The organism is Bradyrhizobium sp. Mp19 (genome assembly GCF_029952935.1).
Classification (GTDB): Bacteria; Pseudomonadota; Alphaproteobacteria; order Rhizobiales; family Xanthobacteraceae; genus Bradyrhizobium; species Bradyrhizobium elkanii.
Window position 1 is genome coordinate 1 of sequence record NZ_JASAUT010000045.1, and the last position, 57245, is coordinate 57245.

Here is a 57245-nt window from a genome sequence, read left to right on the forward strand (position 1 = left end):
GTAGCCATGTCGTTCTGTGAGCCAAGGAGTTGCCAGACATATTTGTCTTCCTAAGACCGCTTGGCCTCCGACTTCCGGCCGACAGCGATCACGCTTGGCGCCGACAAAGCCTACGACGTGGAAGACTTCGTCAACGAACTGCGCTCGATGAACGTGACGCCGCATGTGACACAGAACACCAGCGGCCGCCGCTCTACGATTGACGGGCGAACAACCCGGCACGGCGGCTATGCGGTCAGCCAGCGCATCCGCAAGCGGATCGAGGAGGCATTCGGCTGGATCAAGACGATCGCGGGGCAAGAGAAGACCCGCTTCCGTGGCCGTGATCGGGTCGCATGGGCCTTTACCTTCGCTGCCACCGCCTACAATCTGGTGCGGCTGCCCAAGCTGATCGCGGAGACCGGCTGATGGCCAAGGTGCCCGGTCTCGCCAAGGCCTTTGCAGGCCGCTGGCGCATCGTCGAGATGGACGTCTGGGATAGCGACTTCCTCGATCTTGTCGAGGAGGCGCATCTCACCTTCCAGGGCAAGTCCGATGGCGAAATCGCCTTTGGGGCTCTCAAGGGGTTCCTGGACGTGCGCTACGGCACCCGCGACGGATCGGCGTGCGCGGAGTTCTCATGGGAAGGGCACGATGAGAACGATCCGTCCTGCGGTCGCGGATGGGCTATGGTCGGCACTGCAGACAGGCTCGTCGGCCACTTCTACATCCACAACGGCGACGATTCAGCCTTCGTTTGCGAACGCGGCTGAGTTCTTCAACAGCCTGCTAGTTGTAAGCCTACGCGTCTAAAATCGCGCAACCGACAGCTTTATGGCTTGCCTATCGGTTGAGATAGTAGGCCGAAATATACTTCGTCAGCATGGCCATCGTCGCGTGTGGAACGCCGGTTGATCCCAAAGGTTCGAGCCGACTGCTGGCATTCCTGCAATTGTTCAAGACCAAATCAACGGCCCCCCTTGACCTCCATTGGCACGGCGGTTGCTACTACGCAGCAACAGCGGATCAGACTTGGATGAGTACCCCAATGGATGTCGCTCGTCTTTGATCGCTGGGAGTCATTTCGATGATAGGCAGGCTAGCTGCGACCCGCACCCTGCTCGCGACTTCCACGAATTACGACAAAGGCAGGCTTGGGATGAGGAAATCAGCGGCACGAACGCTTTACATCGCAGCCAAGCTGTGCGTTCTGGCCGCTGGGATTCTGGCATCGTCAACGGCAGGCGCCGATGATGATTTGATGAGTGCGGCGAGGCAGATTTTCAAGCCGATCCCCTCTATTGTTCCTGCGGTCAAGAACAACCCTATTACCCACGAAAAGGTTGCACTCGGCAAGATCCTGTTCTTCGATCCGAGGCTATCGGCGAGCGGGGTCATCAGCTGCAATACATGTCACAATCTTGGGACCGGCGGAGCAGATGCCGGCCCGAGGTCGCTTGGTCATCGCTGGCAGCTAGGTTCACGTCGAGCGCCAACGGTCTATAACGCGGTCTTCAATGTGGCACAGTTCTGGGACGGACGCGCGGCTGACCTCAAGGCACAAGCCGTAGGCCCTGTCCAGGCCAGTGCGGAAATGAATGCAACGCCTGCTCGCCTTCTTAATACGTTGAATTCAATGACTGATTATATTGTCATGTTCAGCAAGGCGTTCCCGAACGACGCGACGCCCATTACCTTTGACAATTTCGCCAAGGCCATCGAGGCATTCGAGGCGACCTTGATCACGCCCGCCGCTCCCTTCGATCAATACCTCGAGGGCGATGCGTATGCTCTCAGTACTCAGCAGAAAGCAGGATTAAAGCTGTTCATAGAAAAGGGATGCTCGTCATGCCACAATGGTATCAACGTCGGCGGCCAGGACTACTTCCCGTTCGGCGTGACGGAACGGCCAACCGCAAGCCTGCTGCCGAGGGACGACAAGGGCCGTTTCGCCGTCACCAAGGTCCCCAGCGACGAGTATGTTTTTCGCTCCGCGCCGTTGCGCAATGTCGCATTGCGTCCTCCCTACTTCCATTCGGGCCAAGTTTGGAGCCTCAAGCAAGCTGTTGGCGTGATGAGTGAAATACAACTCGGCGCGAAGCTCAACGATAGAGAAACAGACGACATCGTCGCGTTTCTAAATTCACTTACCGGGCAGTTGCCTAAGATCGATTATCCGATATTACCCGCGCGCACCGACACAACGCCAAAGCCCTCTATGGAACAATAGGGCAAATAGGCTGTCGGCTTACAGAGCCAGGCTCGTCAAACTTGCCAAGGGAGGAAGGTGCGGGCACCCAAGCTTCCCGCAGCGACGTCAAAGAGCACCGTGTCGAGCCGGAGCTCACAATCAAACGAATTCGGCGCTGAGTTCTTCCGGCTTGCCTGAGCGCCCCCGGCTTCTCGACTCTCATTTGGAGCGAGGACCGGGCGCGACGTCGCGGGGTTCGCAGCCGACCGCCGCGCGCAGCGTTCGCGCCCTGATTTGCGGCGAATTGATGAGGCCGTTGTAGGCATCAGCAGCTGCGTGCGCCGATCAGGATGGAGGTACGCATGACAGCATGTGCGAGAGACCTCGTAGTAGATCGCAACGAGCGTTTCTCAATTTCGAGAACGCGATCGTGGCGCCCCACGCATCGAGGCCTGGATCCTCGATGGATGGTCAGCCATCATGGCCTGATTTGCTCTTCGGCAGTTCAATCGAGCCCGTGTTCCAGTTTGGCGCTGTTTGCTCGAGAATGTTACGGACCAAGAACTCCAGGAGTTTGAGCTGGGCATAACTGCCCGGCGTTCCGTGGTCTGCGCCTGGCACATACAGCATGTCGAAGTATTTTCCCGCCTTGATAAGCCGATCGGCAAGCTGGAACGTGGCGGAAGGATCGACGTTGCGGTCCATTTCGCCGACTATGAGAAGCAATCTACCTTGCAGTTTGGCGGCATTGTCGATGGCGGAGGATTGCGAATATTCGATGCCGACGGGCCACCCCATCCACTGTTCGTTCCACCAGATCTTGTCCAGCCGGTTGTCGTAGCAGCCACTGTTCGCGACCGCGACCTTATAGAAATCGGGATGGAAAAGTAACGCGCTCACCGCGTTTTGCCCACCGGCGGAAGCGCCAAAAATGCCGACGTTGGATATATCATACCAGGAATACTTCGCACTCGCCGCCTTGTGCCATAGGATCCGGTCCGCAAAGCCAGCGTCCTTCAGATTTTTCCAGGCAACGTCGTGGAACGCGCGCGAGCGATGGTTGGTACCCATTCCATCAATCTGAACAACGATAAAGCCGAGTTGTGTGAGCGGCTCGATTGAAGCTGAGAAGGACTTGGGAACGAAGGAACCGGTGGGGCCTGCATAGATGTGCTCCACCACCGGATATCTCTTGCGCTGATCGAAATTGGTCGGCAAGTGAATAACGCCCCATATGTCCGTCTTGCCGTCGCGTCCCTTGGCGTTGAAGCTGAGCGGCGGCTGCCAGCCAGCGGCTATGAGCTCGGAGATCTCCGCGCTCTCAACCTGCATCAGTTCGGCATTATCACTGGCGCGATACAGCACCATGCGAGGCGGAACGCCGATGCGTGACCACAGGTCGACATAGTAGCGACCGCTAGGCGAGAACTCGATGTGATGATTGGCTGGCTCGGGCGTCAGCGGCGTGAGTCCTTTTCCATCAAAGCCAATGCGATAGGCATGGACGAAATAGGGATCCTCATCAGGGTTCATTCCGCTGGCGCCAAACCAAATCTCACGCTTCACTGGATCGACACAATACACCGCACGGACCACCCAATCTCCTTTGGTGATCTGGTTCTTGAGCTCGCCTGTTCGGCCGTCGAACAAATAGAGGTGCTCGTAACCATCGCGCTCCGAGGCCCAGATGATCTCCTTTCCATCATCGACGTCATAGCGAAACGTTTTTCCACTATTCAGCTGCTTCATCACCAATGGCTGGTAATCGACAAAGGTCTTGCTTGCCTCATCAATCAACGCGCGCGCTTGGCCCGTGGCGGCATCGACCGCCACCAGGCGATAGAGCTGGTGGCCACGCTGATTGTATTCGAAGGTGAAGCCCCGCCCGTCCTTCCACCACTGGATCGCCGAAAGGCCGTAAGGATTCTGGAACGCGGCATTATCGATTGTTACCGCGCGTCGGCTGCTGACTTCAAACAGCACGGGCTGGAGCAATGCCAAGGCATCACCCGGTTTTGGATACACCAAGGTGAAATGTCTGGGTTGACGCTCGTGCGCCGGCGACGATTCGAGGTAATGGACTTCCCGTTGGTGGGCTGGACGGATCCGGTAGACGGCGAGGTGCGTTGAGGCTGGAGACCATCTTAGTGTCGAGAGAGCATAATAGTCACTCTCAGCTCCGTCCCAGGTCAACTGGATGTCCTGCAAACCGTCTTGGCTACGCAGGAAGAGATTGTAGTTTCGAATGTAGGCCAGCCATGTGCCATCAGGTGATGCGCTTGTCTTGTTTGGATCGTTGTCTGCCGGCGGCGTGTCGTCATAGGGGCTCTGCTGATTGGCGCCCGAGTGCGTTGCATTGGCGGTGCAGGTATAGCTTGCAAGCTCGCAGCTCCAACGCGTATTCTCGAGGTCGAAGCTCATCCTGCCACCCTTGTCGGTCAGCTCGAAATGGTCGAAGGGAAGATCCTCGGGCTGATAGTTCTGGTGGCTCGCTCTGTTCAGCGCGGCCGCGAGTCTAGCTTGATCAAAAGCGGGCTCCTTTACGCCTTTCTCGGCATCAACCAGGATAAACTGGTGTCTGCCATGGGTCGTCCGCCGATAGACGAACGCCTCGCGCTCGCCCAGCCAAAACGGCACGTCTGGGACATTCACAATAAGCCGGCCATATCGGTCTGCGGTCGTCAGTGCACGCTCGTAATCCGACCGCGCGAGGGGCGCATTCCCGACATCCTCCGCCGCGTTCGCCTGCGCGGCTTTGCACTCCTGCTGAGCCAACAGCGCTAGCATCAAGGCAACCAATCTGTACATTATGATTCACCTCTCCTCCTAGTGCGTGGACCCCGATGCGAGGTCACTTCGCGATTGATGCGCGGCTTTTCGGTGCGGCTGGCCTTCCTGCACTTTAAGCGACATGCCCCTTCGGCTCAGCCTTGGCGGACTCGTACCTGACGAACATTCGGTTTGGCGGCTCGCCAGCAGCCGCAAGTGCCTCCAACAATCCTCACACAGCAACATGAGAAAACGCCGCGCGCCATTTACAACGAACGCTGCAGCGCCGACATTCTCGCATTACTTCAGTGCTGCTTATGCTGAGCAGAATCTATGCCAACTGATGTATATCGCTGCGGCTTCCTCCGCGCAGACTCGCTGATTGTTCCGAAACGAGGTGGGCGTTTGAGGCCGAGTACAACACGCATCTGCGCATGGTCACCTCTGGCGAATGACGTCGAGGAATGCCATTGCGTTCGGAGCTATTTGTCCCGCCTATTGGCAAACCGCTCGAATAAGTAGCCTCTGGAACTTCGGACAATGCGGGCCGTGCCGAGTTATAGATCGACGCTGGGTCAATCTGACGACAACTCACGCGATAAGCCGTGGAGACATTCGCGGCAATCCATCGCAGATCATCCTCGACACCTTGGCCGCCGACCGCCGGCGAAATGAACGCGCTGGGAGCTTATGGCATGTGGCGATATCGTAGGATATATCGCAGGCTTTCGATGCTGTTTCTGACGAACTAACGCGCGCACTTGGAACGGCCCGAAGCAAATCTGGCGCTTGTCGGCGTCAGGCGCGAGGATTTTTCTGAACGCCTCTAAGCCCGCGTCGCTGCTCGCGAGCCAGTCCGCCAGCGAGTACAGCGAGTTCAAAATGAATGTGCCGTACGACCTAACAACGCGACGCTCGCCGCTTCCTTCGCCACAAGCGCCGGTGTAGCCGCAATTCATTAGATACCCGAGCAGCTCTGCCTCGCCAGATCGCGTGCTCCGATCTCAACGGCTATCGAGGCTAGGCGGTTGGTGTGTCGCCGATCAGACGGATCACTTCACCTCCGTTGGCACTTCGTTGACCATCGCGGCAGCCCGCCGCAATTGGTGGGCTTCCAACGATCAACCCAGAGTCGGCATCAGTACAGACGACCGTAATGGGCGTCGTCGGGTCCGTCTCCAGGACTACGATTCGCAAACTCGATACGGTGACAGCGGAGCGCTAATGCGAAGTCGGGCGATAGTCATGGCTTCTTGCGTTCTCCTATGCGCCCGCTAGGACGCGAGAGCGGTCCAGGCAGCGAGCGCAAGCGATTGTTCGCAGACGAAACCACCTGCGTGCTGGTGATGAGATCAGGAGATCATTCGTGAGTTCGCGGGTGAGCGTCGTCTGAGGGTTGCAAGGGCGATCGCGCTAGGGGTGGACGAGGGCTGGATCGTGATGCTGGTGAGCTCAGGGTAAGGCGGATTTTCGAAATGTCTCCAAGATATCACTAAACTTCCTGCTAAATGGTTCAAATGCAGCCGATGAGCACCCCTTTGTCGGCGCAGATCAGACGGACGACAAATTGTAGCGACGCCTGCAACATCGTTCTCGACGCCAGAGCCGACGGCATCATCTTCAGGTATCTATCTCATGCGTCCTGCGTGGCCGATTGGCGACGCAAACGTCCGAAACCGGACGAGACGATGAGGCCATTCCACACGCTGGGTGGGACATATAAGAGTTTCACATGAGCCAAGCGGGCCGTGCGCCATTTTTTCGAACCGGCACGCAGATTGCTGGGTGAGCAGCAAGGAGCTACCGCGACGAAAGCAGTCGTGGCGATCCATCTTCAGGGCCCCAATAAGGTTTATCCGGTTGATCCTATTCGATCTGGCTTTGATGCTGCTTGCGCCTGACGTTGCGGAAGCCATGAATGAGGGCACCGGCGCACACTTCATATTGGTCACCAAAGCTCTGGCGACTTTCAAGCCGATTGCTGGCCCCGAGGCGGCATCAAGCTCTGGCGGTAGCCGACACCTCTACAGCCAAACGACGCAAGCCTTGCCAGTTCAGCCAGCGGACAATCGGCGTCCAGCCAAGCCGCCTGAGGATTCCGCGGTATTGGATTCCCGCCTTGCGTGTGTGATTGGTATGCGCGCCCGGCAGCGTTCGATTGCCACGATCCTCAATGGCACGGAGACGCACAAGATGCCGGCTGTCGTAACACCGTCGATCTGCAATGCTGCCCCCGCGCCTTTTGGCTTCCTCGGGGTGGAGACGCCGCGCTGGAGCCAAGCAGAATGGATTGTCGGCGGCATGGTGATCATCGCCTTTGCGGCCATTCTCCTCATGATTTGATGGAAAGATACAGCATAGGCGCGGGCAGGTGAGAGAAGCAAGGCCGGGTTATATCGAAGTCGCCTTCAACGGTGCTCCCGCAAGCATCCCGCTGGATGCGCAATTCATCGTACCGGCCAAAGGTGTCACGGCGATTTTCGGTCCTCCGGGGTGCGGCAAGACCACACTCGCGCGTTGCATCGCCGGCATCCAGCCTCTACCGAGTGGATTCTGCGGCGTTGATGGTGAAATTTGGCAGAACGAGACGACGTTTCGACCGCCTCATCTGCGCCCTGTCGCATATGTATTTCAGCGACCCATTCTTTTTTCTCATTTGTCTGTCAAGCGCACCCTTCTGTACAATGCATCGAAATCGAGGGCGACACTGATCGACTTTGATGGTGTGGTTAAGTTGCTCGACTTGGCGTCACTGCTTGACTGTTCTCCGTCACATCTTTCTGGCGCCGAGCGACAGCGACTTGCCCTAGGCAGCGCGCTACTAGCCCAACCGCGGCTACTTTTGCTGGACGACCCGCTCATTGTGCTCGACCGTGCCGCCAAGCGGGAGATTCTGCCATTTATCGAGCGCATGCGTGAAGAGCTCAGGTTGCCGATGATCTATATCTGCCATGACATGGCTGACATCGAGCGCTTCGCCGATCATCTCGTCATGATGAAAGATGGCATGGTGACTGCGGCCGGACCGCTTCAAGTCGTTCAGAGTGGCCCAGTGCTTGCCGCGCGTGGCGAAGCGGCGGTTTGCGTTGATACTGTGGTCGGCGGCTACGACGGGCGCTATGGACTCATCATCGTCCGCCTCAGAGGCGCGCGTCTGCTAATACCTGGGCCGCCGCTCAGACCTGGTGCGCAGCTACGGCTGCGCATCGCAGCTGCCGATGTCAGCATCGTGCGCGAGGTTCCACGCGCGAGCTCGTTCCTGAATGTCTTTCCGGCACGCATCAAAGCCTCCCTTCCGTTCGACGAATCGGAGATCACGTTGGTTCTAGCGCTCGAAACTGGCCGTTCGGGCGTGCCGCTTTTGGCCCGCATCACACGCCGCTCCTTTGATGCGCTAGGGCTCAGCAACGGAATGGACGTATTCGCCGAGGTCGCGCGAGCCCTGCCGGTCTCAACTCCCGAGCGGTTGCTCATAACGCCTGCGACACCACTTGGAGATGCTCTACAGCAGAGCGCCGACACCCGAAATGAACAGAAATCGGATCACGGCCATGATCGACAACTTTGACAACATCGATCCGACAGCTTTGGCGGCGATTGTCTACCAGCCAGAGGACGACGCCGATAGGCTGCTTGCCAATTTCGTCCAGGATCTCGCGCAGCATAACGTACGCGTCGGCGGCATCGTCCAGCGACACTTTAGAAATGCAAACGGTACGCACGTTATGTTCGCCGTCGACGTTGCGACAGGGCGAGAGATCTCGATTTCCCAGCTACTCGGCAGCGGGGCAGCGTCCTGTACGCTCGATACAAACGGACTAGCTGAGGCCGCAGTTGTCGTTTCCCAAGCGCTTCGCGACAAAGTCGATCTCCTCGTGATCAGCAAATTCGCCAAACAAGAAGCGGTTGGCCGCGGCCTGCGAGCTGAATTTGTTGACGCGATCACTCGGGGTGTGCCGCTCCTGACAGCTGTTCCAAGAAATTCCCTTGTCGATTGGAGCGCTTTTACGGGTGATGTTGGCATGCTGCTCCCTTGCGATCGTCAAGCCGTAGAGGAATGGTGGCGCGACGTCGCCACGCGCCCGGCGCGACGCCGCGCTTTCAATCCCAGCTGGAGCTATTTGGGGACTATGATACCGGACAGCTTGATGACGGTTGCGAGAATAATGCCAAGATCGGCTCCGGAATCGCCGGTTGCGCTCCTTCACGGCTTACAAAAACAACCCTAGCTTCGCAGCCGTTTCACACCGTGAGATATCCGGATGCTGTGCCGCCAGCGCCGAGGATCCATTCCCGGTCGGCAAGTAGCGTTTCGACCAGCGGTTCAATCGCTGGTCGAGGAATCTGGCTGCGACTTTTTAACTGCGGTACCCCACTCGTGATATACGCACGCGCTCACCGACGGTTCCAAGCGATCGAGCATCGCGTTTCCACGCGGCGCAATGGAGGCGGATGTGAGAGCCATCGGACCTCACGATCAGATGCCTGCGCCCGGGCCGCTGGTTAGCTTCGTTGCGACAATCCGATCTTGAGAACGGATGGCATATAGCTTGCTTCACCAGTGATGGCACAAACGCAAAGCAAACTTGTGAGGTCAGCATGCTCGGAATTGGAAGTCAGTTGCCGCCGTTCGAAATCACTGGCGTGAAGCCCGGCTTTCAGGCGCATGAAGAAGAAGGACACAGCGCGTTCGAGACGCTGACCGAAACGAGCTTCCCCGAAAAATGGAAGATCATCTTTTTCTATCCCAAAGATTTCACGTTCGTCTGTCCGACCGAGATCGCCGAGTTCGGCCGGCTATCCAAGGAATTCGCCGATCGCGATGCTGTCGTAATGGGTGGTTCGACTGACAATGAGTTCTGCAAGCTTGCCTGGCGGCGCTCGCATGCAGACCTGCACAATTTACCGATTTGGCAGTTTGCCGACACAAAAGGGACCTTAGTCGATGGCCTTGGCGTGCGTTCGCCCGAGGGCGTCGCCTATCGCTACACCTTTATCGTCGATCCCGAGAACACAATCCAACACATCTATGCGACCAATCTCAATGTCGGGCGTAGCCCCAAGGACACGCTCCGCGTTCTGGACGCGCTACAAACCGACGAACTTTGTCCCTGTAACCGCGAAGTCGGCGGCGAAACACTGAAGGTTGCGTGAGGCGGCATGTCGTCGATTGAGCAGTTGAATGAGACGATTCCCAATTTCGCCAAGGACGTCAGGCTTAACCTTGCGTCATTGCTGGCCGATGATACGCTGTCGCCGCAGCGACAATACGGCCTGCTGCTGGCGAGCGCCATTGCCACTCGCAATGCAGCCCTGATTACCGCGATTGAAGCGGCAGCCACCGCCGTGATGACGCCTGCGGCGATCGCCGCAGCGAAATCTGCAGCCTCTGTGATGGCGATGAACAACGTCTACTACCGATTCGTTCATCTCGTATCCAATCCGGAATACAAGACCATGCCGCCACGGCTGCGCATGAACGTGATCGGCAATCCCGGCGTGGATAAGTCCGATTTCGAGCTGTGGTCGCTAGCAGTCTCGGCCATAAACGGCTGCGGTGCCTGTGTCGACGCTCACGAGAAGACGCTGCGGGCTGAGGGCGTCAGTTCCGGAGTGATCCAGACTGCCGTGCGCTTTGCTGCGATTGTGCAATCAGTGGCGGTTGCGATCGAGGCCGCCGGCCCGGCTCCTTCCACGGCGATGGGCTGAATATCCTTTGCGCCGTCGAATCGACTCCGTTTGTGGCACCACTCAATGGTGCCACAACCAGTCCTTCGCCGGTCCAGAGCGGGTGTAATATCCTCAAGCTGTGCCTCGCCGGGCGTCCCCCACGGCTGCGCGCCTCGTTCGAATCCACCTGCAGTGCAGATGAGCCAGAATGCCCGCAAAGGCGGTGAAATCCCCCGTCTCATGGCGATCACATCGCGGCCCTTTGTTGCACTTCACCCAAACTTGAACAGCACGCCGTAACCGCCGCGCGGATAACTCCACTTGATGTCACCGGTGGGTTCGGCGATCACACGGCAGGTGCCGCACTCAATGCAGCCGTCGACGGTTATCTCAACTTGGCCGTTGTCGTTGAGTTCGTAGCATCGCGCGGGACAGGCGCTCAAAAGCGCAAGTAGCTGTGGCGACGGCGTCGTGTGCGCGCGCACCGTGACGTGAGGGCGACCGACGTCGACAAGATAGCGGTTGTAGTACAGCTTGTCTTCGACGCGTACTGTAGGCTCGACATTCATGCTTTGATCTTCCATTGCTGGACTTCACACTGTTGCCGGTCAGCGCCAGGCCCGGGTAAAACGACACGCATCGCCGAACAGACCTGTCCATGACCGCGCCTTGACGAAGGATTTCAAGGTCGCCTTCTCCTTCTCAACCTTCGGCGTGCCATCGACACGTACAAAGTTCTGCAGCGCCTTGGAAATAAGCTGCGGATAGGTAAGGAAGAAGTTTTGCGAATGGGTGTGCATCAGCATCGGCATATCCTTGTACTTCTTTAGATCTTTGATGACAAAGGACTCGTCGAGCATCTTCTTGTAGAGCGACAGATTTGTCGCGGTCATCGGCTCGCGGCGCGATTTTACCTGGGCGATCGCTTCGGCCGCGATGCGGCCTGAAGTCATCGCAAGATTGGAACCTTCGCGATGAATGGCATTGTTGAGCTGCGCCGCGTCCCCGACCACCACCCAGCCCTCGCCGTAGAGCTGCGGGATTGCCTTGTAGCCGCCTTCAGGAATGAGATGCGCCGCGTATTCCTTGACTTCGGAACCTGCGATGAGCGGCGCCACGGACGGATGCTGCTTGAAATGATCGAGCATGCCGTAGGGCGTCTGGGCGGTGCGCTGGAAATCAGCGACGAGACAGCCGATGCCGAGCGAAATGCACTCCTTGTTGGCATAGATGAAACCCATTCCGGTCATGCCGCGAGAAATGGTACCGGCCGCCTCGATCACAACGCCTTCGTCGCCCTTGAGATTGAAACGGGCCTCGATAGTCTCGCGAGGCAAAAAGTGCATTTCCTTCACCGCGAGTGCCACATTATCGGGTTTCGGCCGCGACCGCAGGCCCGCGCGCGTCCCGAGCAGGCCATTGACACCCTCGGCCAGCACGACGACGTCGGCGTGTATTTCGCCGTCGCGGCGATCAGTACGAACCCCGACGATCCTCTCGCGGTCGTCCCGTACGAGCTCGGTGACTGTCGTCTCGCACAGCACGGTCGCGCCGGCCTCCCGCACCTTCGAGGAGAACCATTTGTCAAACTGCGCGCGTATGATCGTGTATCTGTTCGGCCGCTCCTCGTTGAAGTCATCCGAGCGGTAGTGCATGCCAACATGCGAGCGATCGTCCATCATCCAGAACCGCTGTTCGACCAGATGGCGCTCGAGCGGCGCCTCCTGGCGAAACTCGGGAATCAGCTTTTCCATCATGTCGGCATAGAGAATTGCGCCCTGCACATTCTTCGATCCCGGATATTCGCCTCGCTCGAGCTGCAGCACCTTCATGCCGCGCTTGGCCATGGTCAACGCCGCTGCGTTTCCAGCCATACCGGCTCCGACCACGATCGCATCAAACCTCTCTTCGATCATCACGGCATCTCCTCTAGACCGCGAGCCGGGCGCGCGAATCCGGCAAAAGCCTGGCGCGAAATGCGGCCGTCAGCGACGGGAGCAACTGCATGGCGTCGCTGATGATCGCGACATGGGCGAAGTCGAAGATCGGCGCGTTTTTGTCGGTATTGATGGCGACGATCAGGTCCGCCCCCTCCACGCCGACCCTGTGCTGGATCGCGCCGGAAATGCCGGCCGCAATATAGAGCTTTGGCCGAATGGTCTTGCCGGTCTGGCCGATCTGCCGGTCAGACGTCACCCATCCCTTCTGCACCAGAGGACGCGAGCAGCCATACTCGGCGCCAAGCAGAGTTGCTAGCTCGCGCACCAGCCGAAAATTCTCGAGCGATCCCAGTCCTAGGCCGCCGGCGACGACAACATCGGCATAGGTTAGATTTGACGTTTCGGAATCCCGGTCGGGAATGAACGTCAGCACCTTCGTGACGATATCGTCTTCAACAAGGCCAAGCGGATGGATGATGATACGAGCGGCATCGCGTACGACGCGCTCCGGCATCGGCATGACGCGCGGGCGGACGGTTGCCATCTGTGGACGATAGTTCAAGGTATAAATCGTGCACAGCAGCGAGCCGCCAAAGGTCGGACGCGTCGCCGCAAGCGAACCGTCGGCGTCGACGTCGAGCGCAGTACAGTCGGCTGTGAGTCCCGTCGACAAGGTGGTCGCCACCGAACCTGCAAGATCGCGACCGAGTGTCGTCGCGCCTAACAACAGGATCTCAGGCTTGTAGGTGTTGACGAGTTCGGTTAGCGCTTTAGTGTATGATTCGTTGCGGTAATCCGACAATACATTGTCGCTCACGAGATAGGCCAGATCGGCGCCATAGCAAAATGACTCCAGCGCGGCGTTGCGCGTCGGCTGCCCCTCCGGACCGATAACGACCGCGGCGAGATTCACCTTCAGCCTGTCGGCAAGCCTGCGCCCCGCTCCCATGAGCTCCCAGGAAACCGGATGCACCTGGCCACGCTCCTGCTCGACAAAAACCCAGACATGCTTGTAGGCCTTGAAGTGCTCCGGAAGTTCCTTTTTGGCCGCCGCGCGGCCGGCCGCCGGCGCGGCCGTTTTGGTGACATTGCTCATGCTTTAAATTCCCCTCAAAATGCGCGCGCCCGCGCCACAGGATTGGTTTCTACTTCGGCTGGCTGGAGATCACTTTTGATCAGCAGATGGCTTGCTGCTCGTTGTTTCCGCTTGCTCGGCGCGGCCCGACCGCGCAACGAGAGGCGTCGCACGGGGTGAACGTACCTGGCTGGCCAAGTTCCGAGATGGCCCCAAGACAGGTTCATTGCGCGCTCTATTCGACAAGCGCCAGCAAGGCGGCCTGGCCACTGCGGTCACTCTAATTGACTCTCTCCATGGCTGATTACGCCGGTCCGCTTGCTGCGCAATAGCTGCACCTTGCTTTCGGCCTAGCGCTCCGCATCGGCCGTGACGACTCGGTCGATGCCACCGCACTTTCATGCGATGAGTGCTCGGCCGCCAGCGCCGCCGACTCGCAGGGGAGGTTTGGCTCTTTTCCTGGCGCATGTTGCTATCGGCTCTGAGGTAGCTGTGGATCTGCGCGCAAGTGGGCACCCGCCTGATTTGGACGATGATATGCATACGTTTCCGAGGTGTGGCGCTGACGGGCGAGTTACCCATTGCCTCCCATCGCGGGCTCGATGGCAGTTTCAATTGCGTCAAAAGCCATTTGGGGTGCCACTGCGCGAGCGTGAACCACGAGATGATGCCGCACAACTCGGCCGGCAGTAGACGTAGCGTGAAAGGTCTTCCTTCAAATCTCATCTCGAACGGCTACCATTTGTCTGCATCGATGACCGGATCGACCCGACAACAGCAAGTGTCGTACCAGTTGCAAAACTCGGGGAAGATTAGGCGAACGCAATGACTTAGGGGACACTTGGAAGGGCTGCTAATCCCCAGGACACGACCACTCCGAACATGGGTCGGGAATACGACAGCGCCGCGCGAGCCATGGCTGCGGAGAGTCGATCCGGAAGAAGACGAAGGTTGCACGAGGGATCATCACCACGCCACACTTGGTGACAAACCTTGAAAGCGCGAGATCACTTCAGCTCGCTCAATGGGACAAAGGCCATCGGCTTGTCATGGTCTGCAACAGCATCCTTCAAAACCTTGAACACCCGCTGGTCGATTGGCGACGATGCCACGAAGTCGGCATAGGCCTGTTCCAGCATCGCTTTGCAACGAGCTCTGATGTCCGGTTCTGCGGCACCAGCGAATTGCTCCTTGGCAAGATATTGTCCCATGCGCTTTAGGATGTGAAGGCGCGCGACATTGACGATTCCGGGGTCGTATTCGACGCCTAGCAGTGAAAAAAACTCTTCCGCGGACGAGGCTTTGTTGAGCCGATCCAGGATACCGGCTGATGGGTGCGAGTTACTCATCGAAAACTCCCTTTGAATTGGCACGTGGACGATCGGCGACAGCGCGGCACCGCCTGGTGATCCTGCTGCAGCCAACCTCGCGCGACCATGCTGAGGCAGGCCGTCGTGGCCGTCGATTAACGATGCCCGATACCGTCCTCGCGGCGCTTGGTTTTCGAATAGCCTGTCCAGATCTTGCTGGGTACGCCTCTTCAGGCCGGGTGGGGCGACAAGTATCCGCACACATCGCGCCAGATCGCTGCTACTGTTTCGCGCTCGACCGGCACCTTGTGCTTTATGGCATGCTTGCGGACTTGCGTCAGGATCTGTCTGGCTTGGTCGGCGCTGGCGACGAGCTGTAATTCATTGAGCAACGCGGTGATCGCCGACAGCCCGGAATGCTTACCGATCACAAAACTGTTGCGGCGCCCAAGCAGAACCGGATCAAGCGACTGGTAGGTACGTTGATCTTTTAAAAGGCCATCCACGTGAATGCCCGATTCATGCGTAAAAATATGCTCTCCGACGATGGCTTTGTTCAGAGGAATCGCACGTGCGGCTGCCGCTGCAACCACTGCGGCGACCTTCTCGAGTTCCGGAAGTATGATGCCGGTCTCGCGCCTGTAGAGCTGCTTGAGCGCGACCGCGACTTCCTCGAGCGGTGCATTTCCAGCCCGTTCGCCGAGGCCGATAACGGTTACCGAGGCGTGGCTCGCGCCGGCCTTGATGGCGGAGAGCGTGTTGGCGGTTGCGAGGCCGAGATCGTCGTGACCATGAAACTCAAGTTCGAGATCGGTGGTCGCCCGCAAATTTCCGACCAGAGCGGAGGTTGTGTCCGGGTCGAGCACACTGAGCGTATCGGCAATACGAAAGCGACGCGCTCCCGCCGATTTTGCCGCGGCTATCAGTCTGATGAGAAAGTCGATGTCGGCGCGGGAGGAGTCCTCGCCGCCGACGGCAACCTCAAGTCCCCGCTCACGTGCATAACCTACGACTCGCTTCACTTGTTCCAGCGCCAGGTCGCGACGACCGCCAAGCTTGGCCGCGATCTGGATATCGGAACTCGGGATCGACACATTGACCATGGACACCTTCGCTTCGATCGCCGCGTCGATGTCGGCTTCGCGCATCCGGCACCAGCCTATGGTGGTCAGCGGAAGCTCTGCTTCGACGATTGCGTGGATGGCGGTGATCTCCTCGTTGCCCATCGCGGGCGTTCCCGCCTCGATCTCCGTCACGCCGGCCCGCGCCAGCGCCTGCGCGATCGCCAGCTTTTCCTCTGTGGTGAACGCAACGCCAGGCGCCTGCTCGCCGTCGCGTAATGTCGTGTCGTTGAGCACGGTCGGCTTGGCGCTCGCCTGCTCGGGCCAAGCCGGCTTGGCGGTCTTGGTAGCGGCCATCACGAAAGGGCTCCTCATTGCTTTTGACCCACAGGCGCTTCAGCAACCCCCATGCCAGCCCGCCACGCTTTTTAACCCGTTGAAAACAATATGCTTACTTCAGCGGCTAGCTTGCCTTCGCTAATTGATTGTCGCAAACGCGACAGGCTTATGAAGCGGACGGCTCATCCTGCCTCTCGCAACACCGAGCTCGAATGTTAACGCGATTGCGACACGCCGGTAGGCACGAATGTCGCGGAGTATTTGTGGCCCGCCCGCCTTAGACCCATGGTCGCGCGCGCATCGAAACGGCGTTAGCCGCGCCCTCCAGCTCCTGCTGAACTGGCCAAAGCGCGCGCGGGTTCTAGCTGACTTGGGCGATCGAGCCTTGCAACAGCTTAAATGGGCCAGTCGACGCCGATGACCGGGCGAGCCGCCTGCAACAGAACGTCGCGCCGACGTTCTGCCATCCGGCTCTCGCCGCTTTCTTCGCCGAAGCAGAGATTGAAATCGCTACATTGCGTGCAAACGGGCGTTGTACACATGACGAGGCCTTCATCCTCGCACAGCGAGCGGTAGAAGAAGCGCTTCCAGCGCATATTGTTGTTATTGCGCGCGGCGAGCGGCGCGAAGTGGCGGCTTAGCAGCCGAGAGAGTTCGCCACGACTGCGTAATCCGAGATCTTCCCACAAGTGGTTTGGCTCTATGGCGCGGCGTGCAATCATCGCGGCTAGCCACCCCCCGATACGTCCTTCCGTTGAGCGTTGCTTGAGCAAGAGATCGCGCACCATTGCGATTTCGTCGTTCTCATCGCAGTTGAAAGCCAGGAGCTGCTCCGAAACCTTGACCCCGACCGATGGAAAATGGTGGTCCAGCAGGGCCGCCAGCTCGTGGCCGGACAGGCCGGCCTTCTCGGGAAGCGGGCCACCATCCATCGAGGCGGCCGCCAGAATTGACGCCAGGACATGGCAATCGAAATTGCTGTCGGTCGCAATGTCGGCCTCTTCGGGAGGCACACCAGTGAGCGCTCGATAGGTCGCAATTCCTCTTTGCACCTCGCTGCCCGCGTCGGCGCAAACAGCTGCAAACGGATGGAAGTTCGCTTTGGGCATGAATCTTTTACAGCGTCACGTTTGCCCCGTCCCATTCTAGCTGGCCGGGTGATCGTCAGAATGCCGGTCTCCCCGGATGGGGGGTGAGGGAGACCGGCATCCGTCGCGCGCCTTCACAAGGCCGCGACCCGCGACCTTACGAGGCCGCGAGCTCGGCGGCGGTCTTGCCGACGATGGATTCGTCGACGGGCTTCATTATGCCATGCTCCATCAGCATGTCCTCGAGCTCGTCCATGGAGATCGGGGTCGGAATGATGCCCTTGCCGCCATTGTTGTGAACCTTGGTCGCAAGATTGCGATAGTGATCGGCCTGCTTCGACTCGGGCGCATACTCCAGCACCGTCATGCGGCGCAACTCGGCATGTTGCACCACATTGTCGCGCGGCACAAAGTAGATCAGCTGGGTGCCCAACTTCTTGGCCAGCGCCTCCGCCAGTTCCAGCTCTTTGTCGGTCTGCCGCTCGTTGCAGATCAGGCCGCCCAGCCGCACGCCGCCAGAGTTGGCGTATTTCAGGATGCCTTTGGAGATATTGTTTGCGGCATACATTGCCATCATTTCTCCGGACATGACGATATAGATCTCCTGCGCCTTGTTTTCCCGGATCGGCATCGCAAAGCCACCACAAACCACGTCACCGAGCACGTCGTAGGACACATAGTCAATGTCCTCATAAGCGCCGTTTTCCTCCAGGAAATTGATCGAGGTGATGACGCCGCGGCCGGCGCAGCCGACACCCGGCTCAGGACCGCCGGACTCCACGCAGCGGATGTCCTTGTAGCCGACCTTCATCACGTCCTCGAGTTCGAGGTCCTCCACGCTGCCGGCGCTCGCTGCAAGGCTCAAAATCGTGTCCTGCGCCTTGGCATGCAGGATCAGGCGGGTCGAGTCCGCCTTAGGATCGCATCCCACGATCAGGATTTTCTGACCCATCTCGGCCAGTGCCGCCAACGTATTCTGGGAAGTGGTCGACTTGCCGATGCCGCCTTTTCCGTAGAACGCGATTTGTCTCAGTGAAGACATGTTGTTCTCCATCAACCGATTTGCCAAAAGTTGCGCGCTTCCTACACGCGAGCTTGTTTCTCTCTCAGAAACGGGGCACACGGGTTCAAGGGAAGGAGCGCATCGCTTGCCTTACGCGTCGGCGTGCACTCAGCCCTCACTCAGTGTTGCTGCCGCTTAATAGCAACCGTCGTGCCAACACTGTCCGCGCTCATTAAGCTTCTGATTGCATTCTAAAAAGCCAACGAGCCGTTGAACAACCCCGGAGTGTTTTGCACCGGACAGGATCCGCTCGGCTGTCAGAAAACGAACACCGGCCAACCAATCAGGCTGGAAAACGGCAGCTTGGCATGACCAGATCCAATGCTCTCAAATGGAACGGGACTTGCTCCTCTTCTTGCAAGCCAGTGGTCGGCAATTTGGGCAGAGCGAGATGCAGTCGAGGTTGGCATCTCTAAGGCATGTGACCGGCGATGGGGTTCGTGGTCGATGATGCGAGGTAAATTGTGCGGCTCACCGACCAATTGATCCAACTGATCAGAACGACGCGCCTGAGCCTGAAGGCACTTACAAGGGTGCCTCGGATCGAAACTAGCTGCGGTTCTGCTCCGCGCTTCGTTTGCGAGACATGAAAGGCCAATTCTCGTTGATGAGTTAATCGTCCAACGAAGACATTAAGAAGGGGCGCAAGCACGGTACGGTGCTCAAGCCGCTTATGTGTGATCATTCGCACGAGCGTCAAATGCGCTCTCCGACATAGCGGAACCCGTCGCCGATCGTTCAGCTCAGCGAACCCACATAGGCAGACCATGGCGACAATCGTCTTTTATCAAAAACCCGGCTGCGTCACCAATGCACGTCAGATGCTGGCGCTGAAGGCCGCTGGCCATGACGTGATAGCCAAGGATATATTGAAGGAGCCGTGGGCTGCGGAGGAATTGCGACACTTCTTCGGCAGGACGCCGATTGCATCCTGGTTCAACCGAGCCGCGCCTCGTATCAGGTCAGGCGAAGTTAATCCTGACGCAATCGACGCAGCGAGCGCACTGACGTTAATGCTGGCAGATCCGCTCCTGATCAGACGTCCGCTGATCGACGTCGATGGTACAAGATGCGCCGGATTCGATCATGAAGCCGTGCTGTCGTTGCTTGGCCGGGACGCGCAAGGTGACCTTGAGGGATGCTCCCACGAACAACAGGGCACGCACTGCCCGCAGATGTGAGGATACGATCGATCATACGACTGCGCCGCCAACCAATGCGAACAACGATCCTGCCTTATCGCTTGGTCAGGATGGCCGACGGCATGTTCGGCGAGACGGCCGACGTGCGTGGCTCTTCGTAACCAGCGGCGCTCAGATTGCTCGGTTTGAATAAGACATGTCGTCGCCTGCGGTGTGGGAAACCACCGCAGTTCTATCGCGCACAAGATTCCTGCAGCCCGGATTTGATCAGAGCTTTGAGCCGAGACACGGTTATTGAATAGATTCGGCTCAGACGGAATGTTAAACTGAATAAACGATACGGACAGAACCACGGAGCTTCGTGGTCGTGATCCTTATGCAACGTGGCTGCATAATTGCGCTACGTGCGCCGCCATTTTGATCAGCATCAAATCAATCGCCGTCTCCCATGTGTGACAGAGGTCTCGCGCGACTCTTCGCGCGAACTTTGGAATGGAGAATTCGATGAGGATCAAAGCAATTCTGACGACGACATCGCTGCTCGCGCTCGCGAGCTCGTTGGCCAGCATGTCGGTTCAGGCCGCCGATCTGGCGCAGGCCCCTATCTACTACAAAGCCCCCCCAATCGAACCCTTCAATCCGTGGATGATCCGCCTGCGCGTTCTCGGCGTTTTACCGGATACCGCAGGCAGCTCCGTCAATGTCGCCGGGGCGTCGCCGCTATCCTCGCCAGCCTCCGGGCTATCGATCAGCGACCAAGCGGTACCGGAGCTCGATATCACCTATTTCTTCACAAGAAACGTTGCCGCCGAACTCATTCTCGGTGTGAGCCGCCATCACATCAGCGGCACAGGTAAGCTAAATGGACTAGATATCGGCAAGGCTTGGCTGTTGCCGCCAACGCTGACTCTGCAATATCACTTCACCGATTTCGGCCCGCTCAAGCCTTACATCGGCGCGGGCATCAACTACACCGTATTCTTCAACCAATCGGCTGCCAATACGTCGCTCGCCGGCCTTGCCGTGACGGATTTGCACATCGCCAACCAGTTCGGCGCCGCGGTCCAATTCGGCTTCGATTATATGCTTGACCGCCATTGGGGCCTCAACTTCGACGTGAAGAAGTTGTGGTTGCGGCCGGATTATTCGGCGACCGTGAACAATGCGATTGCCGTCACTGGTCGCGCCAATATCGACCCATGGCTCGTCAGCGGTGGCATCACCTACAAGTTCTGAGGCTGGAAACACGCTTCAGTGAACTTCCCGGACGCGCCGGGTCGCCGGACGCGTCTCTCCGTTATAATACAGTACAAACGCCAGCGAGATGATGCGTAAAGACGCGTCGTCTCGCCGGTGACCAGGAGCCACTCCCAGCATTGCTCGCGCTGTGCGTCACGGATGTGTCGGTAAGTGGTGGAAAACAATCAAATCGAGCCACTAGTGATAGGCTCCTGCTCGTGCTTCCCGGCATTAGCAGAAGCGGCCGCCTGCCTATCGGCGCCGAGAATTCAAGGCGGTCGCCCCCTGCGAGAGAACGACCGCACTTGCAAGGACATGAGCTCAGGGCTCTTCGGCCCCGATCATGAGTAGAATCCGATCAAGGCTTAGCTTGTAGCGCATGTTCTTGAAACCAAAGCCATAGCGACAAGTAAGCAGTCCCGTGTTGGGCACGTACTGGAAGCGTTAGGGCACCCGATCATTGTCGAACGTTCCAAGATGCTAGCTACTGGGCGGATAGGCCTGCGATGTTCGATACAAAGGGCGAGCGGCGCTCAAGCGACGCCTTTAGCTTCGCCTCAGCACCATCACGAGGCGATCGACACGTTTGCCCTGCTTGAGATGAGAGTCTACGATTTCATCAACGTCCTCAGGCGTGGTGGCGCGATACCAGATTCCGTCTGGATAGACGACCATCAAAGGACCGGAGTTACAAAAGCCAAGGCAGCCCGTCACCGTGAAACCGACATCAGTGAGGTCTTGCGCTTCGATCGCCTTGCCCATCCGATCCCAGAGGGCCTGCGCCCCAGAAGCGCCGCAACTGCCGTGCGGATGATTCGGCGGACGCTGCGTGTTGCAGGCAAAGACGTGATGCCTATAAAGTTGAGGAAGCTCGAATTCGGTTTCTGCGTTCATGCGCCTATCCTGAAATCAACGGCCTCCATCATCTGAAAAGAGACAAGATCCGAGCGCATCCGCCCGAACAACCTGCTCCTCAGTCGAACGCCGCATCGACCAATTGATCCTACTAATTCCCACTCCAGCTTGCGAAAGCGGGCGACATGCCGATGATGATCGCTGACGATCAGCGATACTCGACATCTAGAATATCCTCCTTGATCAGCTTCAACCTCGCGGTGTCTCCCTCCGCATTACTTACGCAACCATCCAACTTTTCCAAGCAAGTTCCGCACCAGATGCGTAGCGATCATTTCTTCAGCGATCTCATTCGATGCTCCGGCGCGATTGACGATTATCCGGCGCGACTGACAATTATGCCGAGGTTGCAACATTGTCGCCCTCCCTTGTTCCATGCGTGACATATGGCACATCGCGTTTGATACGCTCCCGCTTCAGCATTTCGCGTTGCGCACCGTTCGCACGCACAATAGCCGGACCACGCCAACGCGCCCGTTCGTGCATTCGACCTTGGCGGCCGCCACCGGCTGACTATGGTGCGGCACTCGCTAAGGGCATCGCATGAGCGAAAGCTTGGCATTGCAATTGCTACGCCCGCTTCGGCGGTCGTCCAAGAATTGTGACACAGGATCGTCATTCCTCCAGACCAAACGGTCCTGTCAGTCTGGGTCCCCCCATTTCAACCAGCCCAGACGGTGCCCTCGGCGTAACCGCCGAGGGCATTTCCTTCTCAAAGACATCGTATCCAGCGGCGGCAATGGCCTGCTGGCTCGATTTGGTGCGCTAGCGCCAAAGCACCTCCTAGGTGCCGCGAAGGTCGCGGTCGCACGAGGTTCGGCTGTTCGCCTCTCAACGCCAAAGCATTGACGCGCGTCCGCGCCCAGCACTCGCTGGTACGATGGCATTATTCGGCGACAACGCCCCGGAGACGTGTTGAGCAACAGCCAAGTGACGCCTGCTAATCGGGATGGATCGTTATATCCATGGTTTCGTCGCTGTCCTCGAACGGCTCGGAAAACCGATCATCCTCAAGTAGCTTGATGCCACACAGGCAGACGTCACCTTCGATGACGGCGAGTGCGATCGGCTCAAGTGTTTGTCCAGTGCAGGGACCATCGATGCACAGCCCGGTGTCGATCTCAAATTTCGCACCGTGCCGTGCGCATCTGAGAAAGGAGCGATCGGAGGAGAAGAACTCGCCGGAGCCGATGTTGAGCCATAAGCTGTCATGCGGACAACGATTGACGTAGCCTAGATAGTCATCGTCAAAAGTGCGAACCACAACAATTGGAAACGGCCGGCTCTCGCCGCTGTCGTCTACCTGCGACAAGCTAAAGGCCTTGGCGCCACACCGCTCGATGGCATCGACCGGACAGACGGCGAACACCTCGATCTGATCACACATCGGGCCGATCATCCCTTTGCTTATCCAGGCCTCGCAGTTTCCTGCTTGAAAGCTTCGACTGCAGCCCGGGCCAGCCGAAAAACGCCGCGGCCACGAGCGAGCGGCCGATAGGTCGAGCCGGCACGGGTATTGAGGACATCAAACCATTGGTTCGGCGTGAGCTTCGCCGGGCGCTCGCTGATTTGGATCACTCTCCCGTTTGGAGCGAAGCGGACGTGAATGATGACCTGTTGAGAAGTCATGGCAACCCCTATTTGGCCGACTTTAAAGACCCGAGCCGAAACTGACGATCTCTGTTGCGACGTGCTCCGTTTCCGGCAGCTTGCGTGGCCTCCAGCCGCGGCTTGGAGACCGCGCCTCGCTACTTTCGAGCAGGTCTTCTTCGTGCCCACGGCCCCCCTCGGTCGCCCCGCTCATCTCGCGCGACGTTGCAAGTGGGATCATCGCATTCAATCGTGGTCCTTCGATGTGGTGGATGACGCGCATCTCAGTAGATCGCTGCCCCTGCGCCCACGTTGATCGAGGCATCCTTTACGGCTTCGACAATGAACTCGATCCTGTCGTTCGTGAGATGGGTGTGAAACGGCAGCGCCAGGGCGCGATCGGCGATCTTTTCGGCAACAAGGAAATCGCCACGTCGATAGCCGAGTTCGAAGTAGTGGCGTTGCAAGTGCAGCGGATGGCTATAAGCGACGGCTTCAATTTGGGCGACTCGCAGATCATCGACGATGGCATCGCGACCGGATCGCGTGAAGCGTGTTCCAAGATGGACGAGATAGAGCAACCAATTCACCTCGGTCACATGGGGACCAACGTAAGGCGGCTTGATGCCCTCAAATGATTGCATATGCGCGTTGTAGAGCTGCTCCACCAGCCGACGACGCTCCAGGATTTCATCGAGACGCTTGAGCTGCGCCAGACCCAAGGCTGCCGTGAGATCGCTCATGCCGGCTTGGTATGGTGCTGCGGCACCGACGATCACGGAGGAGCGTTCGTCCAGGCGGTGGGCGCGATAGCGACGCAAGCCAACCGCGATGTCGATATCGTCCGTTACCACCATTGCGCCTTCGCCACAACTTAGGGCCAAGGGCTGGGCAAAGTCGAAGACCGCCAGGTCGCCAAACCGGCCGACGAGTTCGCCCTTGTAGCGCGATCCGATTGCTTCGGTGGAATCCTCTAGAAGCGCCAGATGGTGGCGCTGCGCGATCGCCCGCAATTCCGACCACGGCGCGGGATGGCCGTTGGGATTGCCGGCGACAATCGCCCGCGTGTGGGCCGTGATGCGCTCTTCGGCTTTATCTGGGACCAATGTTCCCGACCAATAGTCGATGTCGGCAAATACCGCCCGCGCGCCTGCAAGACCGATCGCATGGACGGTCTCGCGGAGTGAATAGGGCGAAGCGATGACTTCCTGCCCTGGCCCGATGCCGACCGCCTTGAGCGCAAGCACGAGCCCAATGGTGCCGCTCGAGACCGCAACGGCATATTTGCGGCCAAGATAGGCTGCAAAAGCGTGCTCGAACGCCTCAGTGACCGACCCATTGGAGATCTGCGGCGAGCACAGAATCGTTTCCACGGCGGAGAGCTCGGCGAAGGTGATATCGGGATCGGACAATGGAATGAAGGACGTATTTGCCTCCATCCTGTCCGCACCATCAAGCCGATGCGCTGCCAGTTCAATCCCGCTCACCGCGCAACATTCCTTCTTGCCAACACGATGCCGGTCGCCCGCTTCGGATCGGCCGTAATCTGCACGCAGTGATCCGACCCGTCGAGCAAATGCAGATCGAAACGAGGGAACCGCCGGAACGGCTGATCCGTCACATCCGACGCATCGCAGCGAACGCATGCAAGCTGCGGAAAGCGGCGCCGCAGCTCGACAAGGGGGCCCATGTCCGCGCCGTCGACAGCAAGCAGCCCTTCGATTTCAATCAATTCCTCCGCAGTAAGCGCCATCGTGGCTCCTCTAGGACTCCCTAAGGTGGTCGTCGTCATTGCCAGAACAGGCGCTCCGGATCCGCGTTCAACTCATCGATTGCTGAAGTCAAGTGGTGGTAAAGGCTGTAAAATTCCCAGATCCCTTGCGCGTGGTTCTTGCAAAACAGCTTCCAGATCCCACTGACGGTGTCGTAAAGAATCAGCGCGACATCAATGAGACCACCATCCTGGTCGATATTGCGCGAGCAACAGGGACTCTCGATCAGATAACCACCCCTCACTGGCGTCACGTTCGGCGAGACATACAGATAGCGCTTGCGCGAGCTCAAGCCGCGCTCGATCCGCATGCGATCGAGCTCGTTTGGGTGAGGAACCAACCCGGTTTTTACCTTCCTCATCAGCGCGGCAGTCATCGCGAAAGCCCCCCTTCAGAGCACCGTGATTTCTTCTTCAAAACAGCCAATGAGCCGTTGCACACCAAAATCGACAGTATAGATCGGCACGTCGGCTTCGGTATGGATAGCGACTCTGACGATCTCGCCGGTTGCTCCGGCGCCGAGCACGATCCCGTCGGGTTCCGTATTGGGAAAAGAGCCATCGTTGATGAGGTCGACCGCCGCTTTAACGCGTTGGCCCCGCCGATATTTCGGAAAGCGGTCCTCAGTCATGACACAGCCTCTTCCGGCAATGGCAAATCATCGATCTCCTCGCACGCGTCCACCGACTCAAGCTCCTTGCGCTTCATGCCAACGCGGTAGCCACGTTCGAGAAACTCGACGCCGTAGATGTAGAATTGCTGCAGGAACGTTCCGATCGAAACGACGTAACCCACCTCTCCCTTCTTGACCAACACCTCGCCAATCTCTTTGCCGCGAAAGGTGCCATCATTACGGATGGTGCGATTGGCCCGTACCTTTTCGCTAAAGCTGAAGACAGGCGGCCCGCTGAGCTCGACGACGTCGCTATCGCGAACGATTTTATTCATGCAGCGCTCCTCATGGACACGCAGGGCCGCCGCCATACCAGCGCAAGCGAGGCCTGCATCGATTTGTCCTCATTCTCGAAGACATCCCGCGATTCACCAGCGGCAATGCCGCACGCCATTTCAAGGCGGAGATACCGGTCAGGACCGTGCTGCGGTGCAGTTCGCACCCTCGGCAACAGTCCCTGCATATTCTCGAATCGCACGGAGGCGTTCGGGTCGTTCGCCATGGCTAACGGCCACTCATCGCGGACAACCCATGCCAGAGAGTGGCGGCACTCGACCTCCGCATGACTCATCAATCGGTAGAACAGCTGCAGCGATGCGGCGCGCAACGGCGCGATCAACTTCATTGTGCTGGCCGGCCAGCATCGGCGCCATTCCTCGCACATCAAGCGAAGATCCGGGCCAGACGGCGAGGCTGCGATGGGGCTCGCTTCGCAGGAGCAGGCGCATGGGCTCATTCCTGGGCACGGTTCGCATCATCAAGCGGCGGCAATCCGTTCACTGGGCTCACCTTTAGGCTGGCGCCTGGTATCGCGCCAAGGATGTGTCAACAACGCAGGTATTGTCGACTGGACAGGCGGCGACGCATTGCGGCTCGTCGAAATAGCCAATGCATTCGGTACATTTTGCCGGTTCAATGACGAAGCTCCCCGCCTTCTCAGAGATTGCAACGTTCGGGCACAAGGGTTCGCAGGCTGAGCAGCTCGTACACTGCGAAGCAATGATCTTGAATGGCACATCCCCCCCTACGCCGCAGAGATCACGGCTTTCTGCCGAATCGACGCGTCGCCGCGCTTCACGTGCTGGATCTCACCGCTTTTCACCCGGTCGAGATAAGATCGGAACCAGGAGATCGCCGACTTCTCAAACAACTCATGCGCGTATTGATCAACCGGCTCGATTCCGGCCTTGATCAGGTTGCTTTTCGGGCTGCCGCCGATTTTGGCCACGAACACCGCGTGGCAGTCATTGATGCCGCGAATGATAGTCGAAAGCCTATCCTTCTCCCCATCACCGCCTTGGCAGTAGACGTCTACGCGGCGGTGGCCGACGAATTTAGTGCCGGATGTGGAAAGTTCGTAGACTTGGAATTCCCTCGCATGTCCAAAGTGCTCGTTGATCAGGCCGGAGCCTTTGGTTGCGACTGCCACCAGAAGCGAGATCTCGCTCGCCGCTCCGGCCAATTCCCCGAGCTCTTCTTTGCTGGCCGCGGCCTTGGCAGCACGCTCATCCTCTACCCGGTCTTGGTAAGCCTTGCGCATCTCGAGATCGTATTTGACGTCCATCTTCATGACTCGGTCGGTCGTAAACTCTGCGCTGCGATCTTCTCCGAGTAGACCCACAGCATCGGCACGGCACTGACGGCAGTGACGCATCATGTTCATCTCCCCTTCGCAAGCATTTTGCAGCGCCTTCAATTCCTGCGCTGTCGGCCCGCGTTGACCGTTGAGGCCAAACACCGTGCCGTACTCGGGTGCGGAGATCAGCGGCATGATATTGTGGAGGAAGGCGCCGCGCGACTTCACCGCCTTGTTCACTTCGACCAAGTGACCGTCGTTGATATGCGGGATCATCACAGAGTTGACCTTACACAGGATCCCCCGTTCGCTAAGCATCTCCAAGCCTAGCAGCTGGCGATCGGCAAGTACCCTTGCCGCGTCGAGGCCGGTGTAGCGCCTGTGGTTGAAGAAGATCCAAGGATAGATCTTGGCGCCGATTTCGGGGTCGATCATGTTGATGGTGATCGTGACATGGTCAACCTTGGACTTGGCGATGACGTCAACATAATCTGGCAGGCTCAGCCCATTGGTTGATAGACACAGCTTGATGTCCGGAGCCGCTTTGGCGACGAGTTCGAACGTCTTGAACGTCTTTTCTGGATTGGCCAGCGGATCGCCGGGACCGGCGATGCCAAGCACGGTCATCTGGGGAATAGTGGCCGCGACCGCAAGCGCTTTCTTTACCGCCTGCTCCGGCGTGAGCTTCTCGCTCACCACGCCCGGACGTGATTCGTTGGCGCAGTCGTATTTGCGGTTGCAGTAGTTGCACTGGATGTTGCAGGCTGGCGCTACTGCGACGTGCATGCGCGCGTAATGATGATGCGCCTCTTCGCTGTAGCAGGGATGGCTCTTCACTTTTTCCCAGATCTCGGTCGGCAGATCGCCTTGCCCTGCCCGCGAGCCGCAACTCGCCTGCCCGGAGTTGGACGAGGTGCGGCAGCCCTTATGCTCGGCGGCCTGCACCATCTTGCTGGCACCTACCGCAGCTTTGGCACATTTTCCGCGCCCGACGACCGCGTTCATTTTCCATGTCTCCCTGCAGGCAATCTTCGGCTTCTCAGGACCAGCCCCGAGAGCCTCAGCAAGAGCAGTAGCAACTCATATGCCATGGTAGAGTCGATGCGATTGTAGCCATACGCCAAACAGTTAGCTGGAACAGCAACGCAACCGAATGCAAGAACAGCAACCATGCGCGTGTTTGAAAGCCAACAAGCACGTCGTATTCCTGCCGCCGAGCTCCACGGCGGGTGCATTCATTCAAACGCCAAGCATGCGCGATCCCGGCTCCTTCCCCGTTGGCCCTGATGCGATGCGGCATCTCACAATAGTCCGATGAGAGCTGGCGATCCGACTTCGCAACGCACTAATGGGTGAGCAGTATCTCGACTGCGCGAGGCAATCCAATCGCAAGCGGCGTCAGGCCCTGCTCGCGCAGAAAGCGGAGCTCATTGCGTGAGAGCGCATCCAGATCAACGATCGCATAGTGGGTTTTGGCCGAACGCTTGATGATTTGCCGGGCATAGCTACGCAACAGCTGGTCGTTGAACCGACAGCCGATGAAGAGAAAGCTCTGTCCGATCCGCCTTTCCTTGATGATGTCCGGAATCGATGTCTGGATGTCGATTTCGGTCAGCGCCTCGACATAGTCAGCGTCGGAGATCAGGAAGTTCTTTGCCGGCTGCACACCGCCATGCGGCTTGTACAGCACCGTCGCCCAGCCATCCGCCACGACACCGTCGACCTCTTGGCCAACCTGGTCATAAAAGCGATACCAACGATTCTCGCCAATGCTGGCGCGGGTGATACCCTGCACTTCGCCCCATCCATCGCGCTTATCCAACGCCCCGCGCATCGCGCCATCATACCATACGTCGACTATGATGGGCAGCGACAGAGACGCAAGATGATCGTGCAAGGCGGTCGGCTCGACCGGCCGAGCAAAGGCCTGCGCCATCAATGCCGTCACGGTGGAGCGATGTTTGTTGATTTCGATGTGCTGCGCCGCGGCCCATGCATTGCTCTTGGCCCGTCGCGGCAACGCGACCTTGCTGGCGAAGAAAGCAGATAACGCCTCAGACGTCGTCGGCACATCGGGTCTGGACAGTTCGGCAAGGCCAGGACCGATATAGGGAACAATGCTCGCGGCCCTCAGCCCGGCAGCAACGTCCGCGAGAATGGCCTTAGCATCGGTTGCGTTGACAAAATCGATTTGCACGGGCGCATTCACGGATCGTCACCGTTTTCACCTCGTTTCTTGGCGTTGATCGTCACCGGCAAGCGCGTATCGCTAGCCATCTGCGGTAAATCGAGCACCCAGCCATTGGCTATTTTGATCCAGCCGCCCCATAGCGTCTCGTGCTCGGATTCCACGATCGACTCTTCGAGATCCTTTTTCGGCACGTAGATCGACAGGCCCGAGTCCGGAGCGCGGCGAATCATGATCTTCACGAGCTCAACTCCCTCGACTGCCGCGCATAGCTGGGCAGACTGGCCGATCCCCGCAAATTGGCGCGCAGGCGAGCCACGATGTCGGATAGTACGCACACGACCTCATCGACCTCCGCAACAGAGGTTTCACGCGACAGAGAAAAGCGCACCGCGCCGCGCATACTCCGCTCCGGCACCCGCATGGCGCGCAGAACATGCGATGGCTCCATTGAGCCGGACTTGCAGGCTGCTCCCAGCGACACTGCAATGCCCGCACGATTGAGATGATGGACGATTGCTTCGCTTTCAAGATCATCGAACGCGATATTGGCCGTGTTGGTTAGCCGATTGCTAGCATCGCCGAGCACCGCGCACTCGCCGCTGTGCAAAATCCCCTGCTCCAGGCGGTCGCGCAACGCACCAATGCGAACACGCTCCGGCTCGAGCCGCTCCACCGCCAGCTCCGCAGCTTTTCCAAGACCAACGATGCCGGGGATATTCTCAGTACCGCCGCGGCGCCGACGTTCCTGCGATCCACCCCAGATCAGCGGCCGGAATTTTGTCCCTTTGCGCAGATAGAGCGCGCCAATCCCTTTTGGGCCATGCAGCTTGTGCGCCGAAAGCGACAGCATGTCGATCGCACTGTCCTTCAGGTCGACGCGTTCCTTACCGACGGCCTGGACCGCATCGGTGTGAAACAGCGCGCCTGCCTCACGGGTCAACCCGGCCAGAAACTCCACGGGAAAAATCGTACCGGTCTCGTTATTGGCCCACATGGTCGAGACGATCGCCGTGCGGGGCCCGAGCGCGCAGCGAAACGCCTCGATGTCGAGCCGGCCGCGGGAATCTACCGGTATGATATGTGTCTTGACGCCTTTCGGCGCCAATTGCTCGACCAGCGAAAGGATGGCGGAGTGCTCAACCGAGGTGGTAACGATCTCGTCACGGCCTTCCTGGCTCGCAAGCGCCGAGAGGATGGCAGCATTATTTGCCTCGGTCCCACCTGAGGTAAAAATGATCTCATGATCGTCGGCATTCCCCAACAGATCCTGCAAGCTACGGCGCGCCTGCTTCAGCGCGGTTGCGGCCTCGCCGCCAAAGGCGTGGCTGGATGAGGCATTGCCGAATCGCTCGGTGAAGTAAGGCAACATGGCTTGCACGACGGACGGATCAGTCCGCGTCGTCGCGTTGTTATCGAGATAAATCGGCACCTGATCCCCCACTCAATCTCACGCCTTGGCTGCTGCAGCAACCGGGATGAAACGGACGAATTCGCCGAGTCTCTCGACAAGCCGCGCCTGCATGCCTTCCAACGATCCGCTCAAAAGCTCGCAAAACGCGCTGCCACCAACGCTGACCACGTTCCTGCTGCCACCGATCCGGATCACTCGACTGCCGTCACCCCGTTGCAGAATGGGTCGGATCTCCTCGAGTACGGCGCGAATGCGCGGTTTTCGGCCGTTCACGGCGGCCTGCAATTGCCTGAGTTGCTCTGATTCGGCCAGCATGCTTGATGTCTCTTTCATATCAGCTGAACGATTTTCCGCAGGAGCAGCTCGAGGTGGCGTTCGGGTTGTGAAAGGTGAAGCCTGAGCTCTCCAGCGCCATCACGAAGTCGATGGTTGTTCCGACCAGATGTTGATGGCTCTTGTCGTCGACAAACACCTTCAGGTCACCGCACTCAATCACTTTGTCGTCGGGCTTCGGTTCCTCAACCAGACCCATCGTGTATTTGAACCCGTTGCAGCCGCCTGCCTCGACCATAATGCGCAGGCCGCCAGCTGGCTGTGTCGATGATGAAATCGCACTCTTGACCGCATTCACCGCGCTATCCGTCAGGTTGATCATGGCTTATCCTTCATCTGCTTAGGACTGCGTGCTCTTGGCAAGTCATGTGCCAGCGTGCAGACATTTGATGATGCTTGCCTTTTCGGCCCACGCCTGTTGACTTTGGTACTCGTGTCGAATTTCGGACAAGGCTGCTTCAGGCTGTCGGTGCCCATTTCACGCCTTTTCCTTCCCGGCTATGCCGCAGACCGCTGCACATGGGCGGCAAGCAATTTGCATTGCATCTCGCACCGACGCCGAAGCGTTGGTGAAACGCTTAGATCGAGGAACGTTCTAATGACTGCAATCGAGAACACCGCACTCGGCAGACTTGAGAAGGAGGGTCGCCTGCTCAATGCCGTATTCAAAGGCGGGACCATTAAGCCTGGGCGGTTCGGCTTTCGCGGTGACGTCGCACTGAAATTCCAAACCCAGGTCGCGGACGAGAAGCGGCCGCCGGACTATTCGATCGAACAAGTTTTGACCATCGCCCATGATGGAGAGCGAACCATTCCGGTGCTAGCCGGCTATCTGCATTCCTTCGCCTATCTTGCCGACGTTGCAGGCGTGCTGGACGGCGCGTTAAGCCCCGACGGCAGCTACTTCATGTTCTGCAACAACATAGATCTGCTGGCGAAATACCGAGTCAGGCTTGGCGATGCCACTTTCCACGTCCTTCCGTGCGACGAGTCCACAGTTTGGAAGGAGATGATGGACCTGGTCGGAATCAACAAGGACGACATCAAGAAGCTCGATTCAGGTGGCAAGCTGGATTACCTGCTCGATGCGGCAAAGAATCTGGATCTGTCCTGTGATGAGATCTCGTACGAAGATGGGCTGAAGAGGATGGAACCCGTGAAGAATCGAAACGAAAATCGGCCGGTCTGAGCGCTGGCTTCATTCATCAAAAGGCGTATCGTCTTCGACAAGACGCACGCCGACGACACAGATATCACCATCCAGAACTGTCAAGGCGATCGGCGTGAGCGCTCTGCCCTTGCACGGACCTTCGACGCACCGGCCAGTGCCAAGTTCGAAGGTCGATCCGTGTTTACCGCACATCAGCCGGACGCCGTATGGATCGAGGAACTCGTTCCGCTCCCAGTCCAAATTAACGCCGTTGTGCGGGCATCTATTGAGATAACCGAGCACCGTCTTGCCCCAGCGCACCACAACGATAGACCACGGCCGCTGATTGCCGTCGTGATCGACGATCATAAGACGGAATCCCATGGCCCGGCGGCTTGGAATGTCGCTAAGACCGCAAATCGCGTAAATGGCGTCTGACTGCGTTCATTGCTCGTCGATTACGACGACACGCTTCATATCACCTGTATCAACAATGCGACAACCGTAGGAGCGCGCCAGATTGGCTCCGCATTGTAGCACTCGAGACGTACAAGCTCGCCTGTACAACAACTCACTCGCGTTGGTGCATGATGAGACGAATCCCGCGCAAGCATTGATCTTCTAGCCTTTCGAAGGTTCCGCTTTCGTCCACAGTCAGGCGAGTCGCATCGCACTGCGGAATGGTGCGGCTGTCTACGGCATGTGACGAAGCACACCGTCTCTTTGTATTCTCGATCTTCGCATGTGCATAGATGTGCTCGCGTTTGCGGGCCCGCGCAGCTTGACTGATGAGAATGATGCATTTCAACCAAGACCGTCGAAAATGCAGGGACTGCTGAATGCTCCGCAGACGCCGCATTGACCGCCAGCTAACAACGCCGCACGCGTCGTTGCTGCAGTCGATCTAATAGCTGGCAGCGAGGCACGCCTTAAAGTCGGCGTGCCCGCTGTTGGCGGTAACCGCGGTCACCGCCAAAATCATCCTTGGGCGCACACCGGGAGCGTGCGCCTCATCAGGCCATAGCCTTCGCTGGCGCGCGCAATCCACGAAACGCCAGCCATTTCCTGCCGGCTCCCGCGACTTACAGCTGCTCTACTCTGTGTGCAGCCCCGCAAGGGCGCGCTCCAAGTAGTAGTATTCTGTCGAATCATCTTCGTCAGAAGAGTCAAACTGGCGAGGCGCTTGGGTCGCGCTATCACCATCCCCTGCCTTGGCGAGGTACTTTGTAGGCTTGCCTACTCGCTGCCACTCATCGTTCTCATTCTTGGTCCACACTTCCGGATGCTGGTGAGGATCAAGCACCCAGTGGTTTCGCCCCACGTGAACAAAACCCATTTCCGCCAGGCGGGGTTCCATCCCGCCTAAGGCTGGTTTTGACAAGATCAGCGGCTCAGCGCCGTTGCGCGCATCAATTCTCAGTTGATGTTCCAGCAGAATATCGCCCGCATTCTCGACCAGGGGATGTGTCACCCGAAGGTCTACCACAGACGTCAGATCGTTGCGGCCAAACTGGTTCCGGAAGGCGTCTCCTTTGATCCGAACCGGACCTCCCACTCTTAAGAGGCCGACCGTTTCGTCACCCAATTTATAGCTGAAAAATTTCGCTGGCCTGGACAGATCATCGTAGGTGTGGAGATAGCTTCCAGCGACCGTTGCTGCGCGCTCAGCTTTCTTGGATACGAAATCCGAGTACTCTTCCCGGCTACTTGCGATGCTCTGGATATCAGAACCCAGAAATCTCCACAGTCCGTCATTGAAGGAAGAGCGATCGATCTCGGAAATGGGCGGATTGGATTCCAGAGAGTATCGCGCCGGCGACGCCCCACTTGAACCGACGCCTGCAACCATTTCCGTAAAATGCGAGCTGTCCCCCGCCTCTCCCGCTTCATCAGCTTGGCTGGCGCCTGTGGACGGGCTCGATGAGCCAACGATTCTGCCATACATCAGATCGCTCTCCTATCGGCAAATTTCCACGCTGTTGAGCTCGTGCCGCGCAAGCTCTGCCGACTAGAATACACAGCCTAGCTTACCGCAAGCTGACCCAGATAGCGCAAAGCCTCTGTCCGCCTCGCACGCTACGACCAGGCGCTCCGCGCGCATTCGCCGCACGCGCAACTCATCGAATTGCATTCGGTGAGTGCACATTACGTCATATGACGATGGTCCATCCCTCAAGGACTGGCCACTCATCGCCACACGCGCGATCGCCTTTCATTAGAGCACTTGCAGGCTGGGGGTTTGATCAGATACTTGAACAAATGCACACGTCTATCGAGGACCGGCCCGCCCTTACGCTCTCGTTTTCCAGTTCTGTGCGTTTTAGTCGTGTGCTGCCGATATCGACCATTTCGTGACGCGCTGTTGCGCTGTCCCCGCCGTTCGGTGCAGCGGCATCGTCGGGCCGCGGCAGGTCGTCTAGACCATCGAGACTATCAGCGCAGGCCGGCCTGATCTTCACGCCCGTGTTGCACGCGACCAGCAATGGCTCTCGCCCGCTACATGCCGCACGCCTGCCGTAGGGACAGACCCGGCCTTCGGCTTACGCAGCTTCGGTTGCGGCTGATCCGTGGGTCTGACAACTGGCCGGGCAAACTCTGGCGCAGGCTCCGCAGCCGATGCAGGCGCCCTGATCATTCAAAACCATGATCTTCTTTTCAATTTCGTCGTCATCGTCATCGTCATTGTCGAGGTCGACAAGTTCGCCACTTTCGTTGATCCCCCTCAACGTCATGACATCTCGACCGCACACCTTGAAACACCGGCCACAGCCGATGCACTTGTTGGCATCTATCGAGATCAAGTAGTCCGGCGTCCAGTCGCGGCCATCACGCGTTGCAAATGACATGAATCGGCCTCCTCTAGTTAACTTCCAGCGCCTTCAAATCATGGCTCTTGCGTTCGAGTTCGGCATAGGCATCATGCGCCTTCTGCGCCACCACCATGATCGATGTCCAGTTGATGGGAAGTTCTTCCGAGAGGTCGTGCAGATCCATTTTGGCCTGGAGCGCTTTGGCCGAAAGTTTCTTTAGCTCCGCCTTCAGTAGTTCACGATCGCTCATGAATGCCCTCAATAGTTTGCCACGTCCGGAAATTTCCGAATCAAGTCGATTCCGCCCCTGACATATTTGTCACCCTCCTGCGCGAGCTTTGCGAGGTTATCGAAGCCGAAGCGATGCATATCGCGCAGCTGCCTGTTCACGGCGATCAGCCGCCCCCCGATCAGCACCATGCGGCCAAAACCTTCATGATGCATCTTCAGCATCGGCTGGATCATCACGCCGGTAGCCCTCTCGATCGAGAGTGCGACTGCATTGAAGAACAGCTCCAGCCGCCACAGCGTGTCGGGATCAGGATCGCCGACAATCGGCAGTGCCCGTCGCTTCTCCTTGTCCAAGATATAGGGTTCAAGCAGCTCGAAATCGCTCTTGGCCTCCCAGGCTTCGTAGGTATCCTGAGCGCGCCATATCTTGACCAGTTCCTTGAGGAACGGGGAATCGAGGGCGTCGCCCTGCTGCGCCATTTCTGTGGCCTCGGTCATCTCACCTCATTCGTCGAACTCGAATGTGCGCCGTTGGTCCTTCGCCAAGGCCTTGCGTAGCCACGGCGGCGGCGTGCCGTTCAATACGCGCTCGAGCTTTTCGAGCAGCGCTAGGATGTTTTCTGGCTTGTTCACCTTGATAGGATGGATGTTGTTGGCCACGACCCGCGCAGCACCGGCACCGCCGATGGCGGCAACGTACAGGATCGCGCAATCTTTGATCGCCTCGATCTTCGGCGCCAGCTTGTCGTCGTTGCCGTCTTCCTTGAGATCTCCTTCGAACTCAACCGCTTTGAGAAACACGTGCCCGTTTGGCGCGACATCGTAGATAGCGATATTCTTTGCCCACCCAAAATGGGCATCGACGCGTCTTAGGTCTTGCGTGGCGAATGCGACCTTCATGCAGTCGACCTCTCAGCTGCGCTGCGGTGGCCCGACGTTAGCGGCAGTGCCGCCAAAGGCCTCCATCTATCGGGCGTCGGCTGATGATTCTCCTCGCGGTCCGCGATCACAAGATTGGCGATATCAAAGATCAGAGCGCGCGTACCACGATAACCGACGGATAGCTGGTGCCCTGCACCAAGCCGATCGAACATCGGAAAACCGGCTCGATAGAACGGGATTTTCAGCCGAGCCGCCGCTTGCCTGCCATGCGAATGCGTGATCAGCAGGTCGCAATGCTTTGTTCTGGCTAGCTCTTCCAGATCCTCAAGATCGCCGATCAGCACCTCCTTGGTCTTGATCCGCTCGATCACCGCCGACTGCGTGGTCGTCACCGCCGCGCTCACCTGCGCGCCCATCTCGTGCAGCATACTGGACAGGTCGAACAGCAGGTCTGGCTCGGCCGCGATTGCAAGTTTGCGACCACCAATATGGAAGTGCGCGTCCAGCATTGCGTCAGTGAGCTGGCCGCGCTGGCGCCGATATTTCGATGGCACGGGGCGGCCGCTGATCTCGCTCAGAAAAGTCACGAATTCGTCGTTCGGACCGAGACCGCATAACCGTTCGAACAGGCGAAATGGCACGCCGGTCCTGGCCTGCATGACCTCTGCTGCTCGCCGCATCTGCCCGCCTATCGCGATAGTCCACCCTGCGCGGCCCATGCTCGCGATTTCGTCCACGCCGATGCCGCCGATGGTCGTTGGGGTAAAGTCATCAGGGATATGCCCGTCGAGCGACCCCGCCAGATCAGGCAGGAAGGACGGCCGCAACCCAAAATCCTCCAGGATGGCACGAAGTTCATCAAGATCACCCGGCGTGAGGTGGCATCCTGGAAGAACATTCACCCTCGATGGATCGCGCAGGCCATTGACGTTTGGCCCTTCCACCAGCAACTCCACAATGCTCGCCACGGCCTTCTCCCAGCCGTCCTGGAACGCCCCCTTGAAATCAGGCGTCGAGACATAAACCAGCGGTAATTTCGCAAGCTGCGGATGCTTGTCCCGGATCAGCTTGAGGTAGGCATCGACATCGTCTCCATTGGTCTCGGTGACACCGGTCGAGCAGATTCCGATGATCTTTGGCTTGGTACGATTGTAGATATTGAGTATCGCCTGCTCGAGATTCTCATAGCCGCCGAGCACGGTCGCGACCTCGCTCATCGCAGTGGTCTGCAGCGGTACAGCCTCCTTGAAATGCCGCACAAAGAGGGTGAGCCCGAAGGAGGTGCAACCTTGTGAGCCGTGCAAAAGCGGCATCGCCCCGCTTAGCCCCATGAACGCAAATGCGCCGCCGATCGGCTGGCTCATCTTCAACGGGTTAACCGCGCATGCTTTTGTCGGCAACGTCGCGATGGCCATGACACCTTCCTATTCGGCGGCCTGCAGCCCGGCGGGCGGCGCGGACGCCAGGACGTCCTCGATGCGTCGCTTGCAGCAGCCACCGACGGCATTGGTGTGATTTCTGACTGCCTCGACGCTCCTCAGGCCATGCGCGTAGATCGCATCTTCGATCGTGCCGAGATCGACCGTGTTACAGGAGCAGATCTTTCTCGCTCGCCGCGCCGCTTCGGCGAGCGCCGGATCGCGCGCGATCGCCGCCACCGGCGATTGCATCTGCAACATCGCGTTGGCCAAAGCCTCCCATGGCGCCGGTCGACGTAGCTGGTCCCACATCGGGTTAGAGAGCGACTTAGCGATCTCCTCCACCAGCTTGACCATTCCGACATAACCCATATAGGCGTGGCAACGCTCCTGGTTGACATCGAGCCAAGGCATCGCCGCCTTCAATGCAACGAACTGCGATTTGCCGCCCGAGAGCATGATGTCCGCCTTGGCGTCCTTCAGCATTCTGTACATTTCGCGCGGCGTCATATCCTCGATCATGTGGGCATCTTGCCCCATGAGCAGCTTGATGCGTTCCTTGTCCTCCCTCGTCGACTTCTTCACACTGGTTCCGACCATTTCAAGGCCGGCTTCCTGTAGCGCCGCAACGACCGACCATGACTTGACGCCGCCGGTAATCAATAAAGCCTTCTTGCCTTTGAATCGTGGCTTGTACGGCTCGATCGCAGCCCACGCTCTCGCCTCCTCGCGTGCGATCACCGCTTCGGTGCGCCCGAGCAGCTCTTGCGGCGCGCCACGTTCAACCAATAAGCGGGCAATCTGGCGCAGCGAATAGCTCGAATCCTGAATACCGTAGAATGACCCTTCGAAGAACGGGATCCCGTAGCGTTCCTCCATCTTGCGTGCGACGTTGACCATGGCCTTCGAGCACACCAGCATCGCTGCCCGTGCGCGATGGGATGAAGCGACTTCGCGATATTTGCCATCGCCCGAGATGCAAGACAGAATCCGGATGCCAAGCTCTTCGAACAACGGCTTTACCTGCCAGAGCTCTCCCGAGAGATTAAATTCTCCGATCAGGTTTACATCGTACGGCGTGGCGTAGTCCGGCTCCTGCGTTCCGATTACATAGTCGAGCAAGGCCTCGCCGGCGAGCTTGTTACCGAGGTTCTTGGAACCAACGAACCCCGGGGAATTGATCGGAATCACCGGCTTGCCGAACCTTTGAGACGCCGCCTTGCAGACCGCGTTGATATCGTCGCCGATCATGGCCGGGATGCAGGTCTGATAGACGAAGATTGCGGGCGGGTCGCGCTTGTCGATGATCTCTTTGATCGCTTTGCAGAGCCGCTTCTCGCCCCCAAATACGATATCGGTTTCGCTCATATCGGTTGTGAATGCCGTGCGCCACAGACTAGAGCCGGAGGACGCCGCGCCGCGATTGTCCCAAGAATTGCCTTCGCATGCGATCGGACCATGCACGAGGTGAGCGACGTCGGTAAAGGGCTGCAGCGCAATCTTGGCGCCGTCGAAGGCACACCCGCCCGCAGCGCCGCCCGGCTGCAGTTGCTTGGTGCAACCCTTCTTGCGCTCAGCCTCCGACTTATTGCCATTCTTGGCGCAGCCCGGCTCGCTGAAGATATCCTGGACCGTGGCCGCTAGCGAACTCATCAGCTTTTTCCTCTCTGCGAAAGCAACTCTCTGCCGACCATCTTGCACGCGCGCCATCGGCGAGTGTTCCGGCGATGGCACGCGCACTCTCCGCCATCAACGAATGATGTCGAAGCTATAGTCAGTCTTGCCAAGAACATTGGTCTTCTTGTCGATTTCGTCGAAGATCTTGTCGAGGATCTTCACCAGTACATTCAGGCCGCCCTGATAGCCCCACACGGGGGAGCGGTGATGGTGATGCCGATCAAAAATTGGAAACCCGATGCGGATTAGTGGCGTTCCCGTGTCCCGTTCCAGGTACTTGCCGTGTGTATTGCCAATCAGAAAGTCAACCGGCTCCGTGAACAAGAGCGAGCGCATGTGCCAGAGGTCCCGCCCCGGATAGGCTTGGCAGGCCTGACCAAATGGCGAGCTTGCAAACAGCGCCTGCATTTTTTCCTGCCACGCCTTGTTGCCATTGGTGGACAGCACATGGGTCGGTTCGGCGCCGAGTTCGAGCAGAAAGGCAGCCAACCCATAGCAGAGATCAGGATCGCCATAGATCGCGAACTTCTTGCCATGGATATGCGCGCTGGAGTCCGCGATGGCATCAACCAAGCGGCCACGCTCTCGCGCGAGCTCCTCCGGAATCTCCTTGCCGCTGATGCGTGATAACGCCACGAGAAAATCATCTGTTGCGGACACACCGACCGGGTAATTGAAAGACACGACGTCCTGGCCATGCTCGGACACGAACGGCAGCGTTTTTTCCGTACACCATTGCTGCATGGAGATTGTCGCCTTGGCGTGAATCGCGTTCGCCGCGTCTTCCAGCGTGGTGCCGCCGTCATACATCCGGAACTCGCCGTCGGTCGGGGTATCGAAGACTTCAGAGTTATCGGCGAGAATCGTATGTTCGATGCCCATCAATGCCAAGATTCGCTTGATCTCGCGAAGATTTCCAACGGTATTGCCATCAAAGCCGCCGATGATGTTGATTGCCTCATTTGGCTTGCGCTCCAGCTTCGGCGCCGTTCCGGCCTTGCCGTCCCAAAAATGCTCGAGAATGCCCTTGAGTGCGTTGTCGTAGCCCGTGACGTGGCTGCCGACGAACGCCGGCGTATGTGCGAACGGCACGTCGAACTCTGCCGGAACCGAGCCTTTTTCCTTCGACGTCTTGATGAAGGCGTTGAGGTCATCGCCGATTACCTCAGCCATGCAGGTCGTCGAGACCGCAATCATCTTGGGTTTGTACATGTTATAGCTGTTGGCGAGGCCGTCGATCATATTGTTCAGCCCCCCGAACACAGCGGCGTCTTCCGTCATCGACGAAGACACGCAGGAGCTCGGCTCCTTAAAGTGCCGCGACAGATGGCTGCGGTAATAGGCCACGCAGCCTTGCGAGCCATGGACGAAGGGCAGCGTGCCCTCAAAACCGACTGAGACGAAAACGGCGCCAAGCGGCTGGCAGGCTTTGGCCGGATTTACCGCAAGCGCCTCCCGCGCGAAATTCTTTTCGCGATATTCGGGGGTTTTCGTCCATTCCTTGATACGTTCGACCTCGGCAGGATCGCGGGGATTTTCGAACAACTTCTTGTCGGCCAGCATTTGTTGGTATTCTGGACCGCGGAACAGTTCGAGATGATCGAGCACATGTTCTGCACTCTGCGCCATGTTAGGATCCTTCACTATCGAAATTGATATCGCCCAACTCTCCGCAGAGAGCGGGATCGGTTGCTCTATTGTGAAACCAAGTGCTTGTTACTCTGCAGCCAAGAGCTTGGCTTTCGAGGCTTCCTTCCAAGGTGCCTTCATCTTCTTCCAGATCGGCGAGTTGACAGCCATGTCCATGTCGCGCGCAAAGATCGCAAAGCCGTCATAGCCGTGATATGGGCCCGAATAGTCCCAGGAATGCATCTGCCGGAACGGCACACCCATCTTTTGGAAAACGTACTTTTCCTTGATGCCCGAGCCGACCAGATCAGGCTGGAGCTTTTCCACGAAGCGCTCGAACTCATAGCCGTTGACATCGTCGTAGATGAGCGTGCTGTCCTTTACATAATGCTGTGCGGTGCGCTGATAGTCGTCGTTATGACCGAACTCGTATCCGGTTCCCACGACTTCCATGCCGAGGTCCTCGTAGGCGCCAATCACATGACGCGGACGAAGCCCGCCGACGTACAGCATCACCGTCTTGCCCTGCAGGCGCGGGCGATATTTTGCGATCACGGCGTTCACCAGCGGCTGGTACTTTTCGATCACCCGCTCGGCACCCTCCTTGATCTTGTCGTCGAAATAGCCGGCAATCTTGCGCAGCGATTCTGCGATCTTTGAAGGTCCGAAGAAGTTGTACTCGCACCAGGGGATACCGAACTTCTCCTCCATATGACGCGAGATGTAGTTCATCGAACGGTAGCAATGCAGAATGTTGAGCTTCGCCTTCGGCGTTGCTTCGAGCTCGGCGAGTGAACCGTCGCCGGACCACTGTGCAATCACCCGCAGGCCCATTTCCTCCAGCAGAATTCGCGATGACCAGGCGTCGCCGCCGATATTGTAGTCACCAATGATCGCAACATCGTAGGGCGTCGGCTCGAACTTTGGTTTGCCGTCGGGGTCGAGCTTGTCGAAAATCCAATCGCGCACCGCGTCGTTGGCGATGTGGTGGCCAAGCGACTGCGACACGCCGCGAAAGCCCTCACAGCGGACAGGCACGATGGTCTTGCCACCATATTCCTTGGATTTCGACCTTGACACGGCCTCGATGTCGTCCCCGATCAATCCGATCGGGCATTCCGATTGGATGGTGATGCCGTGGTTGAGCGGGAAAAGCTCCTGGATTTCGTCAAGGACTTTGACCAGCTTCTTGTCGCCACCGAATACGATGTCCTTCTCCTGGAAATCGGAGGTGAATTGCAGGGTTACAAAACTATCGATGCCCGTTGTGCCAACGTAATAGTTACGACGCGAGCCCCACGAATACTGGCCGCAGCCAACCGGGCCGTGGCTGATATGGACCATGTCCTTGATCGGCCCCCAGACCACCCCCTTGGATCCTGCATAGGCGCAGCCTCTGATTGTCATCACACCAGGTATGGATTTTATGTTGGACTTGACTCCGCAATCGGACTTCCCGGACTGGTGAACGTTGAGATGCTTGGCACGCCGCTTCGCGGTCTTCTCTGGATAGACCTTCAGCACCTCGTCGATCAGCTGTTTGTTACGAGCCCTGATTTCTGCAATGCTCTGGGTCGTGGCGAGACTCATGCTGATGTCCTTCAAGGGTTAGCGGTTGGAAGTGCTTCTTGCTGACCAAGACTTTTGCAACGAGCATGCCAGTCCGTCGGGAGCGCAAAAACCAGAACAAATAGACACAGTTAGCGCGGCCCGTCCGATGAGGCTGGTTGTTGTTGCGAACGCGACATCGCGCTTTGCGCGGAGACTTCTTCGTTGACCCTGTTCGAAATGGAACAAGTGCCGGCTATGCGCCAAGTTGCGCCGCGCAGTTCTCGAAGACGCGCAGTTGCCGCCGATTGCAAGATTTTGCGATCGCGCGCGGCGGGACGGCCGCTAACATGGACGAGTGGGTGGCTCGCGGCTCCGGCTTGCCAATACCATCTATGCTGCCGGGCACGACGGATGCTTACCTTCAGCGAAGACGATGATGGTCTTGTGCATGACGTCATCGCCCGCCGAGTTCGATGCAAGCTCCCTAGCCACTTAGACGTGGCCCACTCGCCGTCTCACGAGAACAGCTGCCGCGCCTTGATGAGCGCACCGACGAGCGTATCAATCTCTTCACGTGTGTTGTAGAGGCCGAAGGACGCACGGCATGTCGCCAGAACACCGAAGCGCTTGAGCAGCGGCATCGCGCAATGGGCCCCTGCCCGCACCGCCACACCTGCGCGGTCGATGACGGTGGCAATATCATGCGCATGCGCACCCTTCATATCAAAGGAGATGATCGGCCCCTTCTCGGCTGGTGTGCCGATCAAGCGCACGGAGTTGATGTCCGCCAGCTGCTGCTGAGCGTAAGCAAGCAGTGCGCTTTCGTGCTCGCGGATCTGCTTCTTGCCTATTGAATTGATGTAGTCCACAGCCGCCCCCAGACCGACCGCCTCGACGATCGGTGGCGTACCCGCCTCGAAGCGGTGCGGCGGATCACCATAGATGACGCCGGTACGTGAGACCTCACGGATCATTTCGCCCCCGCCATTGAAGGGTGGCATCAACGCCAGATGCTCAGATTTGCCGTAGAGCACGCCGATGCCGGTCGGACCATAGAGTTTGTGGCCCGTCATCACGTAGAAATCGCAATCGATGTCGCAGACGTCGGCGTTCAGATGGACGCATCCTTGCGAACCATCGATCAGCACCGGGATACCGCGAGCATGAGCGATCCTCACCACCTCCTTTACCGGTAAGACGGTCCCCAGAGCATTCGACATTTGTGTGATCGCAACCATCTTGGTGCGCCGGGTCAGGAGCTGCTCAAAGGCATCCAGCAGGAAGTTGCCGTCATCATCCACTGGTGCCCATTTGATCACCGCGCCGTGGCGCTCTCTGAGAAAATGCCACGGCACGATGTTGGAATGATGTTCCATCATCGAGAGAACGATCTCATCCCCCGGGGTGACGCGTTCACGGCCGAAGGTCTGGGCGACCAGATTGATTGCCTCGGTGGCGCTGCGGGTGAAGATGATCTCTTCGTTTAGACGGGCGTTCACAAATTGCGCCAGCTTGGCACGCGCGCCTTCATACGCCTCGGTCGCAGCGTTAGCGAGGTAGTGCAAACCGCGATGAACGTTGGCATATTCGCTTGAGTAGACCTGCATCATGCGGTCAAGTACCGCCTTCGGCTTCTGAGCCGAGGCGGCATTGTCGAGATAGACCAGCGGCCTGCCATAAACCGTCATGCTCAGCGCAGGAAAGTCCGCACGCAGACGGTTGACCTCGTACCTGCCATTGCTCATCGCGGGATGCACGCTCATCTCCGCGCCTGCATCCAGTGTTCAGTTTGCGCGGTCACAAAATCGCGCAGGCTCTCGGGGACGATTTCCTCAATCGCCTCGCCCAGGAATGCTCCAATCAGCAACGCCTGCGCGTCCTTTTCGGATAGACCGCGAGCACGCAGATAAAATACGAGTGCACCGTCCAGCGCACCTGACGTCGATCCGTGGCCGCAAGTCACGTCGTCGGCCAAGATTTCGAGTTCGGGCTTGTTGTCGGCCCGGGCCTCGTCGGACAGAAGCAGCGCCCGCGTCGTCAGCGTGGCGTCCGTCTTCTGCGCGCCAGGACGAACGACAATCCGGCCTTGGAGCACCGAACGGCCGCATTCGTCGATCACCGCACGGAACTTCTCCCGACTGGTGCAATGTGGCACGGCGTGATCGACGACCATTGTCGTGTCGACATGCTGCTTGTGCCTGATGAGATTGACGGCGTTCGCCGAGAGCTTGGATCCCTCGCCAGTCAGCGTGACGAATCCCTGGTAGCGACTGACGGAGCCGCTACAAGTCATGCTGAAGAAATCGAGCTTCGCTTTTGCGCCGACCGCGATGATGCTTGATGAGATATGCACGGCGTCAGCGGCGTCGGCCGCCAGTCGGATATGCGACAGGTTCGCCTCGTCACCAACCAGGGCAATTGTCGCATCGTTGGTCTGATAGCCGCTCGCGCCTTCAGCCGAGACGAAACTCTCCACTAAGGCCGCATGCGCGCCTTGGCCAAGTTGCAGATAGGAACGCGTGAAGTTGGACACCAACGATCCGGTCGTGACGTGAACGATCTGAATCGGACGCTTCACCGCTTCGCCGTCAGCGATCGTAATCACGAAGCCATCGGTCGCCATTGCCGCATTGAGCGAGATCACCGCATCAGTCGTCGTCGACAGCACCAGGCCGGCCATCGCACTGTCGGTCGTATCTTCCAGGACCTCTCGGAGCGACCGCACAGCGACCCCGTCTTCCAGACTGTCCACATCAGAAAGCTCCGGTACGAATACACCATCCACCAAGACGAGTTTGACCGCCCGATCGACTGCTGTTTGCTTAACCGACGCCGCTGCGCGCACCAGCGCAGCCGCATCGGGTCGCGGAGCGAGCGGCAGGACCGCGCCCATCAGCGCGCGCAGATCGGTGTATTTCCAGGCCTCGATGCGTTGCGGGAGGCCGGCACGCTCGTAGGCTTCGAACGCCCTCGCACGGATATGAGCGACGAGCCCGGAGCCAGGCAACCGTCCATGCGCCGCGGCAAAGACATTGTCCGTTGCGCGCCCGGCGGCGGTTTTGGTCACAACCTGCTTCATCGGGAAATCTCGTGCGCGGTCACGCCGCGTCTTCGAATTGTGCGTAGCCACAAGCCTCAAGCTCCAGCGCGAGTTCTTTTCCGCCGCTCTTTCTTATCTGCCCTTTCGACATCACGTGGATAACGTCCGGCACGATGTAGTCGAGAAGCCGCCGATAGTGGCTGATTACAATCATCGCGCGCTCCGACGAACGCAGAGCGTTGATGCCACCCGCGACAATCCGCAGCGCGTCAATGTCGAGACCGGAATCTATCTCGTCCAGGATGCACAGGCTCGGTTCGAGCAGCGCCATCTGCAGAATCTCGTTGCGTTTCTTCTCGCCGCCGGAAAATCCGACATTGAGGCCGCGCTTGAGCATGCCTTGCGGTATATTGAGCGAATTAGCAACCTCGCGAACGCGTTTTATAAAATCGGGGGTGGAGAATTCCGTTTGTGCTCGCGCCTTGCGCTGGGCGTTCAGCGCCGCGCGCAGGAAGTTCATGGTGGTCGCCCCGGGAATTTCCACCGGATATTGGAAGGCAAGAAATACGCCCCTAGTCGCGCGCTCGCTTGCCTCCATCGCGAGCAGGTCCTCACCGTTGAATAGGATTTGGCCAGCGCTAACTTGATAGCCGGGCTTGCCGGAGATAACGTGACTGAGTGTGGACTTTCCGGAGCCGTTCGGCCCCATGATTGCATGCACCTCACCCGCATTGACCGCAAGATCGAGGCCGCGAAGAATTTCGCAGCCCTCGATACCAACATGCAAATCTCGGACTTCGAGTAGCGCCATTTAACCTGCCCCTGAAATGCGTCATCCAGAACGCAAGCCGCAATCGCAAGGGCTCGCGGAAACGTTTAGTTACCCGACGGATCCCTCGAGCGAGATAGAGATCAACTTCTGCGCCTCCACCGCAAATTCCATCGGCAACTTTTGCAGCACGTCTTTCGCGAAACCGTTGACGACGAGGCCAGTGGCCTGTTGCTCGCTCAAGCCTCTCTGCACGCAGTAGAACAGCACGTCCTCGGAAATCTTCGACGTCGTCGCTTCATGCTCGAACGTCGCCGAGGAATTCTTGGCCTCGACATAGGGCACGGTGTGCGCGCCGCATTCGTCGCCGATCAGAAGCGAGTCGCAGGCGGTGTAGTTGCGCGCGCCGGTTGCCTTGCGATGGGCGCTGACCAGGCCGCGATAAGTGTTCTGCGACTTCCCGGCGGCGATGCCCTTGGAGATGATCCGGCTCGACGTGTTCTTGCCGAGGTGGATCATCTTGGTGCCGCTGTCGACCTGCTGGAAACCGTTCGAGATCGCGATCGAGTAGAACTCGCCGCTCGAATTGTCGCCGCGCAGGATGCAGCTCGGATATTTCCAGGTGATCGCCGAACCGGTCTCGACCTGGGTCCAGGAGATCTTCGAATTGCGACCACGGCAGTCGCCACGCTTGGTGACGAAATTGTAGATGCCGCCCTTGCCTTCCGAATTGCCCGGGTACCAGTTCTGCACCGTCGAATACTTGATCTCGGCATCGTCGAGCGTGACGAGCTCGACCACGGCGGCGTGCAGCTGGTTCTCGTCGCGCTGCGGCGCGGTGCAGCCCTCGAGATAGGAGACGTAGGAGCCCTTGTCGGCGATGATCAGCGTGCGCTCGAACTGGCCGGTGTTGCGCTCGTTGATGCGGAAATAGGTCGACAACTCCATCGGGCAGCGCACGCCCGGCGGCACGTAGACGAACGAGCCGTCGGAGAACACAGCCGAATTCAATGTCGCGAAGTAATTGTCCGAGGTCGGCACCACGGTGCCGAGATATTTCTGCACCAGCTCGGGATGCTCGCGGATCGCCTCCGAGATCGGCATGAAGATCACGCCGGCCGCCTTCAGCTCCTTCTGGAAGGTGGTCGCAACCGAGACCGAATCGAACACGGCGTCGACCGCGATCTTGCGGTTCGGCGTCTGCTCACCACCAGGCGGCGGCTCGACGCCCTCGAGGATCGCGACCTCGCGCAGGGGGATGCCGAGCTTCTCGTAGGTCTTGAGGATTTCCGGATCGATCTCGTCGATCGAGGACAGCGTCTTCTTCGGCTTCGGCGCCGCGTAGTAGTAGATGTCCTGGTAGTCGATCTTCGGATAGTCGACGCGCGCCCAGGTCGGCTCGGTCATGGTCAGCCAGCGGCGATACGCCTCCAGGCGCCATTCCAGCATCCAGGCCGGTTCATTCTTCTTTGCGGAGATGAAGCGGACGGTGTCTTCCGACAGCCCCTTCGGGGCCTTGTCGGACTCGATCAGCGTCTCAAACCCATATCGATACTGGTCGACGTCGATGCGCCGGACGCGCTCGACCGTCTCTTGTACAGCTACCATTGTCTACTCCGCTCCCACACGGAAAACTCTAGCCGACGACGATTGCCCAGCGCGACCCTCCAAGCTGATCGTGCAAGTCATGGCCAACGCGGGATCAGCGGGTGAGAGAATCAGGTCCCCAACCCAGAGAGCCGTCGCTAGAGTCTTCATCCTGCTTTGCGCCGGAGTTCCCCTCATCGGCGACCTCTTATGCCGGCACGCAGGTGTCGGGCACTGGGCAAACGACAGCGCATTGCGGCGCGTCAAAATGACCCTCACATTGAGTGCACTTGGCTGGATTGATCACATATATATCGTTCTTCAGGCTGATCGCCGCGTTGGGACATTCGAACTCACACGCGCCACAGACGGTGCACTGGGACGCGATTATCTTGTAGGCCATTACTGCGATTCCATAAGCAAAGTGCGGACCGCTTCTTGCTTTCAAGTCTTATGCCAAAGAGCTTGGGCTTGATTTGTCTCGGCTATTTTCCAAGGCATGTCGCCGCCTCAACGATTGTCGCAAATGCTACAATCGGCCTCACGGCAGCTTGATCGCGACGCATAGTTGGAGCGCAGGGTCGATCCGGCGGCGGTCGGCCGATCAGGCCACGTTCGTCAGCCCGGCTCGCCTCTCCACAGCACAGCCAAAAAACGTCGTGCCCGATCGCGCAGATAAAGGTCGCTTCGATGATCGCGGTCCTTCTGGGCGAGCCGCGGCAGGCAATGTTAATCCCCGCGGATTACCGGAAAATCTGCTTTCCCTGTAGAGGACGGAACTACTTCGGCTGGCATCACGGGGACGACCGAAAGCCAAGCGCGATCGTCTGATGCCCCCTCGGCTTCGGTCCGTACTCCGAAGAGACGCCAGCGGGGCTCGGCAGATCGAAATTGCCGAAAAAAAGCCACCCCGAAGGGTGGCCCAAGTCAGGGAGGAAACGCCCGTGTGGGCCTCTGGGAATCAGGCCGCAGCCTGTTCGATCGGAGAGAAGGGGAGCCCGAGACTCTCGGCAACCGCCTTGTAAGTCAGCCGGCCCCGATGGACATTGAGGCCCGCGCGCAGGTGCGGATTATCGAGCACGGCGGAAAAGCCCTTGTTGGCCAGAGCCAAACCAAACGGCAGCGTGGCGTTGTTCAGTGCCTGGCTCGAGGTTAGCGGCACAGCGCCGGGCATATTCGCGACGCAGTAGTGAATGATGCCATCCACTTCGTAAGTTGGATCAGCGTGAGTGGTTGGGTGCGATGTCTCAAAGCAGCCGCCTTGATCGATAGCGACATCGACGATGACCGCCCTTTTGCGCATTGAGCTCAGCATGCTCCGGCGGACCAGCTTCGGCGCGCTCGCTCCTGGAACGAGCACCGCACCAATGACCACATCGGCCGCAAATACCTCCTCCTCCAAGGATTCGATGGTGGAAAATCTGGTACGAACGCGCCCTTCGAATAGCTCGTCCAACTCGCGGAGCCGGGGTATCGAACGGTCGATGATGGTGACCTCCGCGCCCAAACCGACCGCCATGCGTGTGGCGTGCGTGCCGACGACGCCGCCTCCGATCACCACGATCCGAGCCGGCTGAACACCGGGCACTCCACCGATCAACAGCCCTCGTCCGCCTGCACTGCGCTTCAGCGCACTACCCGCAGCTTCGATCGCAAGCCTACCCGCGACCTCGCTCATCGGCGCCAGCAGTGGAAGACCACCATGGGCATCAGTTACGGTCTCATAAGCGATCGCGGTGCACCCAGATTTCAGGAGCCCCTTGGCCTGCTCCGGGTCCGGCGCCAGATGCAGGTAAGTGAAGAGGATCTGGCTCTCCCGCAGCTGGCTCCATTCGGACGGTTGAGGCTCCTTAACCTTTACGATCATCTCGCTCGATGCAAATACCTCGCCTGCGGAATCGAGAATCGTTGCGCCGGCGGCGCGATAATCGTCATCGGTTGCACCAATGCCGGCGCCGGCATTGGCCTCGATCATCACGCGGTGGCCCGCTGCCACATATTCGCGGACGGCTCCAGGGGTAAGGCCCACGCGATATTCGTGCGCCTTGATTTCCTTGGGGACTCCGACCTTCATTTGAAAACTCCCTGCCTAGAGGGGTTTTTTAATCGCAAGAGCGCAACGATATTGCGAGGCTGGCGCCTAAATGGCGCAGGAATTCAGCGATCTTGGACTAGCTACGCAGGATTTCAAACAAGCAGATGCGAAGCGTATTGAGACGAGCATGCTCGCTGAGCTAATCATCGTTCCCTCATGCTCCCCGCAAATGCGCGTGGCGTGTTCAACAGATCCGAGGCAATTGTTCGCCTGACAACCAATCGACAATTCTTCCGCCGCCAAAACTGGTCGCCACTTGCACAAATTTGTGATCGTCAGCTACGGCCTCGCCAATATCGGCTGCATCGCATCCGAGCGGATGCCCCTTCATGGCCGCAAGCACGGCATCAGCTACACCAGGCGCGACGATCGCAACGAGCTTGCCCTCATTAGCGACATGGATCGGATCAAGCCCAAGGAGTTCGCAGGTTGCCGCTACAGCGGGCTTTACCGGAATGGCCGCTTCCTGCAGACGGAACCCGAGGCCAGATTGATGCGCAATCTCGTTGAGGGTGGCGGCAAGACCGCCGCGCGTGGGGTCACGCATCACGTGGATGCCGCGCCCGCCAGCCGCCACCATGACGGCCACCAAGTCATGCAGCGATGCGGAATCCGAGACGATCTCAACTTGAAGAGCGGCGTTCTGGCGCGTTGACATGATCGCCACCCCATGATCGCCAAGGCTGCCCGACACCAGCACACGGTCCCCGATCCTTGCTTTGTCGGCGGACAGATCGAGCCCATCGGCCAGAACCCCGATCCCGGTCGTAGAGATGAACAACCCATCCGCCTTGCCGCGCTCGACGACCTTGGTATCCCCAGTGATGATGTAAACGCCGGCACCGCGCGCCGCCGCGCCCATCGACTGCGCAATCGTCCTTAGATCCGAAAACCGAAAACCCTCCTCGATGATGAAGCTAGCTGACAGATAGAGCGGACGCGCGCCGGCCATCACGACATCATTGATCGTGCCGTGCACAGCCAATGACCCGATATTGCCGCCAGGAAAAAACAGTGGCGAGACCACATAGCCGTCGGTCGTCATCACCATCCTGCCTGCCGCAACCTCAAACGCCGACTGATCATTGCAGCGGGCGAGCCATTCATTACCGAAGGCTTGGTGAAAAAGGCCGGAGATCAATTGTGCCATGGCGCGCCCCCCAGATCCGTGGGAAAGATCAACACGTCCGTTCTCGACGTCGAGCTTGCCATGATAATCCTTGACGCTCATGACAACCGCCTCACCTGATCATCGCGAACTCGGCCGTAGATCCAATACGCAGCACAGGCGCCTTCCGAGGAAACCATGCAGGACCCAACGGGTGTTTCCGGCGTGCAGACGGTTCCAAACAGCTTGCAGTCAACCGGCCGCTTGGCGCCGCGCAGGATCGCGCAGCACTCGCATGCCGGATTGTCGGCGACACGCAGTTCGTGCATCGCAAAGCGCGCCTCGGCATCAAATCCGGCATAAGCCCGCTTCAGCTTCAGTCCGCTGTTGGGGACGAGCCCAAGCCCTCGCCACTCGAACTGTTCACGCAGTTCGAATACCTGCGAGACCTCGTCCTTGGCGCGACGATTGCCTTGGCGCGTCACCGCACGGCTGTATTGGTTCTCCACCTCGTAGCGGCCTTCGTTCACCTGCCGCACCAGCATCAGGATTGCCTGCATCACGTCGAGCGGTTCAAATCCCGCGATGACGATCGGCTTACCGAATTGTTCCACTAGGGGCTCGTAAGGCTGCGTACCGATGATCGTACTGACATGTGCAGGACCGACGAAGCCATCGATTGCGACCCCACCGATGTTGCGCATCTTCGGGTTCTCGAGAATGCTGTGCATCGCAGAGGGCGTAAGCACGTGGTTGCAGAACACGCTGAGGCCCCTCAGCCGCTTCTTTTCGGCAATCCGGACCATCACCGCCGTCGGGGGCGTCGTGGTCTCAAATCCGATGGCAAAGAAGACCACCTCCCTGGTTGGCACCTGTTCGGCGAGCCGGATAGCGTCGAGCGTCGAATAGACCATCCGAATGTCTGCGCCGAGCGCTTTGGCGCGCATCAGGGACTGCCCCTGCGACCCGGGCGCGCGCATCAGGTCGCCATACACGCACAGAGTGACCTCCGGACGCTCGGCGAGCCGGACCGCCATGTCGATCCGGCTCGCGGGCAGAACGCAGACTGGACAACCGGGCCCGTGGATCATGCGAACATTCGCAGGCAACAAATCCTCGAGGCCGTAGCGGGAGATCGCATGAGTGTGCCCGCCGCAGAATTCCATGAACCGGTAAGCCCGTCGCGGACCGGCTTCGGCGCCAATCGCCCGCGCGAGCCCCTGTGCGATGGTCTTGTCACGAAATTCATCGGCATATTTCATGATCGGGGTTCCCGCCCTGCACTGCCTAGTTCCTGCAGGAGCTCCAACGTGCGCTTGGCTTCTGTCGGGTCGATCTTGGATAGCGCGTAGCCGACATGGACAAGAACGTTGTCGCCGACATCGAGCTCCTCGACGAGAGCGATCGATATTTCCAAGCTAACCCCATCGATGGACACGATCGCCATATCGTCGGGAAGAATTTTCGAAATCTTTGCCGGGACCGAAAGACACATATCAGGTTGCTCCTTCCAGGGCTGACGACTGTTCGGCAGTCTGCAGAGCGGCAACCCAGGCCTGACCAAGGCTCAAACCACCATCGTTGGGCGGCAGTTTCCGTGGCACCAGCGGGTTGAGGCCTGCGCTGCAGCAACCGCGCTCAATTTCATCCGCCAGCACCGCGTTCAGAAAACAGCCGCCGCTTAGAACGATGGTATTGACGCCGGTTCTCCGCGCAGCGCGCCTGACCCAGTCGATGCAGGCGACGGCAAAGGTGCCATGAAACAGCCCGGCTCCGTCCGCGGTGTCGATGTTGTCTGCAATCAACCGCGAAAACAGCGGGCGAAGCGACAGCACGTCGCGGTCGATGGTCCAGCCCGCTTCGAGAATTGCAGTCCGCCGTACCAACGCCTCGAGCTTCATCGCGGCCTCGCCCTCATAACTCTGCAAACTTGCAACCCCCAGCAGCGCCGCCGCGGCATCGAATAACCGGCCCGCGCTGGTCGTCGTGGCTCCGCCCGCTTGATCGAGCAATGCTGACACACGCCCAGCCTGCCGCTGCGCAGCAAAGCGAGGCGCGATTTCATGACCCCGGCCGAGCGCCTGCAATACTGCGCTTGCCATACGCCACGGCTCGCGGGCTGCGCGATCGCCGCCAGGCATTTGCAGGGGCGCGAGATGCCCGATGCGTCGAAACCTCGTTCCTTCGCACAATAATAGCTCGCCACCCCAGTTACCGCCGTCGGAACCGAAGCCATGGCCGTCGAGCACCAAGGCAAGCGCAGGTCCGGCGTGCCCGTGCTCAGCGATGACAGCGGCAGCGTGGGCGTGGTGATGCTGGACGGCGACAAGCGCCCGGCCGCTTGCTTGCGCAAACCGGGTCGACGCCATATCGGGATGCATATCATGGGCAATGACGACAGGCTCCACATCAAGGGTCGATGTGAGGTGGTGGATCGTCTGCTCGAACACACAGATCCCTTCGGCCGTATCAAGATCGCCAATATGCTGGGAGACGAAGGCTTCGTTGCCCCGCGTGATGGTGACGGTTGACTTCAGGGCGCCGCCGACGGCGAGCACGACCGGCACAGACCTCGCAAGCCGGATCGGTTCGGGAACATAGCCACGTGCCCGGCGAACGAACTGAGGCCGGCTGGCCACCACCGACAGCACGGTGTCATCGGCGCGCGTCAGGATATCTCGATCATGGGTCACGACAAGGTCGGCAATCCCCTTGAGCCGCCGCAGCGCCTGCGCGTTGTCGATCACGAGCGGTTCGCCGCAAGAATTGGCGCTGGTTGCGACGATGACCGGGGCTGCCCCCGCAAGCCATGTTCCTGTCGAGTGAAGCGCATGAAAGATGAGGTGATGCAGTGGCGCTACCGGCAACATGACACCTACGCGCGATAAGCCAGGAGCCGTCGCGGGCGCCAAATCATTGCGCGAAGTTAAAAGCACGATGGGACGTGCTACGGATTCGAGCAGCGCAAGCTCTGCCGCGTTCGCTTCCGCGATTTCGTTGACACGCTCTATGGAACCGACCATGACCGCGAACGGCTTCTGGGGGCGCTGCTTTCTGCTGCGCAAACGCTGCACGGCGTCCTGGTTGCGCGCATCGCAAAGCAGCTGATACCCGCCGAGCCCCTTTATTGCCACGATTTGGCCGCCGGCAATCGCCGCAGCAATGGCGTTGACCCCATGGCTAAGCCGAGGACCGCATATCGGACACGCGATCGCCTCCGCGCGAAACCTGCGGCTCGCTGGATCGGCATATTCGGCCGCGCAGGCGGCACACAGCCTGAAAGCCTTCATGACCGTGTTGCGGCGATCATACGGAAGCTGTTCGGCGATCGTGTAGCGCGGGCCGCAATGGGAGCAGCTGACGAAGGGATAAAGGTAATGGCGATTTTCTGGATCGAATAGCTCGCCCAGGCATTGCCGGCAGGTCGCGGCATCGGCAACGATCCGAGTTGACAACCTGCCGCCTTCGCTCGTGTGAATCGAAAAATCTTGTGCCGCGAGCGCCCCGGTCCGCTGAACGCAGATGTGGTCGATACGTGCAAGTGGAGGCGGCTCGAGCGGCAAAGCAGCGACAAACTCGGACGCCCGGTTACCCTCGACTTCGATTGTGACGCCCTCGGGGCCATTGACGACGAATCCCGCCAATCCGTATCGCCTGGCAAGGCCATAGACGTAGGGGCGAAAGCCGACTCCTTGCACGGCCCCGCTCACGCGCACGCGCAGCCGTGTTCGGTCGCAGATGGCGGCGGCGCTCATCGCCTGGTGTCCTCCAAGGCGCGCCTTTGATGCGCTACCTGCTCATCGATCCAACCGTAGAGTGAGCCAAAACCCTCGCCGGTCCGCGCCGAGACCGTGAGCACTTCGATCTTGGGATTGACGCGTCTTGCGTATTCGACGGTCTTGCCCAAATCGAACTCAAGCAGCGATGCCAGATCAATCTTGTTGATCAGCATGAGCGAAGAAGCGGCAAACATATCCGGATATTTGAGCGGCTTGTCTTCGCCTTCGGTGGTCGACAACACCACGATCTTGCAGGCCTCGCCTAGATCGAAGGCAGCGGGACAGACCAGATTGCCGACGTTCTCGATGAAGAGAATACCGCGCGTGAGCGGCGGCAAGCGGCGATAGGCCTCACCAATCATGGCAGCATCGAGATGACAACACTTGCCGGTATTGACTTGAATAGCTGGCACGCCGGCCGAGCGAATGCGTTCGGCATCGTTCGAGGTCTGCTGATCGCCCTCGATGACCCCGATCGTCCAGCTGCGCTTGAGCTCGGACACGGCGCGGACCAACAGCGAGGTCTTGCCTGCACCAGGACTGGACATAAGATTAAATACGAGCAGTTCGTGGGCCATGAAGAGGGCGCGGTTTTCCGCCGCGATCCTGTTATTCTTGCCAAGGATGTCGCGCCCGACCTGAATGATATGCTCGCAGCTCTTACCCGCGACCTTCAATGCAGCCGGGTCGGCGCCGCGGCTCACAAACGCCTGCCCATCATGCGCCTGATGATGGCCAAGATGATGAGGGTGATCATGGCCATGGCCGGCATGGTGTGAATGCTGCAGGCCCTGGTCGCCATGCAGATGCACCTCATGGCGATCGCAATTGTCCTGCACATCGGGACGGCCGCGAACGCGACCTTGCGCATCATGCACTTCGGCGCGTTCAGTTGAAGACGCCTGTCCGCTGCAGCCGCATACGCTACACATCAATCGATCTCCAGCTCTTTCACTCGCATCTCCTCGCCTGCTGTTACCTGCAACTGATAGCTGCCGCAGCATGGACAGCACTCATCGCGCCGTGCAATCTCGATGCTCTTCGAACAGGTCATGCACCAGGCCACGCCGGGACATTCGATGATTCTAACAGCCGCGCCCTCGGCAATGGTCCGCGTTGCAACGACAGCAAAGCAGAACCTGATCGCTTCAGGCGCAACATGGCTCAACGCCCCGATCTCCAGACAGACGCTCCGCACCTGGGAAAACGATCGGCGATGCGCCTCCTCCTCGACGATTTCGACGATGCTTTGACAAAGCGCCATTTCATGCATCGTCAACTTTGCGAAACTTGAGTGTGAATCCGACGCAGGGATCAAGCGATTCAATCACCGCACGAACCGCTTTCTGATGTCGTCTCGTCGTCAGCCCCGCGCCCTGCAGATTCCGGACAAGTGGTCCGCGCCAATGGAAATTCCATTCCGTCGGCGCAAGACATTCGAAGCGGGATATCTGGCCCTGAGGATCAAGCTCGACCGCGTGATAGAGCCGGCCCCTGGCGCATTCGATCGCGGCCGCTCCTCGTCCAGGACCTAACCTGTAGCTTTCGATGATCCCAGGCTCGGCCGATTCGATATGAGCACCGGACTTGAGCCAATCGCATAGCTGCCGGATTTCTGCAATTCTGGCCTTCAGCCGCGCGACCGCACCCGACCGACCCAGCCAGAGCCGATCACGCGTCATTTGGCGCGCCCATGGACCCGTCTCGGGCGCATGCCCACCAAGATCGGGACAATGGCAAAATGTCGGGTCATCGCCGAGCAGCCGTTCAGTGATGTTGCGGTCGTCGGCAACGGACAGGAACGAGTGCGCGATCGAGATGGACCTCAGGTCGACTTCGTCAAGCGCTGCAATGCAAAGCGCGAACGGGCTACCGGGCCTCGGCGCGCCATCTTCATCCGGCATGCCGAGTGCCGCGAGCGAAGCCACAATCTGCGCTATAGCCTCACGCCGAATAGAGCCGCGTGCTGGCCGTGCGCCGCCCACAAGCATTGACAGTCCTCGTATGAGGGACCGGATCGCCGCCGCACTGACATTCGGCGTAGGAAACCCGACCAAGAGGCCCCGCAGCAATTCTGAGATGCGCTCGGCAACGACCAAGAGCATACGACGCTGTGTCGTCGCGAGGATGATCTTTTCGTCACGTGCCGCCTCGATCGCGGACAGCAATGCGGTTTGTTGCGCAGCGGCACA

56 protein-coding genes and 1 pseudogene (1 of these 57 running past the window's edge) are annotated in these 57245 nt (G+C 58.8%); 11 read left to right on the plus strand and 46 right to left on the minus strand.

Features of this window, described 5'->3' with window-relative positions; genetic code table 11:
- Positions 1-75 precede the first annotated feature (75 nt).
- From QJT82_RS33805 to QJT82_RS33815, 3 genes and pseudogenes are all read left to right on the plus strand, one after another.
- Positions 76-408: pseudogene (locus QJT82_RS33805) on the plus strand (transposase); the annotation flags it as partial.
- Positions 408-752, plus strand: coding sequence for a hypothetical protein (locus tag QJT82_RS33810; protein ID WP_016848197.1), 345 nt, complete (start codon positions 408-410; stop codon positions 750-752). The pseudogene QJT82_RS33805 and the gene QJT82_RS33810, both read left to right, overlap by 1 nt.
- Before the next feature lie 314 nt (positions 753-1066).
- A complete protein-coding gene (locus QJT82_RS33815; RefSeq protein WP_016848196.1) occupies positions 1067-2209 on the plus strand; it encodes a cytochrome-c peroxidase in 1143 nt (380 codons plus the stop codon).
- A 432-nt stretch (positions 2210-2641) separates the two neighbouring features.
- Here the strand turns inward: QJT82_RS33815 and QJT82_RS33820 are convergent, their stop codons facing one another.
- Positions 2642-4978, minus strand: a complete 2337-nt coding sequence (locus QJT82_RS33820; protein WP_038386971.1) for a S9 family peptidase — start codon at positions 4976-4978, stop codon at positions 2642-2644.
- A 1821-nt stretch (positions 4979-6799) separates the two neighbouring features.
- On the opposite strand from QJT82_RS33820, the gene QJT82_RS33825 reads away from it, so the two are divergent.
- The 5 genes from QJT82_RS33825 (at position 6800) to QJT82_RS33845 (ending at position 10648) form a co-directional block, all read left to right on the plus strand.
- Positions 6800-7282, plus strand: coding sequence for a hypothetical protein (locus QJT82_RS33825; RefSeq protein ID WP_244435924.1), 483 nt, complete (start codon positions 6800-6802; stop codon positions 7280-7282).
- Between the two features lie 28 nt (positions 7283-7310).
- The gene (gene modC / locus QJT82_RS33830) at positions 7311-8507 is read left to right on the plus strand and encodes a molybdenum ABC transporter ATP-binding protein (protein ID WP_080583487.1); all 1197 of its coding nucleotides are present in this window, start codon (positions 7311-7313) and stop codon (positions 8505-8507) included.
- Positions 8491-9168 carry a DUF2478 domain-containing protein gene (locus QJT82_RS33835; protein WP_063607112.1) on the plus strand — a complete coding sequence of 226 codons (678 nt, stop codon included), beginning with the start codon at positions 8491-8493 and terminating at the stop codon, positions 9166-9168. Before modC ends, QJT82_RS33835 begins: the two co-directional genes overlap by 17 nt.
- A 370-nt stretch (positions 9169-9538) precedes the next feature.
- On the plus strand, positions 9539-10093 hold the full coding sequence (locus QJT82_RS33840) for a peroxiredoxin (protein ID WP_026192308.1): 555 nt from the start codon (positions 9539-9541) through the stop codon (positions 10091-10093).
- Positions 10094-10099: 6 nt separating this feature from the next.
- The gene (locus tag QJT82_RS33845) at positions 10100-10648 is read left to right on the plus strand and encodes a carboxymuconolactone decarboxylase family protein (protein WP_016848189.1); all 549 of its coding nucleotides are present in this window, start codon (positions 10100-10102) and stop codon (positions 10646-10648) included.
- Positions 10649-10881: 233 nt separating this feature from the next.
- Here the strand turns inward: QJT82_RS33845 and QJT82_RS33850 are convergent, their stop codons facing one another.
- From QJT82_RS33850 to nifH, 7 genes are all read right to left on the minus strand, one after another.
- Positions 10882-11178 carry a ferredoxin family protein gene (locus QJT82_RS33850; protein ID WP_016848188.1) on the minus strand — a complete coding sequence of 99 codons (297 nt, stop codon included), beginning with the start codon at positions 11176-11178 and terminating at the stop codon, positions 10882-10884.
- Positions 11179-11217: 39 nt separating this feature from the next.
- Positions 11218-12525, minus strand: coding sequence for an FAD-dependent oxidoreductase (locus QJT82_RS33855; RefSeq protein ID WP_028343133.1), 1308 nt, complete (start codon positions 12523-12525; stop codon positions 11218-11220).
- A gap of 13 nt (positions 12526-12538) precedes the next feature.
- Entirely contained in the window at positions 12539-13645 is a 1107-nt protein-coding gene (locus QJT82_RS33860) for an electron transfer flavoprotein subunit alpha/FixB family protein (RefSeq protein WP_028343132.1), read from the minus strand.
- Between the two features lie 986 nt (positions 13646-14631).
- Positions 14632-14973, minus strand: a complete 342-nt coding sequence (gene nifW / locus QJT82_RS33865; protein WP_016848185.1) for a nitrogenase stabilizing/protective protein NifW — start codon at positions 14971-14973, stop codon at positions 14632-14634.
- A 191-nt stretch (positions 14974-15164) separates the two neighbouring features.
- Entirely contained in the window at positions 15165-16352 is a 1188-nt protein-coding gene (gene nifV / locus QJT82_RS33870; protein WP_016848184.1) for a homocitrate synthase, read from the minus strand.
- 377 nt (positions 16353-16729) lie between these two features.
- Positions 16730-17443 carry a nitrogen fixation protein NifQ gene (locus QJT82_RS33875; protein ID WP_244435925.1) on the minus strand — a complete coding sequence of 238 codons (714 nt, stop codon included), beginning with the start codon at positions 17441-17443 and terminating at the stop codon, positions 16730-16732.
- Between the two features lie 136 nt (positions 17444-17579).
- Complete coding sequence (nifH, locus tag QJT82_RS33880) at positions 17580-18464, minus strand: nitrogenase iron protein (protein ID WP_026192307.1); 885 nt, start codon at positions 18462-18464, stop codon at positions 17580-17582.
- 788 nt (positions 18465-19252) lie between these two features.
- On the opposite strand from nifH, the gene QJT82_RS33885 reads away from it, so the two are divergent.
- Both QJT82_RS33885 and QJT82_RS33890 read left to right on the plus strand, forming a co-directional pair.
- Positions 19253-19666: an ArsC/Spx/MgsR family protein gene (locus QJT82_RS33885; protein WP_016848181.1), complete on the plus strand. Its 414-nt coding sequence runs from the start codon at positions 19253-19255 to the stop codon at positions 19664-19666.
- Between the two features lie 453 nt (positions 19667-20119).
- Positions 20120-20863: an OmpW family outer membrane protein gene (locus tag QJT82_RS33890; protein ID WP_016848180.1), complete on the plus strand. Its 744-nt coding sequence runs from the start codon at positions 20120-20122 to the stop codon at positions 20861-20863.
- Positions 20864-21412: 549 nt separating this feature from the next.
- Here QJT82_RS33890 and QJT82_RS33895 read toward each other — a convergent pair.
- The 15 genes from QJT82_RS33895 to QJT82_RS33970 all read right to left on the minus strand — a co-directional run bounded on the left by QJT82_RS33895 (position 21413) and on the right by QJT82_RS33970 (position 31649).
- Entirely contained in the window at positions 21413-21760 is a 348-nt protein-coding gene (locus QJT82_RS33895; RefSeq protein WP_035632565.1) for a (2Fe-2S) ferredoxin domain-containing protein, read from the minus strand.
- A 961-nt stretch (positions 21761-22721) separates the two neighbouring features.
- Entirely contained in the window at positions 22722-23180 is a 459-nt protein-coding gene (locus QJT82_RS33900; protein WP_016848177.1) for a Rieske 2Fe-2S domain-containing protein, read from the minus strand.
- Positions 23181-23655: 475 nt separating this feature from the next.
- Positions 23656-24810: a DegT/DnrJ/EryC1/StrS family aminotransferase gene (locus QJT82_RS33910; protein WP_016848175.1), complete on the minus strand. Its 1155-nt coding sequence runs from the start codon at positions 24808-24810 to the stop codon at positions 23656-23658.
- Positions 24811-24854: 44 nt separating this feature from the next.
- Positions 24855-25124: a hypothetical protein gene (locus QJT82_RS33915; protein ID WP_016848174.1), complete on the minus strand. Its 270-nt coding sequence runs from the start codon at positions 25122-25124 to the stop codon at positions 24855-24857.
- A gap of 35 nt (positions 25125-25159) precedes the next feature.
- Positions 25160-25519, minus strand: a complete 360-nt coding sequence (locus QJT82_RS33920; RefSeq protein WP_016848173.1) for a DUF3024 domain-containing protein — start codon at positions 25517-25519, stop codon at positions 25160-25162.
- 15 nt (positions 25520-25534) lie between these two features.
- On the minus strand, positions 25535-25774 hold the full coding sequence (locus QJT82_RS33925; protein ID WP_016848172.1) for a nitrogen fixation protein NifZ: 240 nt from the start codon (positions 25772-25774) through the stop codon (positions 25535-25537).
- Positions 25771-26091: a nitrogen fixation protein NifZ gene (locus QJT82_RS33930; protein WP_016848171.1), complete on the minus strand. Its 321-nt coding sequence runs from the start codon at positions 26089-26091 to the stop codon at positions 25771-25773. The genes QJT82_RS33925 and QJT82_RS33930 overlap by 4 nt, the downstream gene beginning before the upstream one ends.
- Positions 26088-26441 carry a hypothetical protein gene (locus tag QJT82_RS33935; protein ID WP_028343130.1) on the minus strand — a complete coding sequence of 118 codons (354 nt, stop codon included), beginning with the start codon at positions 26439-26441 and terminating at the stop codon, positions 26088-26090. Before QJT82_RS33935 ends, QJT82_RS33930 begins: the two co-directional genes overlap by 4 nt.
- 166 nt (positions 26442-26607) lie before the next feature.
- Positions 26608-26832 carry a 4Fe-4S binding protein gene (locus tag QJT82_RS33940; RefSeq protein WP_075968411.1) on the minus strand — a complete coding sequence of 75 codons (225 nt, stop codon included), beginning with the start codon at positions 26830-26832 and terminating at the stop codon, positions 26608-26610.
- A gap of 8 nt (positions 26833-26840) precedes the next feature.
- Positions 26841-28397 carry a nitrogenase cofactor biosynthesis protein NifB gene (gene nifB, locus QJT82_RS33945; protein WP_016848169.1) on the minus strand — a complete coding sequence of 519 codons (1557 nt, stop codon included), beginning with the start codon at positions 28395-28397 and terminating at the stop codon, positions 26841-26843.
- Between the two features lie 340 nt (positions 28398-28737).
- The gene (locus QJT82_RS33950; protein WP_028343129.1) at positions 28738-29601 is read right to left on the minus strand and encodes an SIR2 family protein; all 864 of its coding nucleotides are present in this window, start codon (positions 29599-29601) and stop codon (positions 28738-28740) included.
- A complete protein-coding gene (gene nifT / locus QJT82_RS33955) occupies positions 29598-29822 on the minus strand; it encodes a putative nitrogen fixation protein NifT (protein ID WP_016848167.1) in 225 nt (74 codons plus the stop codon). Before nifT ends, QJT82_RS33950 begins: the two co-directional genes overlap by 4 nt.
- Positions 29819-31012: a cysteine desulfurase NifS gene (gene nifS, locus QJT82_RS33960; RefSeq protein WP_028343128.1), complete on the minus strand. Its 1194-nt coding sequence runs from the start codon at positions 31010-31012 to the stop codon at positions 29819-29821. Before nifS ends, nifT begins: the two co-directional genes overlap by 4 nt.
- 18 nt (positions 31013-31030) lie before the next feature.
- Entirely contained in the window at positions 31031-31309 is a 279-nt protein-coding gene (locus tag QJT82_RS33965) for a hypothetical protein (RefSeq protein ID WP_016848165.1), read from the minus strand.
- Positions 31310-31328: 19 nt separating this feature from the next.
- A complete protein-coding gene (locus QJT82_RS33970; RefSeq protein ID WP_028343127.1) occupies positions 31329-31649 on the minus strand; it encodes an iron-sulfur cluster assembly accessory protein in 321 nt (106 codons plus the stop codon).
- Between the two features lie 276 nt (positions 31650-31925).
- Between QJT82_RS33970 and QJT82_RS33975 the strand changes: the two genes are divergently transcribed.
- Positions 31926-32516 carry a hypothetical protein gene (locus QJT82_RS33975; protein ID WP_016848163.1) on the plus strand — a complete coding sequence of 197 codons (591 nt, stop codon included), beginning with the start codon at positions 31926-31928 and terminating at the stop codon, positions 32514-32516.
- A 9-nt stretch (positions 32517-32525) separates the two neighbouring features.
- Here the strand turns inward: QJT82_RS33975 and QJT82_RS33980 are convergent, their stop codons facing one another.
- From QJT82_RS33980 to QJT82_RS34090, 23 genes are all read right to left on the minus strand, one after another.
- Positions 32526-32906, minus strand: a complete 381-nt coding sequence (locus QJT82_RS33980; protein WP_028343126.1) for a Rieske 2Fe-2S domain-containing protein — start codon at positions 32904-32906, stop codon at positions 32526-32528.
- A 664-nt stretch (positions 32907-33570) separates the two neighbouring features.
- Positions 33571-34422, minus strand: coding sequence for a hypothetical protein (locus tag QJT82_RS33985; RefSeq protein WP_016848161.1), 852 nt, complete (start codon positions 34420-34422; stop codon positions 33571-33573).
- A gap of 595 nt (positions 34423-35017) precedes the next feature.
- Positions 35018-35323 carry a ferredoxin III, nif-specific gene (gene fdxB, locus QJT82_RS33990; RefSeq protein WP_016848160.1) on the minus strand — a complete coding sequence of 102 codons (306 nt, stop codon included), beginning with the start codon at positions 35321-35323 and terminating at the stop codon, positions 35018-35020.
- Positions 35324-35336: 13 nt separating this feature from the next.
- Positions 35337-35537 (minus strand): CCE_0567 family metalloprotein, encoded by a 201-nt coding sequence (locus tag QJT82_RS33995; protein WP_016848159.1) that lies wholly within the window; start codon positions 35535-35537, stop codon positions 35337-35339.
- 8 nt (positions 35538-35545) lie between these two features.
- Positions 35546-36016: a NifX-associated nitrogen fixation protein gene (locus tag QJT82_RS34000; protein WP_016848158.1), complete on the minus strand. Its 471-nt coding sequence runs from the start codon at positions 36014-36016 to the stop codon at positions 35546-35548.
- Positions 36017-36022: 6 nt separating this feature from the next.
- The gene (gene nifX / locus QJT82_RS34005; RefSeq protein ID WP_016848157.1) at positions 36023-36418 is read right to left on the minus strand and encodes a nitrogen fixation protein NifX; all 396 of its coding nucleotides are present in this window, start codon (positions 36416-36418) and stop codon (positions 36023-36025) included.
- Positions 36415-37815 (minus strand): nitrogenase iron-molybdenum cofactor biosynthesis protein NifN, encoded by a 1401-nt coding sequence (gene nifN, locus QJT82_RS34010; protein ID WP_026192299.1) that lies wholly within the window; start codon positions 37813-37815, stop codon positions 36415-36417. The genes nifX and nifN overlap by 4 nt, the downstream gene beginning before the upstream one ends.
- A 9-nt stretch (positions 37816-37824) precedes the next feature.
- The gene (gene nifE, locus QJT82_RS34015) at positions 37825-39471 is read right to left on the minus strand and encodes a nitrogenase iron-molybdenum cofactor biosynthesis protein NifE (RefSeq protein WP_028343125.1); all 1647 of its coding nucleotides are present in this window, start codon (positions 39469-39471) and stop codon (positions 37825-37827) included.
- 96 nt (positions 39472-39567) lie between these two features.
- A complete protein-coding gene (nifK, locus tag QJT82_RS34020; protein ID WP_018269909.1) occupies positions 39568-41124 on the minus strand; it encodes a nitrogenase molybdenum-iron protein subunit beta in 1557 nt (518 codons plus the stop codon).
- 87 nt (positions 41125-41211) lie between these two features.
- Entirely contained in the window at positions 41212-42714 is a 1503-nt protein-coding gene (gene nifD / locus QJT82_RS34025; protein ID WP_026192298.1) for a nitrogenase molybdenum-iron protein alpha chain, read from the minus strand.
- A gap of 476 nt (positions 42715-43190) precedes the next feature.
- Positions 43191-44438 (minus strand): cysteine desulfurase, encoded by a 1248-nt coding sequence (locus QJT82_RS34030; RefSeq protein ID WP_016848150.1) that lies wholly within the window; start codon positions 44436-44438, stop codon positions 43191-43193.
- Positions 44435-45754 (minus strand): Fe-S cluster assembly protein SufD, encoded by a 1320-nt coding sequence (gene sufD, locus QJT82_RS34035; protein WP_016848149.1) that lies wholly within the window; start codon positions 45752-45754, stop codon positions 44435-44437. The genes QJT82_RS34030 and sufD overlap by 4 nt, the downstream gene beginning before the upstream one ends.
- Before the next feature lie 19 nt (positions 45755-45773).
- Positions 45774-46526, minus strand: coding sequence for a Fe-S cluster assembly ATPase SufC (sufC, locus tag QJT82_RS34040; RefSeq protein ID WP_028343124.1), 753 nt, complete (start codon positions 46524-46526; stop codon positions 45774-45776).
- A 69-nt stretch (positions 46527-46595) separates the two neighbouring features.
- Positions 46596-48092 carry a Fe-S cluster assembly protein SufB gene (gene sufB / locus QJT82_RS34045; RefSeq protein WP_194483392.1) on the minus strand — a complete coding sequence of 499 codons (1497 nt, stop codon included), beginning with the start codon at positions 48090-48092 and terminating at the stop codon, positions 46596-46598.
- A gap of 187 nt (positions 48093-48279) precedes the next feature.
- Positions 48280-48474, minus strand: a complete 195-nt coding sequence (locus tag QJT82_RS34050; RefSeq protein WP_075968854.1) for a 4Fe-4S binding protein — start codon at positions 48472-48474, stop codon at positions 48280-48282.
- Positions 48475-49032: 558 nt separating this feature from the next.
- Positions 49033-50145 carry an alanine dehydrogenase gene (ald, locus tag QJT82_RS34055; RefSeq protein WP_028344285.1) on the minus strand — a complete coding sequence of 371 codons (1113 nt, stop codon included), beginning with the start codon at positions 50143-50145 and terminating at the stop codon, positions 49033-49035.
- Between the two features lie 205 nt (positions 50146-50350).
- Positions 50351-51397, minus strand: coding sequence for a hydrogenase expression/formation protein HypE (hypE, locus tag QJT82_RS34060; RefSeq protein WP_016846853.1), 1047 nt, complete (start codon positions 51395-51397; stop codon positions 50351-50353).
- Entirely contained in the window at positions 51394-52536 is a 1143-nt protein-coding gene (hypD, locus tag QJT82_RS34065; protein WP_028344286.1) for a hydrogenase formation protein HypD, read from the minus strand. The genes hypE and hypD overlap by 4 nt, the downstream gene beginning before the upstream one ends.
- Entirely contained in the window at positions 52533-52769 is a 237-nt protein-coding gene (locus QJT82_RS34070) for a HypC/HybG/HupF family hydrogenase formation chaperone (protein ID WP_075968855.1), read from the minus strand. The genes hypD and QJT82_RS34070 overlap by 4 nt, the downstream gene beginning before the upstream one ends.
- 1 nt (position 52770) lies before the next feature.
- Positions 52771-55029, minus strand: a complete 2259-nt coding sequence (hypF, locus tag QJT82_RS34075; RefSeq protein WP_016846850.1) for a carbamoyltransferase HypF — start codon at positions 55027-55029, stop codon at positions 52771-52773.
- Complete coding sequence (gene hypB / locus QJT82_RS34080; RefSeq protein ID WP_028344287.1) at positions 55026-55985, minus strand: hydrogenase nickel incorporation protein HypB; 960 nt, start codon at positions 55983-55985, stop codon at positions 55026-55028. Before hypB ends, hypF begins: the two co-directional genes overlap by 4 nt.
- Complete coding sequence (gene hypA, locus QJT82_RS34085; RefSeq protein ID WP_016846846.1) at positions 55985-56326, minus strand: hydrogenase maturation nickel metallochaperone HypA; 342 nt, start codon at positions 56324-56326, stop codon at positions 55985-55987. Before hypA ends, hypB begins: the two co-directional genes overlap by 1 nt.
- Positions 56319-57245, minus strand: the 3' portion of a protein-coding gene (locus tag QJT82_RS34090) for a nickel-dependent hydrogenase large subunit (RefSeq protein WP_016846845.1). It continues 165 nt past the right edge of the window; 927 of the gene's 1092 nt are visible here — the last part of the coding sequence; its start codon lies off the right edge, out of view; its stop codon occupies positions 56319-56321. The genes hypA and QJT82_RS34090 overlap by 8 nt, the downstream gene beginning before the upstream one ends.

Excerpts from the sequence above, each read along its gene's own strand:
- QJT82_RS33810 (WP_016848197.1), top strand. The coding sequence starts at position 408 with ATGGCCAAGGTGCCCGGTCTCGCCAAGGCCTTTGCAGGCCGCTGGCGC.
- QJT82_RS33815 (WP_016848196.1), top strand. The coding sequence starts at position 1,067 with ATGATAGGCAGGCTAGCTGCGACCCGCACCCTGCTCGCGACTTCCACG.
- QJT82_RS33820 (WP_038386971.1), bottom strand. The coding sequence starts at position 4,978 with ATGTACAGATTGGTTGCCTTGATGCTAGCGCTGTTGGCTCAGCAGGAG.
- QJT82_RS33835 (WP_063607112.1), top strand. The coding sequence starts at position 8,491 with ATGATCGACAACTTTGACAACATCGATCCGACAGCTTTGGCGGCGATT.
- QJT82_RS33840 (WP_026192308.1), top strand. The coding sequence starts at position 9,539 with ATGCTCGGAATTGGAAGTCAGTTGCCGCCGTTCGAAATCACTGGCGTG.
- QJT82_RS33845 (WP_016848189.1), top strand. The coding sequence starts at position 10,100 with ATGTCGTCGATTGAGCAGTTGAATGAGACGATTCCCAATTTCGCCAAG.
- QJT82_RS33850 (WP_016848188.1), bottom strand. The coding sequence starts at position 11,178 with ATGAATGTCGAGCCTACAGTACGCGTCGAAGACAAGCTGTACTACAAC.
- QJT82_RS33855 (WP_028343133.1), bottom strand. The coding sequence starts at position 12,525 with ATGATCGAAGAGAGGTTTGATGCGATCGTGGTCGGAGCCGGTATGGCT.
- QJT82_RS33860 (WP_028343132.1), bottom strand. The coding sequence starts at position 13,645 with ATGAGCAATGTCACCAAAACGGCCGCGCCGGCGGCCGGCCGCGCGGCG.
- nifW (WP_016848185.1), bottom strand. The coding sequence starts at position 14,973 with ATGAGTAACTCGCACCCATCAGCCGGTATCCTGGATCGGCTCAACAAA.
- nifV (WP_016848184.1), bottom strand. The coding sequence starts at position 16,352 with ATGGCCGCTACCAAGACCGCCAAGCCGGCTTGGCCCGAGCAGGCGAGC.
- QJT82_RS33875 (WP_244435925.1), bottom strand. The coding sequence starts at position 17,443 with ATGCCCAAAGCGAACTTCCATCCGTTTGCAGCTGTTTGCGCCGACGCG.
- nifH (WP_026192307.1), bottom strand. The coding sequence starts at position 18,464 with ATGTCTTCACTGAGACAAATCGCGTTCTACGGAAAAGGCGGCATCGGC.
- QJT82_RS33885 (WP_016848181.1), top strand. The coding sequence starts at position 19,253 with ATGGCGACAATCGTCTTTTATCAAAAACCCGGCTGCGTCACCAATGCA.
- QJT82_RS33890 (WP_016848180.1), top strand. The coding sequence starts at position 20,120 with ATGGAGAATTCGATGAGGATCAAAGCAATTCTGACGACGACATCGCTG.
- QJT82_RS33895 (WP_035632565.1), bottom strand. The coding sequence starts at position 21,760 with ATGAACGCAGAAACCGAATTCGAGCTTCCTCAACTTTATAGGCATCAC.
- QJT82_RS33900 (WP_016848177.1), bottom strand. The coding sequence starts at position 23,180 with ATGATCGGCCCGATGTGTGATCAGATCGAGGTGTTCGCCGTCTGTCCG.
- QJT82_RS33910 (WP_016848175.1), bottom strand. The coding sequence starts at position 24,810 with ATGGAGGCAAATACGTCCTTCATTCCATTGTCCGATCCCGATATCACC.
- QJT82_RS33915 (WP_016848174.1), bottom strand. The coding sequence starts at position 25,124 with ATGGCGCTTACTGCGGAGGAATTGATTGAAATCGAAGGGCTGCTTGCT.
- QJT82_RS33920 (WP_016848173.1), bottom strand. The coding sequence starts at position 25,519 with ATGACTGCCGCGCTGATGAGGAAGGTAAAAACCGGGTTGGTTCCTCAC.
- QJT82_RS33925 (WP_016848172.1), bottom strand. The coding sequence starts at position 25,774 with ATGACTGAGGACCGCTTTCCGAAATATCGGCGGGGCCAACGCGTTAAA.
- QJT82_RS33930 (WP_016848171.1), bottom strand. The coding sequence starts at position 26,091 with ATGAATAAAATCGTTCGCGATAGCGACGTCGTCGAGCTCAGCGGGCCG.
- QJT82_RS33935 (WP_028343130.1), bottom strand. The coding sequence starts at position 26,441 with ATGAAGTTGATCGCGCCGTTGCGCGCCGCATCGCTGCAGCTGTTCTAC.
- nifB (WP_016848169.1), bottom strand. The coding sequence starts at position 28,397 with ATGAACGCGGTCGTCGGGCGCGGAAAATGTGCCAAAGCTGCGGTAGGT.
- QJT82_RS33965 (WP_016848165.1), bottom strand. The coding sequence starts at position 31,309 with ATGCTGGCCGAATCAGAGCAACTCAGGCAATTGCAGGCCGCCGTGAAC.
- QJT82_RS33970 (WP_028343127.1), bottom strand. The coding sequence starts at position 31,649 with ATGATCAACCTGACGGATAGCGCGGTGAATGCGGTCAAGAGTGCGATT.
- QJT82_RS33975 (WP_016848163.1), top strand. The coding sequence starts at position 31,926 with ATGACTGCAATCGAGAACACCGCACTCGGCAGACTTGAGAAGGAGGGT.
- QJT82_RS33985 (WP_016848161.1), bottom strand. The coding sequence starts at position 34,422 with ATGTATGGCAGAATCGTTGGCTCATCGAGCCCGTCCACAGGCGCCAGC.
- fdxB (WP_016848160.1), bottom strand. The coding sequence starts at position 35,323 with ATGTCATTTGCAACGCGTGATGGCCGCGACTGGACGCCGGACTACTTG.
- QJT82_RS33995 (WP_016848159.1), bottom strand. The coding sequence starts at position 35,537 with ATGAGCGATCGTGAACTACTGAAGGCGGAGCTAAAGAAACTTTCGGCC.
- QJT82_RS34000 (WP_016848158.1), bottom strand. The coding sequence starts at position 36,016 with ATGACCGAGGCCACAGAAATGGCGCAGCAGGGCGACGCCCTCGATTCC.
- nifX (WP_016848157.1), bottom strand. The coding sequence starts at position 36,418 with ATGAAGGTCGCATTCGCCACGCAAGACCTAAGACGCGTCGATGCCCAT.
- nifN (WP_026192299.1), bottom strand. The coding sequence starts at position 37,815 with ATGGCCATCGCGACGTTGCCGACAAAAGCATGCGCGGTTAACCCGTTG.
- nifE (WP_028343125.1), bottom strand. The coding sequence starts at position 39,471 with ATGAGTTCGCTAGCGGCCACGGTCCAGGATATCTTCAGCGAGCCGGGC.
- nifK (WP_018269909.1), bottom strand. The coding sequence starts at position 41,124 with ATGGCGCAGAGTGCAGAACATGTGCTCGATCATCTCGAACTGTTCCGC.
- nifD (WP_026192298.1), bottom strand. The coding sequence starts at position 42,714 with ATGAGTCTCGCCACGACCCAGAGCATTGCAGAAATCAGGGCTCGTAAC.
- QJT82_RS34030 (WP_016848150.1), bottom strand. The coding sequence starts at position 44,438 with ATGAGCGTGCATCCCGCGATGAGCAATGGCAGGTACGAGGTCAACCGT.
- sufD (WP_016848149.1), bottom strand. The coding sequence starts at position 45,754 with ATGAAGCAGGTTGTGACCAAAACCGCCGCCGGGCGCGCAACGGACAAT.
- sufC (WP_028343124.1), bottom strand. The coding sequence starts at position 46,526 with ATGGCGCTACTCGAAGTCCGAGATTTGCATGTTGGTATCGAGGGCTGC.
- sufB (WP_194483392.1), bottom strand. The coding sequence starts at position 48,092 with ATGGTAGCTGTACAAGAGACGGTCGAGCGCGTCCGGCGCATCGACGTC.
- QJT82_RS34050 (WP_075968854.1), bottom strand. The coding sequence starts at position 48,474 with ATGGCCTACAAGATAATCGCGTCCCAGTGCACCGTCTGTGGCGCGTGT.
- ald (WP_028344285.1), bottom strand. The coding sequence starts at position 50,145 with ATGAAGGTCGGAGTCCCCAAGGAAATCAAGGCGCACGAATATCGCGTG.
- hypE (WP_016846853.1), bottom strand. The coding sequence starts at position 51,397 with ATGAGCGTCAAGGATTATCATGGCAAGCTCGACGTCGAGAACGGACGT.
- hypD (WP_028344286.1), bottom strand. The coding sequence starts at position 52,536 with ATGAAATATGCCGATGAATTTCGTGACAAGACCATCGCACAGGGGCTC.
- QJT82_RS34070 (WP_075968855.1), bottom strand. The coding sequence starts at position 52,769 with ATGTGTCTTTCGGTCCCGGCAAAGATTTCGAAAATTCTTCCCGACGAT.
- hypF (WP_016846850.1), bottom strand. The coding sequence starts at position 55,029 with ATGAGCGCCGCCGCCATCTGCGACCGAACACGGCTGCGCGTGCGCGTG.
- hypB (WP_028344287.1), bottom strand. The coding sequence starts at position 55,985 with ATGTGTAGCGTATGCGGCTGCAGCGGACAGGCGTCTTCAACTGAACGC.
- hypA (WP_016846846.1), bottom strand. The coding sequence starts at position 56,326 with ATGCATGAAATGGCGCTTTGTCAAAGCATCGTCGAAATCGTCGAGGAG.